Genomic DNA, 54,318 nt, shown 5'->3' on the forward strand with positions numbered 1-54,318 from the left:
CTATTAATATTTTGACGAATGATAAGGTATTCAAGGCAGGGTTAAGACGTAAGATGCGAAAAGCAGCCATGGACAGAAAGTATCTGGCGTCAGTCCTTGCTGGGAGCGGGCTTTCGTAATCTTTCCCTGCCGGAGCGACAGCTTGCGGAAAGGTCGTGCAACTACAAAGCAACAAACAGACTACGGCGGGAATTATTTTTTTCATCATCCATTACCACGAAAACAGCGGCCATTCTTTGGCGACTGTGGTGAGTTGTGGCGCATCGAAAACGGCTTGTGGCGAGACCACCGTTTCCTCAAGCGGAATATTTTTCCCGTAACGTTCTTTGAGCTTCGCCTGAACCAGCGGGTTGCTGAGATCGAACTCTTTCAGTTTTTGCTGTTCACCCACGCGCATCCCCAGCGCATTCTGGTAAACCTTCCACACCACTTCCGAACAGTACTGGCGATCGTCGCTCCATGAGAAGCTGAAATCGTACGGTTTTCCGAGATAACGTTTTGCCGTTTGCGCCAGTTTTTGCTGTTGTTCAACACTCAGTCCGCCTTCAACGCGGCGAACAACGTATTTACCCTTTTCACCATGGGCGATCCACTGCTTGAGCGGGGTGTATTTCACCGGGCCGACCGCTTCAAAAACGTAGGGCTTTTTGTTACGCATCACCAGCATACCGGTGTGGCTGTAATCGGAATGGGTCGCCAGTTGGATCGCTTTACTTTGCGATGAGCGAGAGATTTGAAAGATGATGTCGCCAGTTTGCGGCTGCCAGGCAAAGGCAGGCACAGAAACCAGCAGGTTGAGGATCAGTAGCCTGTATTTCATAGTTAAACGTCCATGTATGAAAAAAGCGGCTGGTTAACTCCGCGCCGCTCTTTTCCGCTTTAGTATTCCCACGTTTCCGGGTTAATCCCCATCTCACGCATGATCTCTTTTGCCGCTTCCGGGATTTCGTCGCTGCGCTCTTTACGCAGGTCGGCATCATCCGGCAGAGGTTGCCCGGTAAAGGCATGCAGAAACGCTTCGCACAGCAGCTCGCTGTTGGTAGCGTGACGCAGGTTGTTCACCTGACGACGCGTGCGTTCATCGGTGAGGATTTTTAACACCTTAAGAGGAATGGAAACCGTAATCTTTTTGACTTGTTCACTCTTCTTGCCGTGCTCAGCGTATGGGCTGATATATTCGCCGCTCCATTCAGCCATGAGATACTTAATCCTCTTCGTCAATAAATTGAGATCAGACCACACAATTTATGTGGGTACTGACCGTAAACCCGCATAGTTTACCGTACAGGCGTTACCGTGACATCGTGTAATGCACCTGTCGGCGTGATAATGCATATAATTTTAACGGCTATTTGGGATTTGCTCAATCTATACGCAAAGAAGTTTAGATGTCCAGATGTATTGACGTCCATTAACACAATGTTTACTCTGGTGCCTGACATTTCACCGACCAAGCCCAGGGAACTTCATCACATGACGCGTAAACAGGCCACCATTGCAGTGCGTAGCGGGTTAAATGACGACGAACAGTATGGTTGCGTTGTCCCTCCCATCCATCTTTCCAGCACCTATAACTTTACCGGATTTAATGAACCGCGCGCGCATGATTACTCGCGTCGCGGCAACCCAACGCGCGATGTGGTTCAGCGTGCGCTGGCTGAACTGGAAGGCGGTGCTGGTGCAGTGCTGACTAATACCGGCATGTCTGCCATCCACCTGGTAACGACCGTCTTTTTGAAACCTGGCGATTTGCTGGTTGCGCCGCACGACTGCTACGGCGGCAGCTATCGCCTGTTCGACAGCCTGGCGAAACGCGGCTGTTATCGCGTGCTGTTTGTTGATCAAGGAGATGAGCAGGCATTGCAGGCTGCACTGGCAGAAAAACCCAAACTAGTACTGGTAGAAAGCCCAAGTAATCCATTGTTACGCGTCGTGGATATTGCGAAAATCTGCCATCTGGCAAGGGAAGTCGGGGCGGTGAGCGTGGTGGATAACACCTTCTTAAGCCCGGCATTACAAAATCCACTGGCATTAGGTGCCGATCTGGTGTTGCATTCATGCACGAAATATCTGAACGGTCACTCAGATGTAGTGGCTGGCGTGGTGATTGCTAAAGACCCGGACGTTGTCACCGAACTGGCCTGGTGGGCAAACAATATTGGCGTGACGGGCGGCGCGTTTGACAGTTATTTGTTGCTGCGCGGTTTGCGAACGCTGGTGCCGCGTATGGAGCTGGCGCAGCGCAACGCGCAGGCGATAGTGAAATATCTGCAAACCCAGCCGTTAGTGAAAAAACTGTATCACCCGTCGCTGCCGGAAAATCAGGGGCATGAAATTGCCGCGCGCCAGCAAAAAGGCTTTGGCGCAATGTTGAGTTTTGAACTGGATGGCGATGAGCAGACGCTGCGTCGTTTCCTGGGCGGGTTGTCGTTGTTTACGCTGGCGGAATCATTAGGGGGAGTGGAAAGTTTAATCTCTCACGCCGCAACCATGACACATGCAGGCATGGCACCAGAAGCGCGTGCTGCCGCCGGGATCTCCGAGACGCTGCTGCGTATCTCCACCGGTATTGAAGATGGCGAAGATTTAATTGCCGACCTGGAAAATGGCTTCCGGGCTGCAAACAAGGGGTAAAAATGAGTGTGATTGCGCAGGCAGGGGCGAAAGGTCGTCAACTGCATAAATTTGGTGGCAGTAGTCTGGCTGATGTGAAGTGTTATTTGCGTGTCGCGGGCATTATGGCGGAGTACTCTCAGCCTGACGATATGATGGTGGTTTCCGCCGCCGGTAGCACCACTAACCAGTTGATTAACTGGTTGAAACTAAGCCAGACCGATCGTCTCTCTGCGCATCAGGTTCAACAAACGCTGCGTCGCTATCAGTGCGATCTGATTAGCGGCCTGCTACCCGCCGAAGAAGCCGATAGCCTCATTAGCGCTTTTGTCAGCGATCTGGAACGCCTGGCGGCGCTGCTCGACAGCGGTATTAACGATGCGGTGTATGCGGAAGTGGTGGGCCACGGTGAAGTGTGGTCGGCGCGCCTGATGTCTGCGGTACTTAATCAACAAGGATTGCCTGCGGCCTGGCTTGATGCCCGCGAGTTTTTACGCGCTGAACGCGCCGCGCAGCCGCAGGTTGATGAAGGGCTTTCTTACCCGTTGCTGCAACAGCTACTGGTACAACATCCGGGCAAACGTCTGGTGGTGACCGGGTTTATCAGCCGTAACAACGCCGGTGAAACGGTGCTGCTGGGGCGTAACGGTTCCGACTATTCCGCGACACAAATCGGTGCGCTGGCGGGAGTTTCCCGCGTAACCATCTGGAGCGACGTCGCCGGGGTATACAGCGCTGACCCGCGTAAAGTGAAAGATGCCTGCCTGCTGCCATTGCTGCGTCTTGATGAAGCCAGTGAACTGGCGCGTCTGGCGGCCCCCGTTCTTCACGCCCGTACTTTACAGCCAGTTTCTGGCAGTGAAATCGACCTGCAGCTGCGCTGTAGCTACACGCCGGATCAAGGTTCCACGCGCATTGAACGCGTGCTGGCTTCCGGTACTGGCGCGCGTATTGTCACCAGCCACGATGATGTCTGTTTGATTGAGTTTCAGGTGCCCGCCAGTCAGGATTTCAAACTGGCGCATAAAGAGATCGACCAAATCCTGAAACGTGCTCAGGTGCGCCCACTGGCGGTTGGCGTGCATAACGATCGCCAGTTGCTGCAATTTTGCTACACCTCGGAAGTGGCCGATAGTGCGCTGAAAATCCTCGACGAAGCAGGATTACCTGGCGAACTGCGCCTGCGTCAGGGGCTGGCGCTGGTGGCGATGGTTGGTGCAGGCGTCACCCGTAACCCGCTGCATTGCCACCGCTTCTGGCAGCAACTGAAAGGCCAGCCGGTCGAATTTACCTGGCAGTCCGATGACGGCATCAGCCTGGTGGCAGTACTGCGTACCGGACCTACCGAAAGCCTGATTCAGGGGCTGCATCAGTCCGTCTTCCGCGCAGAAAAACGCATCGGCCTGGTATTGTTCGGTAAGGGCAATATCGGTTCCCGCTGGCTGGAACTGTTCGCCCGTGAGCAGAGCACGCTCTCGGCGCGCACCGGCTTTGAATTTGTGCTGGCAGGCGTGGTGGACAGCCGTCGCAGCCTGTTGAGCTATGACGGGCTGGACGCCAGCCGTGCGCTAGCCTTCTTTAATGATGAAGCCGTCGAACAGGATGAAGAGTCGCTGTTCCTGTGGATGCGTGCCCATCCGTATGATGATTTAGTGGTGCTGGACGTTACTGCCAGCCAGCAGCTTGCTGATCAGTATCTCGATTTCGCCAGCCACGGTTTCCACGTCATCAGTGCCAACAAACTGGCGGGAGCCAGCGACAGCAATAAATATCGACAGATCCACGACGCGTTCGAAAAAACCGGGCGTCACTGGCTATACAACGCCACCGTCGGCGCAGGTTTGCCGATCAACCATACCGTGCGCGATCTGATCGACAGCGGCGACACTATTTTGTCGATCAGCGGGATCTTCTCCGGCACGCTCTCCTGGCTGTTCCTGCAATTCGACGGTAGCGTGCCGTTTACTGAGCTGGTGGATCAGGCGTGGCAGCAGGGCTTAACTGAACCTGACCCGCGTGATGACCTCTCCGGCAAAGATGTGATGCGCAAGCTGGTGATTCTGGCGCGTGAAGCGGGTTACAACATTGAACCGGACCAGGTGCGTGTTGAATCACTGGTGCCAACCCATTGCGAAGGTGGCAGCATCGACCATTTCTTTGAAAATGGCGATGAACTTAATGAGCAGATGGTACAACGGTTGGAAGCGGCCCGTGAAATGGGGCTGGTGTTGCGCTACGTGGCGCGTTTCGATGCTAACGGCAAAGCGCGAGTAGGCGTGGAAGCGGTGCGAGAAGACCATCCGCTGGCATCACTACTACCGTGCGATAACGTCTTTGCCATCGAAAGCCGCTGGTATCGCGACAACCCGCTGGTGATCCGTGGGCCAGGCGCAGGGCGCGACGTCACCGCCGGGGCGATTCAGTCGGATATTAACCGTCTGGCGCAGTTGTTGTAGTGATTATTGAACAAAAGCTGGCAGTTGCCAGCTTTTGTTGTCACCTCTAAACCACCTCCTGCGGAGGTGGTGATTGATTGTCATTTTGCCTTTGGTCAGTGCCCCGGTAATAAGGGGGCTTTTGTGTTGAGCGATGAATTCACAGTGTGAATGGTGAAGTTATTTATGACAATTACAAAATGGCATTAAGTAAAAATATCTAAAACATCACCTGATTTAAAATTGATAACCAATAGTAGTATAGGTTCCCCATCCTGTGTTTTTTAATTCAAATGGACCATCTCCGAAGTTAACTTTCTCCCCAGCATTCCATTGTCCACCGTTGTGAAAATAACGTAGTGTAAATGCAAATTTCCAGTGTTCATATAGCAGGGAAAGGATATGGCTTGAAGCAATAGCATTACTGGTTCGTTTATTATTGTGTGATTTGTCCGCAAGATCGGATCCAAAATCAAAGTTAGTAAAACTATTGTATACCAATCGCCCTCCGAATAAATGGGTAAGAGGAATGCTATATTTTATTTTGAATCGATATCCGTCCCATTCATTTTCATTAGCGGCACCATAGTTTTGCCACTGATACTTGGCGTATATATTGGCAGAAAGCTTAATTGGTAGACCCGTGTCGATATCTGTACCAAGCCCCATATACCATGTACTTTGCCGGGATGACTGGTTGTCACCCATATCATAGACATAGTTGTTTGCAATGAACCATTCTTTAAAAGGGCCGAACGCAAGATTTAATCCGGTCAATTTGTCAATGGAAAACCGAGGTTCTATTTCCGTAAATAGTGGTGAGCCCTCATCCCAGATCCCAACATCATAGTGACTGCCGACGCCAAAGAATTTTGGTAGATCAACATAACCATAAAAATCAAACCAGTCTTTTCTTCCTGCTACAGTATATTCAGGGTAGAGGTCGTTAGTCAGCCTTGGGCCAAAGCGAGAGTCTGTGCGACCAATGACATTCAAGCTTTGATGTAACCAGCCTTCCTCACTTTTAATTTCCTGAGCGTTTCCAATGCAAGGTATTAATAGAATCGATAAAGCTATCCCGTGCTTTTTTATACACATAAATATATCTCATTATCTATTGTTGATTTAGAGAAAATAATGCCATTCAGTGAATGAATGGCATTATAATTTTTTTATTATTTGCTAACGTCCACCCGCATTTCATTTACCTGTGCAGGCGTAATCTTGTGGCCTTTCTTCAAATAATCGATCACGACATCGGACATGTTTTTTCCGGCGCGGACCTGAACATTTTTCCCTTCTTTGAATGCCAGAAAACCATCGCCCCCCAGTGCAAGGAAAGTCGTTGTTGCAACATGGTAAATATTCGTATCAACGATCTCTTCACCATTAATTTTAAAAGATACTATGCGCTGACCTACTGGTTTCTGCGGGGTATAGCGCATTTCTGCGCCTTTTGACATTTGCAGGATGCCATTGGTAAGCGATGCCCCGTGTTCCAGTAGGTTACGCAGATCCTTACCGCTGAGATCCATTTCAGTAAGTTCATTCTTGAAGGGGAATGTACTGGTAATGTCGCCAAAGGTAATCGTGCCTGCATTTATATCCGCACGTAAGCTGCCGGAGTTTATCAATGCAATCTGTGCAGTCGGAGCAGCGACAAGCATTGCATCGGTAAACAGGTTGCCTAGTTGCGATGACTCACCATAGGCGCGAGTTAATGCAATCGATGATTCACCCACTGGTTGGCGTACAATATCCGCCAGTTTTTTATTCCAGCCATTGATAACTTTTTGTGTCGTTGGATCGGGTATCTATTCATCGGCATAAACTGTTTTCAGCTCAAAGCTCTTCATTTTATGGGTACGAGCTGTAGGGTTGACATCAAGGACTAATTTACCAATATCGATACCGCCACTATCAGTCGAAAGGATTAAGGTGTTGCCGACTTTGATTGGTTCTGGCGTTCCGACGTGGGCATGCCCGGTAATCAGAATATCCAATCCTTTCACCTTGCTAGCGGTTTGAATATCTTTATCAAGAGCGCGTCTAACATCTGTATTGCCAATGCTGGACTGACGCGCCGGAACGCCTTCATGAACCAGCGCCACAGTGAGGTCAACCTTATCACGTAACTCGTCGATATAATGCTGCAAATACTTCACTTCATCACGTGCTTCAATCCCCTGATTCTTAAGGGTCTCGGAAGATTTATCAAAGCGGTTATTATTGTCATTATCGAGTCCCTGGAGAGAGAGCTCCGAGACCGTATCATTAAATGCAAATACGCCGTGTAGCCCAATAATACCAATCTTGATGCCATCTTTTTCCAGGATGGTGTAGGGCTTGTTCCAGAAGGTTTTTTCACTCTCTTTATGATAAACATTGCCCAATAAAACAGGAAAATTCGCTTTGCTTAATTGTCGCAGGGCATTATCCCAGCCATGGTCAAACTCATGATTACCGATTGATACTGCGTCAAAAGGCATGGTATTCATAATGTCAATTATTGCTTCGCCCTTTGTCAGACTGCTGATATAAGGGCCGGTGAAATAGTCTCCAGCATCAAAATAAAAGGTGGCTTTATTTTTCGCTTTCTCTTGTTTTACTAAAGTAGATATATTGGCAAAGCCGCCAATGTCGCGTTTTCCGTCTGCGATATACGGCACTTTATAAGAATCCACATGAGCGTGAAGATCATTTGTATAAATAATCGTGACATCCTGCGCCATGACCGAGACCGAAAAAATAGTCAGCAATGTTGCGGCAAGTAAAGTACGCTGCACTGTTTTCATTCGCATTCCTTGTTAAATAAATAGACTGATAAATGATATTTTATTTGGCGACGTCCATGACTCGTTTAGTTAAGTCTGGGGTGACAGGTTTATGATTTTTGAAATAATCGATGATAGATTCCGCCGAGGTTGTTCCCGGTATCGTCTTCACATTTTTTCCATTCAAAAATGCTTCAAAACCGTCACCACCACTGGCACAAAAGGAGTGCGTGGCAATACGATATGTTTGATTATCTTCCACGGGTTTGCCGTTAATGGTGAAAGAGATTAACCGTTGGTTGAGTGGTTTTTTGCTGTCATAGACAACCGCAACGCTTTTTGAAACCTGTAACACACCGTTAGTTAGATTGGTTGCATGCGTCATCAATGATTTGAGATCGCGGCCCGTCAAATCCATCTCGATGAGGTCATTATTAAAGGGGAATGTGCTAATAACATCTCCCAGTGTGATATCACCTTTAGGAAAATCAGCTCGCATCCCACCGCTATTTTGAAATCCGGCAATGGCATCAGGTGTTTTTTCCATCATTGCATCTAGAATAAGGTTACCGGTAGAAGAAGAACTGCCATACTCACGTGTTAAAACTACGGGAGAATGGCCGACAACTTCCTGTGTTATTTTGTTAAGCTTTATGCTCCATTTATCGATAGTATTTTGAACGATGGTGTCAGGTTTAAATTGATCTGCAAAGATGGTGATTAACTCACCATTATAACTATCAATTTTCTTTGTTTTCGGATTGTAATCAAGCACAAGTTTTCCGATGTCGGTGCCGTATGCATCGGTAGATACAATTAATGTGTTATTAACTTTTATTGGTTGCGGTGTTCCGACATGTGCGTGACCGGTAATTAAGACATCAACACCATTCACTTTTTTAGCTGTCTCAATATCTGCCTGTAGTAGCCGCTCCACATCTTTACTACCAAAGCTTGATTGACGCGCCGGAACACCTTCGTGAATTAGCAAAACGGTAATGTCGACTTTACCTTTTAATTCTGCAAGTGCTTTATTTAAATATTTAATTTCGTCTCTGGCTTCTACGCCTTCACGTGCTTTTGCCGCGACTGTATCATAGAAAGCGAATGCACCATGCAATCCAATCACACCAATCTTTAAACCATCTTTTTCGATAATGGTCCACGGATGATCCCAAACTGGTTTATTTGTATCGGTGTAGTAAATATTTCCCAGCAGAATGGGGAATTTTGCTTTTGATAACTGAGATACCATATTGGGCACGCCGTGATCGAACTCGTGATTACCAACGGACACCGCATCAAAGGGCATGGTGTTCATGATATCAATAATAGCTTCACCTTTGGTCAGGGTACTGATATACGGACCGGTAAAATAGTCGCCTGCATCAAAGAAAAAGACATCTTTGTTTTTTTTCTTCGCTTCATTAACGATGCCTGCAATATTAGCCATACCACCTACAAGTCTGTTCTTATCAACAGCGGGAATTTTTGCCGGATTGACATGTGCGTGAATATCATTCGTATAATAAATAGTAACGTCCTGAGCTAGTATACTGTGAGAAAACATCACGCTGAATATGACTGATAAAGTCGTAAATACAGTTCTCATCATCCCTCCTTGATAGGGGTTGTTACATTGGTTGAATTATTTAAATAAAAGGAACACCGTGTCTTATTTTTATGTAAACATAGGTCAGGAAAGTATTATGTGATCTTAGTAACAAATAATGTTATTAATTAAACATTGACTGTGATTATATTTTTCAGTCATACATTCATATATTTAATTAAATGAGAAATAGTGATCCCATTAATTTATGGTCGTTTGTCGAGTGTATTGACTAACAAGATGGAGTGAGCGATTCATTGTATTTTAACGCCAGTGAGGTCAGCATTTTCGTTACGCGACCTGCGGATAATAACGCGCTTTGGGTAAAGTCGTGTTGGTCTGTCAGCCATGTGATAAAGCAACGACTGGTTGCCAGAGAAACATTTGCGCCCCTTTCTAAGGAGACTCCTGTGAGCAGGCAGACCATCTTGCTGTTATTCCCCTGCCCCCAGCGTTGCCACTGATTTTGCCACCAACCATGGTATGTCGTTCCCTGAAAATGCCAGGGAATATCAGCATTACGGTCGCTGATTTCTTCCTCTACGAACCAAAGTTCGCCTTGTTGTTGGCGGAACTGATCTGCCCAGGCTGTAATAATTGCGCCTCTCAGAAAACATTCGTGTGAAATGATATGCGTTTTGACATGTGGAAAGCGGATTTTCAGTATTCTGAAATGCCCGTGTGCCGTGATAACCGGGCGTAGTATGGCTCCCTTGCCGTTGCGCTTGAGCACAGCACTGCCATACTGAATTTCATCGAACTGGCTCCGGCGCAAGAATTGTGCTTCACGCATATCTACCCTCTGCGCAATATCGCTATGGTGCTCAGTTGGTTCTGTATTGCCTCTGTAACTGTACCGCAGACTGTCTCCTGTCTGATGTTGCGTATAATTCGTGGAGAGATGAAGGATGTTGCCACGAGTGGCGTCAAGACTGACTAAAACATAGAGCTTTTGTACTGCGCTGGCTCCTTGAAAGGGCATGAACAGTTGAACGGTTTCAATGGACTGGGGATACGTAATTTCTCTTGCTGGCTGCTGTTTCGGAGTCCAGACTTTTTTGCATGAACGGCATTGAACGCGTTGTGTTCCCTGCGGGTTGTGGCCATAAAAAATCTTTTCTTTACAATAGCATGATGGACAAAAATGCCCTGTTTCTATGGCACACGCAGTCATGTGAACTGACAACCAGTCACGAAATTGTTGTTCATCAAACAAAGGGGGGTAACTTCCGCATGCCTGGCAGTGCAGTGCCGGAAAACCCAGTTTATAGTCTGGCCAACTGTAATCTTCCGATGAGGCCAATCCCAAATTTCGACAACCGAACGTTTTACAGACATTAATCGCAAACAGATTTGACATATATCACCAACGATTTCATAAGGTCGTTGATTTTGTCCTACAGTTATCGCCTCTGGATGTGAGTATTCTCACATAAAAAAGCCTTTCAGAACGTAATGTAGCAATCCTTTATCTCACTGGAAGGGATTGTTTATGAAAATTAAAATGCTTGCTGCGGGTATCGCATTAACACTGCCGTTTTGGGCTTGCGCCAAAGATGTCACCATCATTTATACCAACGACCTCCATGCACATGTAGAGCCTTATAAAGTGCCGTGGATTGCTGACGGTAAACGAGATATTGGCGGCTGGGCAAATATCACTACGCTTGTTAAACAAGAAAAAGCTAAAAACAAAGCGACCTGGTTTTTTGATGCGGGTGACTATTTTACCGGGCCGTATATTAGCAGCCTGACTAAAGGCAAGGCGATTATCGATATTATGAATACCATGCCGTTCGATGCGGCCACTATAGGTAATCATGAATTTGATCACGGCTGGGACAATACGTTATTACAGTTGAGTCAGGCAAAATTCCCGATTGTGCAGGGTAATGTTTTTTATCAGAACAGCAGTAAATCATTCTGGGATAAGCCCTATACCATCATTGAAAAAGACGGCGTGAAAATTGGCGTGATTGGTTTGCACGGTGTATTTGCCTTTAATGATACGGTATCTGCGGCAACGCGAGTGGGTATTGAGGCGCGTGATGAAATTAAATGGCTACAACGTTATATCGATGAACTCAAAGGCAAGGTTGATTTGACCGTTGCGCTGATTCACGAAGGTGTTCCGGCCCGCCAGTCCAGTATGGGGGGCACAGATGTGCGCCGCGCACTGGATAAAGATATTCAGACGGCAAGTCAGGTGAAAGGGCTGGATATTTTGATCACCGGGCATGCACATGTGGGTACGCCGGAACCGATTAAAGTCGGCAATACGTTAATCCTCTCCACTGACAGCGGCGGGATTGATGTGGGTAAACTGGTTCTCGACTACAAAGAGAAGCCGCACACTTTTACGGTGAAAAACTTCGAGCTTAAAACCCTTTACGCCGACGAGTGGAAGCCCGATCCGCAAACAAAACAGGTGATTGATAGTTGGAATAAAAAGCTGGATGAAGTCGTGCAGCAAACGGTGGCGCAATCGCCAGTTGAATTGAAACGTGCCTATGGTGAATCGGCTTCTCTCGGGAATCTGGCGGCGGACGCTTTGCTGGCAGCGGCGGGTAAAAATACCCAGTTGGCGTTAACCAACTCTGGCGGTATCCGCAATGAGATCCCGGCGGGTGCAATTACGATGGGTGGCGTCATCAGTACCTTCCCGTTCCCCAACGAACTGGTGACGATGGAACTCACGGGTAAACAATTACGCAGTTTGATGGAACACGGCGCAAGTTTAAGTAATGGCGTTTTACAGGTATCGAAAGGCCTGGAAATGAAGTACGACAGCAGCAAGCCGGTTGGTCAGCGGGTTATCTCGCTGACTCTGAATGGCGAACCGATTGAAGATGCGACGGTTTACCACATTGCCACTCAGAGTTTCCTTGCTGATGGTGGAGATGGTTTTACCGCGTTTACCGAGGGTAAAGCGCGCAATACGACGGGCGGTTATTACGTTTATCACGCGGTGGTTGATTACTTTAAAGCGGGTAATACCATCACGGATGAACAGATCAACGGTATGCGCGTGAAAGATATCAAGTAAAAGTACGTATTGAGGCTGCCTTATCCGTATATGCAATAACGTAGGCGGATAAGAGCAGCTGGAATATGATGTATTACCAACCAGAATCGCATATGGAGATGCCTGGAGCCTTCTTCCCTCTTCTTTTAAGTAAAACGACATAGGTGGTCTGCGCTCAGTCTAAAAAGTGGCAGGGTGCGGACGAGGTTTTCCCTGCGAAAATCATCGCATGATGAATTTGCGGGGGAAGCGCATGATAAATAACGATCCACTTTTTGCATTGATTAACCAGGAGCAACAGCGCCAGCAGCAGTCGCTGGAACTGATTGCCTCGGAGAATTTCGTAAGCCCCGCCGTTCTCGCGGCGCAGGGGTCGGTGTTAACCAATAAATACGCCGAAGGTTATTACCAGCATCGCTATTACGGCGGCTGTAAGTTTATTGATGAGGTTGAGATGCTGGCGATAACCCGCGCGCAGCAGCTCTTTGGCGCGCGTTACGTCAATGTGCAGCCTCACTCCGGCAGCCAGGCGAATCAGGCGGTCTATCTGGCGTTGCTGAAGCCCGGCGACAAAATTCTTGGCATGAGCCTGCAATGCGGCGGGCATCTCACGCACGGTTCTCCGGTCAATCAATCCGGCAAATGGTTTAACGCCTTTCACTATGGCGTCGATGCCCATAGTGGCCTGATTGATATGGATGAGGTCGAGATGATCGCGCTACGCGAGCGCCCACGGTTAATTATTGCCGGAGGATCGGCTTATCCACGCCACTATGATTTTGCCCGTTTTCGCCGCATTGCCGATGCCGTTGATGCCATTTTGCTGGTGGATATGGCGCACTTTGCCGGGCTGGTGGCGGGCGGCTGTTTTCCTTCGCCGCTGGCGTATGCTGATGTGGTCACCACCACCACGCATAAAACGTTGCGCGGGCCGCGCGGCGGCATGATCCTCACCAATGACGCCAGGCTTGCGAAAAAAATCGACAGCGCCATCTTTCCCGGTTTGCAGGGCGGGCCGTTGATGCACGTTATCGCGGCGAAAGCGGTGGCGCTTGGCGAGGCATTACAACCAGAATTTAAACGTTACGCCGGGTAGGTTATCGACAATGCGCAGGCGATGTGCCAGCAACTGGCGCAGCGCGGTCTGACGCTGTTAACGGGCGGCACCGACTGCCATCTGGGGATTATCGACCTGCGCCCGCAGGGGTTAACCGGCGCACAGGTGGAGTACTTTCTCGAACTGGCGGGGATCACGGTCAATAAAAACACCCTGCCGGGCGATCCGCAGCCGCCGTCGATTACCTCCGGGGTCCGTATTGGCAGCGCGGCCTGCACCACGCGTGGGATGAAGGCGGATGATTTTGTGCTTATTGCTGACTGGATAAGTGAAATCATTTTCGCCATCAACTCGTCAGATATCGCAGGCATTTGCGCCGATATTGAGCAAAAAGTAATACAACTAACCAACCGCTACCCGTTGTCTTATCAATGATGACTTCTACTGAAATCCAGGCGGCGTGCGGCGTTATGTGCGTCAATCTCGCCGCCATCGTCGATAATTATCGCACGCTGGCGCGCCATGTTGCCCCTGCGCAATGTGGCGCGGTGTTGAAAGCCAATGCCTATGGTCTGGGGGCGGAGGCGATTGCGCCCGCCCTGTATGCGGCGAACTGCCGGATCTTTTTTGTGGCACAGCTTTCGGAGGGCGTGGCGCTGCGTAAAATCCTGCCCACTGATGCGATGGTGGTAGTGCTTAATGGGGTTATGCCGGAGGCGATGGCGTATTGTTACGCGCAGCAGATCACGCCATTGCTCAATTCCATTGACCAGGTGATGGCGTGGCTTACGTTACTGGAAACGCGCCAGCAGCGGCGTGCGGTGATGATCCAGCTCGATTCCGGTATGTCGCGGCTGGGCGTGATGCCGCAACAACTGATGCGTCTGGCGGCGATATTTCGTGAGCGTAACTGGCCTGCGCCGGACTATATCATCAGCCATCTGGCGAACGCCGACAGGCCGGATCATGCGTTAAATGTGGCGCAACACGCGCTATTCCAGCAGGCAAAAACGGTTTTCCCCAGCAGCCGATTTTCGCTGGCGAACTCCTGCGGAATGTTTTTGCAACCAGGTTGGCGGGAAGATCTCTGCCGTCCGGGGATTGCGCTGTTTGGCGTCGCCCAGCCGTGGTTTTCCAGGCCGCTAAAACCGGCTTTTACGCTGACGCTAACTATTCTGCGCGTGCAGGATGTCCCGGCGGGAACGCCAGTTGGCTATGGCAGTACGATTACCGCCACGCGTCCGCTGCGTATCGCTACGATATCCGCGGGTTACGCGGATGGCGTTCCGCGAAATATGCGTCCTCCGGCGGGCGTATGCTGGCGCGGCGTGCGGTTACCGGTATTGGGGCGGGTTTGTATGGACAGCTTTATGGTCGATGCCAGCGCCGTCACGCCGACAGCGGGCGATAAGGTGGAATTTATTGGCGCAGGCCAGACGCTGGAACAGGTTGCCGCTGCCTGCAACACCATCCCGTATGAGATTATGACCCGGCTGGGCGCACGTTTTCAGTGCATAATGCAGCCCGCAGACGCTTGACGCCCTGTTCAATCTCGTAGGGGGTAAAGGCGGCAAATCCCAGCAGCCAGCCCGCGGGCGCGGGGTGCGTCAGCCAGAACTGGCGCATTCCGGCGATGTTTAACCCGGCGCGGCGCGCGGCATTTAGCGTCTGTTGCTCATCAATACCTTCATGCAGCCAGCAGGGCATTTGTAACCCACCGGATGTCACCACTGGCGTGACCCATTCACTTAAGTGTTGATGAATAGCCTCTGCCAGGCTCGCCTGTCGCACTGCGTACATACTGCGCATGTTGCGAATATGGGCGGCAAAATGACCGGACTCGATAAATCGCGCCAGCGTTAGTTGGGATAACGCAGGCGTTGCGCCATCAAGCAAATTACGCGCGGCGGCAAAGTGCGCAGCCAGCGACGTCGGCACCACCAGATAACCGATGCGCAGGCCGGGATAGAGCGTTTTGCTGAAAGTGCCGACATACAGGGTGCGTTGCTCGCAGTCTAACCCTTGCAGACAGGCGACGGGCGCGCTGGTGTAGTGAAATTCGCTGTCGTAGTCGTCTTCGATAATCCATGCATTGTGCGCCTGCGCCCAGGCAATCAGGGCATGACGCCGCGCCAGCGTGAGCAAATGACCGGAAGGAAACTGGTGCGAGGGCGTGACGTAAACCAGCGGCGCGGGCGGCAGTTTATCCACCCGGATCCCGGCGTCATCCACTTCAACGGGAAGAAGATTAAGCTGTGCGGCAGAAAACGCCTGACGCGCGCCGGGATAGCCCGGATTTTCCATCGCCACCGACTGTCCGGCCTCTGCCAGCAGTTGCCCGCACAGCCAGAACGCCTGCCGTGCGCCGCTGACAATCACAATCTGCCCGGCATCTACCTTCGCGCCGCGTTCAAAATTAAGGTAATGCGCAATTTGCTGGCGCAGCTGTGGCTCGCCCTGCGGATCGCTATTTAACATCAGCGTATGCGCCTGCTCACGTTGGATCTGGCGGGAAAAGTTCTGCCAAATGTTTAGCGGGAAGTTTCGCGTTTCCGGCAGGCCAAGCGTAAAGGTCTGCATCTGGCGGGCATCGAAAGAGACTGCGCGATCGGCAATTGGCTGCCAGCGAGCGCTTAAAGCCGGTACTTGTCCGGGCGAGGGTGGTTGCGCATGCTGGCCCTGAATATGCGGTATCCCCTGGCGGCTGGCGAAACTCCCGGCCCCCTGCCTGCGAGCCATAAAACCGTCGCGGTGGAGCTGGGAATAGGCATTTTCGATGGTATCTCTGGAAAGGTGCAGTTGCTGGGCCAGTGCGCGAGCGGACGGCAGTTTTGCGCCATCAGACAACGCGCCAGAAATCACCAACTGACGAAAAGCCTGATACAAACGCAGATGCAGCGGCAGGCTACGCCACTCTTGCGCGGCGATCATGATTTGTATCGACTCGAAATTCCCAGTGTTCATCAATACGTTTTTATTCCTTGCGTTAAGCAATTCATTAGCTTGACTCGAGCATAACTTCTTGTCCTGAAATATAATTTTTACTCATAAACGAATTATTCTGCGATAAGAAGTATAATTGTCTCCAATGTCATCCATATATTCTAATTCGTCCGTATGTTTATTATATCCTTTGTAATAAGTTGCCACAGGCAAGAATCCTAATACAACATTAGCACCTCCGCAGAGATTGCACCCACCATCGCCACCTTTCAGAAGAATATCTTTATCATTAATAATTTCCTGAAGATAGGGATCAAATGCAATCTGCAACCCAAACTGATTAGGCCATTCTATATCCCAGGTTGTTGGTTCTTCTGAAGTAATAAATGGGATTTTCATTTGATAGTCGAAATTATTCCCCCAGCGCCAGAGTGTCCTGGAACCACCGCCACATAAATATTCCCATTCATCTTCGCTCGGAAGATCAAAACTATTGCTTTGGATATTTTGAAGTAACTCATCATAGCTAATTGATTCATATATTTGTGCAAATAAATCCCCATCTATATATTGTAATTTCAATCTTGCGTTTAATTCGTGAACTCCAGGATTAATTTTTTCCATATAATCAGACAGAAATTTTTGCAGCATGCTGTTCTCTGTGATGCGGGGGTCCGTAAGAGATACTTCCTTCCAACTTGGTTCGGCGTGAACGTTTCTTTCAACCAGCATCGGGGAAATTGTAACCTTCCTGACAGGTGTGCAAGAGTCGGTGAGATAATTATTCAAATCTAAACCTTCTGGTTCCAACATCTCTTCAAATTCTTGTTTTGTCGGACCATCCATATTATTGAGACTGGCATCCCACCCTAATATTACTGTATCCCCGGGGACAACAACAAATTCATTGCCATCTTTATATTTAAAAACACCTGTTTCAGTAGATTGTCCAAATGCTGAAAATGTCTCTATTCTGTCAAAAGTAAAATCAGTTAAATGGGCTAGCTTTTGTAACAACAGGATCTTTTTTTCATCTTTATTTAACTTATTATATTGAACTTGAGTATTAAGATACATGCGCTATTCCTCTGGTAAATAAAATTATTTCATAAATTATCACTGTTTGTATAACCGTGACTATTGATATAATCCTAAAATTACACGCTTTAACACTCGTTGCACCGGTTAATAGAAAAAATAATTAAACAAATAAATATCATCTTAAATGAGGTATATTCCACATGTTCAGGTACGAGGAACTTTGGCCTTTATCCTGAATTTTTTTCATCTTCCCTGATTTTTCCTCACCATCATTGGTCATTTTTCGGTTGACGCCCTTCAGCTTTTCCTTCATCTTTACATCTGGACGTCTAAACGGATAGATGTGCACAACACAACATATAACTACAAGCGATTGATGAGGTAAGGTATGAGCTTTTTTCACGCCAGCCAGCGGGATGCCCTGAATCAGAGTCTGGCAGAAGTCCAGGGGCAGATTAACGTTTCGTTCGAGTTTTTCCCGCCGCGTACCAGTGAAATGGAGCAGACCCTGTGGAACTCCATCGATCGCCTTAGCAGTCTGAAACCGAAGTTTGTATCGGTGACCTATGGCGCGAACTCCGGCGAGCGCGACCGTACGCACAGCATTATTAAAGGCATTAAAGATCGCACTGGTCTGGAAGCGGCGCCGCATCTTACTTGCATTGATGCGACGCCCGACGAGCTGCGCACCATTGCACGCGACTACTGGAATAACGGTATTCGTCATATCGTGGCGCTGCGTGGCGACCTGCCGCCGGGAAGCGGTAAGCCGGAAATGTATGCTTCTGACCTGGTGACGCTGTTAAAAGAAGTGGCAGATTTCGATATCTCCGTGGCGGCGTATCCGGAAGTACATCCGGAAGCGAAAAGCGCCCAGGCAGATTTGCTTAACCTGAAACGAAAAGTGGATGCCGGAGCCAACCGCGCCATTACTCAGTTCTTCTTCGATGTTGAAAGCTACCTGCGTTTTCGCGATCGCTGCGTCTCGGCAGGCATTGATGTGGAAATTATTCCGGGCATTTTGCCGGTTTCGAACTTTAAACAGGCGAAGAAATTTGCCGACATGACTAACGTGCGTATTCCGGCGTGGATGGCACAAATGTTCGACGGCCTGGATGACGATGCTGAAACCCGCAAGCTGGTGGGCGCAAATATCGCGATGGATATGGTGAAGATTTTAAGCCGTGAAGGAGTGAAAGATTTCCACTTCTATACGCTTAACCGCGCTGAAATGAGTTATGCGATTTGCCATACGCTGGGTGTTCGTCCTGGTTTATAAATAGTGCGCCTTTTGTGAAAATCACACTGTGATCACAAATTTTAAACAGAGCACAAAATGCTGCCTCGAAATGCGAGTGAGAAAATAAGGTAGTCAGCCTTGTTTTCTCCCTCATTTCTTGAAGCTTACGAAGCTAAAACCTTTTTTATAAAGCATTTGTCCGAAATCGGACATAATCAAAAAGTCTTAATTACGATCAATTTGATCTACATCTCTTTAACCAACAATATGTAAGATCTCAACTATCGCATCCGTGGATTAATTCAATTATAACTTCTCTCTAACGCTGTGTATCGTAACGGTAACACTGTAGAGGGGAGCACATTGATGAGCACGTCAGACGATATCCATAACACGACAGCCACTGGCAAATGCCCGTTCCATCAGGGCGGTCACGACCAGAGCGCGGGTGGGGGCACAACCACGCGCGACTGGTGGCCAAATCAACTCCGTGTTGACCTGTTAAACCAACATTCTAATCGTTCTAACCCGCTGGGTGAGGACTTTGACTACCGCAAAGAATTCAGCAAATTAGATTACTACGGCCTGAAAAAAGATCTGAAAGCCCTGCTGACAGAATCTCAGCCGTGGTGGCCTGCCGACTGGGGCAGCTACGCCGGTCTGTTTATTCGTATGGCCTGGCACGGTGCGGGTACTTACCGTTCCATCGACGGACGCGGCGGCGCGGGTCGTGGTCAGCAACGTTTTGCACCGCTGAATTCATGGCCGGATAACGTCAGCCTCGATAAAGCGCGTCGTCTGTTGTGGCCAATCAAACAGAAATATGGTCAGAAAATCTCCTGGGCAGACCTGTTTATCCTCGCGGGTAACGTGGCGCTGGAAAACTCGGGCTTCCGTACCTTCGGTTTTGGTGCTGGTCGTGAAGACGTCTGGGAACCGGATCTGGACGTTAACTGGGGTGATGAAAAAGCCTGGCTGACTCACCGTCATCCGGAAGCACTGGCGAAAGCACCGCTGGGCGCAACCGAGATGGGCCTGATTTACGTTAACCCGGAAGGCCCGGATCACAGCGGCGAACCGCTTTCTGCGGCAGCAGCTATCCGCGCGACCTTCGGCAACATGGGCATGAACGACGAAGAAACCGTGGCGCTGATTGCGGGTGGTCATACGTTGGGTAAAACCCACGGTGCCGGTCCGACATCAAACGTAGGTCCTGATCCAGAAGCTGCACCGATTGAAGAACAAGGTTTAGGCTGGGCGAGCACTTACGGCAGCGGCGTTGGCGCAGATGCCATCACCTCTGGTCTGGAAGTGGTCTGGACCCAGACACCGACCCAGTGGAGCAACTATTTCTTCGAGAACCTGTTCAAATATGAGTGGGTACAGACCCGCAGCCCGGCTGGCGCAATCCAGTTCGAAGCGGTAGACGCACCGGAAATTATCCCGGATCCGTTTGATCCGTCGAAGAAACGTAAACCGACAATGCTGGTGACTGACCTGACGCTGCGTTTTGATCCGGAGTTCGAGAAGATCTCTCGTCGCTTCCTCAACGATCCGCAGGCGTTCAACGAAGCCTTTGCCCGTGCCTGGTTCAAACTGACGCACAGGGATATGGGACCGAAATCTCGCTACATCGGGCCGGAAGTACCGAAAGAAGATCTGATCTGGCAAGATCCGCTGCCGCAGCCGATCTACAACCCGACTGAGCAGGACATTATCGATCTGAAATTCGCGATTGCGGATTCTGGCCTGTCTGTCAGCGAACTGGTGTCGGTGGCCTGGGCGTCTGCTTCTACCTTCCGTGGTGGCGACAAACGTGGTGGTGCCAACGGTGCGCGTTTGGCATTAATGCCGCAGCGCGACTGGGATGTGAACGCCGCAGCCGTTCGTGCCCTGCCAGTTCTGGAGAAAATTCAGAAAGAGTCTGGCAAAGCTTCGCTGGCGGATATCATTGTGCTGGCTGGTGTGGTTGGCGTCGAGAAAGCCGCAAGCGCCGCAGGTTTGAGCATTCATGTCCCGTTTGCGCCGGGTCGCGTTGATGCGCGTCAGGATCAAACTGACATTGAAATGTTTGAGCTGTTGGAGCCGATTGCTGACGGTTTCCGTAACTACCGCGCTCGTCTGGATGTTTCCACCACTGAGTCACTGCTGATTGATAAAGCACAGCAACTGACTCTGACCGCGCCGGAAATGACCGCGCTGGTGGGCGGGATGCGTGTACTGGGTGCCAACTTCGATGGCAGCAAAAACGGCGTCTTCACTGACCGCGTTGGTGTATTGAGCAATGACTTCTTCGTGAACTTGCTGGATATGCGTTACGAGTGGAAAGCGACCGACGAATCGAAAGAGCTGTTCGAAGGCCGTGACCGTGAAACCGGCGAAGTGAAATACACGGCCAGCCGTGCGGATCTGGTCTTTGGTTCTAACTCAGTCCTGCGTGCGGTGGCGGAAGTTTACGCCAGCAGCGATGCCCACGAGAAATTTGTTAAAGACTTCGTGGCGGCATGGGTGAAAGTGATGAACCTCGACCGTTTTGACCTGCTGTAATCTAACCTTCTTCAGCGACTGTCTGTCTGGCAGTCGCTGAAGTTTCTTTACCAGCGTATAGTGTCCACAGGAAAACTACACACTGGATCTCTCATGTCTGCCGCAGGAAAGAGCAACCCACTGGCAATCAGTGGCCTGGTTGTGCTCACACTTATCTGGAGTTATAGCTGGATTTTCATGAAGCAAGTCACCAGCTACATCGGTGCCTTCGACTTTACCGCTTTACGCTGCATTTTCGGCGCTCTCGTTTTATTCATCGTCCTTTTATTACGTGGTCGCGGAATGCGCCCGACGCCGTTTAAATACACCTTAGCCATTGCCCTGTTACAAACCTGCGGGATGGTTGGCCTGGCGCAGTGGGCGCTGGTGAGCGGCGGAGCAGGGAAGGTGGCAATCCTGAGCTATACCATGCCATTCTGGGTGGTGATTTTCGCCGCGTTGTTTCTCGGTGAACGCCTGCGACGCGGGCAATATTTGGCGATTCTGATTGCCGCTTTCGGCTTATTTTTGGTGTTGCAGCCGTGGCAACTCGATTTCTCTTCGATGAAAAGCGCCATGCTGGCGATCCTCTCCGGTGTTAGTTGGGGGGCGAGCGCGATTGTCGCGAAACGCCTATACGCCCGCCATCCACGCGTGGATTTATTGTCGTTAACATCCTGGCAGATGCTTTATGCGGCGCTGGTGATGAGCGTGGTCGCTTGGCTGGTGCCGCAACGTGAAATTGACTGGCAGCCCACCGTGTTCTGGGCGCTGGCCTACAGTGCGATTCTGGCGACAGCGCTGGCCTGGAGCTTATGGCTGTTTGTATTGAAAAACTTACCCGCCAGTATCGCCAGCCTAAGCACGTTAGCAGTTCCTGTTTGCGGCGTACTCTTTTCCTGGTGGCTGCTCGGTGAAAATCCGGGGACCGTTGAAGGTAGCGGCATTGTGCTGATTGTGCTGGCACTGGCGCTGGTGAGCCGTAAGAAAAAAGAAGCCGTCAGCGTAAAAAGGATCTGAATTTTTTACAGGTGGGGCGAGCGCTCATTTAGCAAAATACCGATAATGCCCCACCATCCGCCAGCTAAACAGCACGTCTTCTTCCTGCGCGCCTGCGCCAATGTTATGTATCACCAGCGGCGTACCGTCGCGGGCGAAGCCATCTGAAACCACCCCAATATGTGCCAGCCCATTATCTAATCGCCAGGAGACAATATCGCCCGCTTGGTAGTCACTGGCGTTTTTGCTGGTGGGGCGTGTTTTATCGTGGCGGGTAAACCAGGTTTCCAGATTAGGCACCCGACGGTGATCGATGTTGCTGTCCGGGCGCTTTAACTGCCATTTTTGCGGGTACGCAGCAAAATTCTTCGCCATATCTTCGTGCACCAGTTTCTGCAAATCGACCTTCTGGCTGCGCAATGCACGGATTACCACATCGGAACATACGCCGCGTTCTTGCGGGACATCACCGCCAGGATAAGTAAGCTGCACATACGCCGGATCGTAAAATAGCGTGCTGCCAATTTGCTGTCTGGCACCGTCTGCGATGGCAAGATTGGTGTTGGCCTGGATTTGTACCACGGTTGGTGGAACAGCGGGAGATTTTAAGGAGTAACTGGTAAATACCGTCAGAAGACTGAACAACGCCAGTGAAGCTTTCATCTGTTTCGTCCGTGAAAAAATATTCACAGATTCGACCTTCCGGGCTAACGATTGTTCTGTGGAGAAAATGTCCAGAAGCGGATAAAAACTCCCGAACAACGTGGGAGTATCAGATTAATGGCACAGAGTGCCGGATGCGGCGTGAACGCCTTGTCAGACATAAAAAACACGTAAATTCAATGCGTTGCAGATATTTCGTAGGCCTGATAAGCGTAGCGCATCAGGCAATTTTGCGTTCAAACTCCCGGACAAGCCGGGAGTTTGGCATAGATTATTCCCACTCTTGCAGGAAACGCTGACCGTACTGGTCGGCTACCAGCAGTGCGGCGTAAACCTGATCTGGCGTCGCGCCGCCAGGCATGTTGTGGATGGTTTCACCTTCTGCACATGCCGCTTCTGCCACAATCCGCATTTTCGCCGGGACATCTTCTTTAATATCCAGTTGAGCGAGGGTTATTGGCAAACCTACCGCATGGCTAAGTGCAGCTACGGTTTCGATTTCTTCCACCGGCGCATTTTCCAGAACCAGCTGCGTCAGCGTACCGAATGCCACTTTTTCACCATGATAATAGTGATGGGCATCAGGTATTGCAGTCAGGCCGTTATGCACCGCGTGCGCCGCAGCCAGCCCACCGCTTTCAAAGCCAACGCCGCTCAAATAGGTGTTCGCTTCAATCACGCGTTCCAGTGCTGGAGTTACTACATGCTGTTCGGCGGCAAGCATCGCTTTTTCGCCTTCTTCCAGCAGCGTGTTGTAGCACAGTTCAGCCAGCGCCAGCGCTGCCTGAGTACACTTACCGCCCGCCATTGTGGTCGCACCGCTACGAGAGCAAGCACGCGCTTCAAACCAGGTCGCCAGCGCATCGCCGATACCCGCCGCTAACAGACGTGCAGGTGCGCCCGCGACGATTTTGGTGTCGACAATGACCATATTCGGGTTATTTGGCAACAGCAAATAGCGGTCAAACTCACCATCATCGGTGTAGATAACAGACAGCGCGCTGCACGGTGCGTCGGTAGAGGCAATAGTCGGTGCGATCGCTACCGGAACACCCATGAAATGTGCCAGCGCTTTGGCAGTATCGAGGGTTTTTCCGCCACCGATACCGAGAATTGCGCCACACTGCGCAGTCTCCGCGATGCCACGCAGACGGTCGATCTCATTTTGCGAACATTCACCGCCAAACGGCGCAATTTCTACTACCAGTCCAGCATCTTTAAAGCTTTTCTCGACAGTGGATTGAGCAAAACCTAAAACAAATTTGTCACCCACCACTAACCAGCGTTCTGCCAGCGGCTTCAGGTACTCGCCCAGACGATTAATGACATCTGCGCCCTGGATGTATTTACCCGGTGATTGAATAATGCGGTCCATAATTGCTCCTTTAGAGATGAGTAGTGCCAAATGCGGCATTCCAGTCGTGCTCAAACTTCTCTATAGCCGACTCTACCGCAGGAGTGTTGAGCATTTGTTGCGCTACATCTAAGGGTAGGGTGATGGACTCACATCCTGCCAGCAAACAATCCAGCGCCTGACGCGGTGTTTTAAAGCTGGCAGCCAGCACCATGCTTTCTGGCGCGTGCATTTCCAACAGCGCTTGCAGCTCCTGAACCGTACGAATGCCGTCACCGCCCTGGGCGTCGACGCGGTTAACATACGGAGCAACATATTTTGCCCCTGCCAGCGCGGCTAATAACCCTTGTGCGGCGCTATATATAGCGGTGCCAAGTGTAGTAATACCCTCTTTTTTCAGCATTTTAATGGCGGCAAGACCTTCGGAAGTTACCGGGATTTTCACCACAATGCCCGGAATGGCGTCGCGCAGGCGCTTCGCTTCTTCCACCATACCCTGTGCGTCACGACTCATGGTCTGAGCAAACAGAATACCCTCATCACCAATCGCTTTTTGCAAACGCGGCAGCACTTCCCAGATGGACTCCTTGCTGGCAGCGATAATGCTCGGGTTAGTTGTTACCCCGGCAATCGGGAATATGCGTGCCAGACGTTCGACTTCTGCGACGTTAGCGGTGTCCAGATACAGTTCCATGATGTTTCCTTTTACAGTTCCAGTTCATGTTGCAGCAGGCTGGCGATAGCGTCGGCAGAGGCGGCGTTAACCAGCGCGTTACGGAATTCTTCGTGCATGATGCGGCGAGCGAGGCGCGAGAAAATGCGCATATGCTGATCGCCGGCAGCGTGTTTGTTAAGGGTTAACATAATGATGAATTGTGCTTCATCATCGCCCCAGCGCACTGGCGCTTGCAGACGCGCCACGCTGATGGTGGACTGCTCAATGTGTTCTGATTTGCTGTGTGGAATGGCAAAACTAAAGCCCAGACCGGTAGAGAAAACGGCCTCGCGCGCCCACAAGTCGGCTTCCAGTTTACGCGGATAGCGGCAGCGGCCCGCCAGCAGCAGGTTATCGGTCATGCCTTTGAGCACTTCTTCTTTGCTGCGCCAGTCGCTTTCCAGCGTGATGCACTCGGCGGTGACCAGTGGTGCATCCTGTTGCGTCATGCGGAATTGTGCCAGCAGGTGTTCCACTTCCAGCGAAGTACGGCAGGCCATTGCCTGGTTGAGTAACTGGCGGCATTCGCGGCTATCAAGTTGCGCCATTCGCGCTTTCGCCGCCGGAATTGACGGTGCACTCATGCTCAACTCATCCAGCCCTAAACCGACCAGCAACGGCAGCACGGAACCTTTCGCCCCCAGTTCACCGCACAGACCAATCCATTTGCCCTGGCGATGCACTGCCTGCACGGCGTAATCAAGCGCTCGTAAGAATGCCGGATTCAGGCTGTTGTAGTGACGAGTTACCTTAGCGTTATCGCGATCCACTGCCAGCAGATATTGCGTCAGGTCATTACTACCAATACTAAAGAAATCAATCTCCTCACAGCATTGATCGATGATGAACATTACTGACGGCACTTCAAGCATGATACCGAGCTGGATCTTCTCATCAAACGGAATGTGTTCGTTACGCAGCTGCTGTTTAGCTTCTGCCAGTTTTTCTTTCACCCATAAGATCTCTTCCATTGAAGAGATCATCGGGATCATGATTTTCAGGCTACCATGAGCGGAGGCGCGCAGGATCGATCGTAGCTGCGTGGTAAATAACGACGCGTACTCTTCATAAATACGCACGGCGCGATAACCGAGGAACGGGTTTGCCTCTGCGGGAATATTCAGATAATCAACGGGTTTGTCACCGCCAATATCCATAGTGCGCACAATAATGCTGCGTCCGTTGGCGGACTCCAGCGCCTGACAAAAAATGTTGTACAGCTCGCTTTCGCCCGGTGCACTGGTGCGATCCATATAGAGCATTTCAGTGCGGAACAAACCAACGCCTTCCGCACCATTGCCGAATGCGGCCTGCGCTTCGACGGAGTGAGCGATGTTAGCGGCAATTTCAATGCGGATACCGTCAGCGGTACGGGCTTGTTGGGTCAGCCAGACACGCTGTTGCTCACGAAGGGCGTTCTGTACGCGGGCTTCTTGCTGATAATAACGGGCTACGGCTTCTCCAGGATCAACCACAATCGCCCCAGCGTTGCCGTCGATATAAATCGTTTGATGCTGCCACGGAGTAAGGGCATCAATATCCACACCAACCAGCGTCGGAATGTTGAACGAACGGGCAAGGATCACCGTGTGTGAGGTAGTGCCGCCACTTTTGAGCAACAATCCTTTGAGGTGATTTTTATCCAGTTCGAGGAACTGGCTAGGGGTCAGTTCATCAGCCATACAAATGGCGGGCTGCGTCAGCTTGCCCGGTGCCGGAAAGCGTTTCTCGCCGTAGATTTGCTGGAGTAACTGGAAGCAGACATCGCGCACATCCAGCGCGCGTTCTTGCAGGTAGCTGCTGCTGGAACGGGAAAACTCTTCGCAAAAGTGATTCGCACTGGTAACAATTGCTTCGGCGCAGCTTAATCCGGCGCAGACGCCTGCCAGTAAATGTTCGCGCAGGGAAGTATCGCCAGCCAGGGATCGGTGCGCTTCCAGAATCGCGCTGGTAGCACCGTCGCTATCCAGCAGACGAAACTCAATGTTTTTCAGTACCAGCGTCAGGCCGTTTTCCAGCGCGGATTGCTCGGCGTCAACGCCTTTGGCAGCGGGAAGATTACCCAGCGCATTGAGATCTAAAGAAGAGATCGGCGTCAGAATGCCGCCTGCGCTACTGCTGCACACGGTGCGGGCGCGGATAATTCGCGGATTCAGGTTGGTCAGTGAAACCGGCAGCGGCTCCAGTTCGTCAGATTTTACTTCTGCCAGCGGTGCGTCGCAGTGGGGGAATTCATCGCGCAGCCATTGGCTTAAACGCTGGTGCGCTTCCTGCTCGTCGGCCCCGGAAATCAGTAACTGGCAGTTATCGCCCACCAGCGTATCGGTGCCAATCAGCGCAAGGGCGCTTTTGGCGTTGCCCTTGCGGTCAGTGCGCAGGTTATGCCACTCAATTTGTGATGAAAAAGTATTACACAGCGTTTCAACGTGGCTTGCCGGACGCGCATGTACGCCGTTAGGTAGCTCACAAATAAATTCCACAATCAGGGCCATTGCCTCTCTCCCGGTACGGTTTTCTGTTTACAGGATAAGAGCGCACGGCAACGGCCTGCCATGTGACAAATCTGCCAAAAGCTGGACAAATGTAATGTAACCGTCAATTTGCGACGCGTCTCACAAGACGCCGTTCTGCGGCATGCTTCCGGGTTATCGCAAGTTATGAGGCGGATCGCATTTTTGTACTGATATTACAAAAGTCCAGTAAATGGCCTTTTTATCCACTGTTTGCTCCGCCTGCGATTGCCTATTGTTTCCTCCATCAAAAATATGGACATGGGCTTTTGCAAGCCCGGGAGCAGCTTATGAATGAGTTGGTGCAGATCCTGAAAAATACCCGTCAGCATTTAATGACGGGCGTTTCACATATGATTCCCTTCGTGGTATCGGGCGGTATTTTGCTGGCGGTTTCCGTCATGTTGTATGGCAAAGGCGCAGTGCCGGATGCCGTAGCCGATCCGAATCTAAAAAAACTGTTTGATATCGGCGTTGCGGGGTTGACGCTGATGGTGCCTTTCCTCGCAGCGTACATCGGTTATTCCATTGCAGAACGTTCTGCGCTGGCTCCGTGCGCTATCGGTGCCTGGGTTGGTAACAGCTTTGGTGCGGGCTTCTTTGGCGCGCTGATCGCCGGGATTATCGGCGGCATCGTGGTGCATTACCTGAAGAAAATTCCGGTGCATAAAGTTCTGCGCTCGGTGATGCCAATCTTCATCATTCCGATCGTCGGCACACTGATTACCGCTGGTGTCATGATGTGGGGACTGGGCGAGCCGGTGGGGGCGTTGACCAACAGCCTGACCCAGTGGCTTCAGGGCATGCAACAAGGCAGCGTAGTGATGCTGGCGGTGATCATGGGATTGATGCTGGCCTTTGATATGGGCGGCCCGGTTAACAAAGTGGCCTATGCCTTCATGCTGATCTGTGTGGCTCAGGGCGTTTATACCGTGGTGGCCATTGCTGCCGTGGGGATTTGTGTTCCACCGTTGGGCATGGGGCTGGCGACGCTGATTGGTCGTAAAAATTTCTCTGCAGAAGAGCGCGAAACCGGCAAAGCGGCGTTGGTGATGGGGTGTGTTGGGGTTACTGAAGGGGCGATTCCTTTCGCCGCTGCCGATCCGCTGCGTGTCATTCCTTCCATCATGGTCGGTTCAGTTTGTGGTGCAGTGACTGCGGCGCTGGTCGGTGCGCAGTGCTATGCAGGCTGGGGTGGTCTGATTGTGCTGCCTGTGGTTGAAGGCAAGCTGGGTTATATCGCCGCAGTGGCTGTCGGGGCAGTAGTGACAGCAGTTTGTGTGAACGTGCTGAAAAGTCTGGCGCGTAAAAATGGGCCTTCGACTGATGAGAAGGAAGACGACCTGGATCTGGATTTTGAAATTAATTAATTGAGGAACGAGCCATGACGAAAATTATTGCAGTAACCGCATGTCCATCTGGTGTTGCCCATACTTATATGGCGGCAGAGGCGCTTGAAAGCGCTGCGAAAGCGAAAGGTTGGGAAGTGAAAGTAGAAACTCAGGGCTCGATTGGTCTGGAAAATGAACTGACTGCGGAAGACGTGGCGAGCGCCGATATGGTGATTCTGACCAAAGATATCGGCATCAAGTTTGAAGAGCGTTTTGCTGGCAAGACCATTGTGCGCGTCAACATCAGCGACGCGGTAAAACGCGCTGACGCCATTATGAGCAAAATTGAAGCTCACCTGGCACAAACCGCTTAAGTCCTTATCCCGCTCGCAAGGGCGGGTTCGCTTCCCCACAGGAGTTCCTCATGACGAATCGTATCTCTCGCCTTAAAACTGCACTGTTTGCTAATACCCGTGAAATCTCGCTGGAGCGGGCGCTGCTTTATACCGCCAGCCATCGGCAAACCGAAGGCGAACCAGTGATATTGCGCCGGGCGAAAGCAACAGCGTATATCCTTGAACATGTTGAAATTTCGATTCGTGATGAAGAACTGATTGCTGGTAACCGTACCGTAAAACCGCGCGCCGGGATTATGTCGCCGGAAATGGACCCTTACTGGCTGCTGAAAGAGCTGGATCAATTTCCGACGCGACCGCAGGACCGCTTCGCCATTAGTGAAGAAGATAAACGTATCTACCGCGAAGAGCTGTTCCCATACTGGGAAAAACGCTCGATGAAAGATTTCATTAACGGGCAGATGACGGATGAAGTAAAAGCCGCGACCAGCACGCAGATTTTCAGTATCAACCAGACAGATAAAGGCCAGGGGCACATCATTATTGATTACCCGCGCCTGCTGAATCACGGGCTGGGTGAGCTGGTGGCGCAGATGCAGCAACATTGCCAGCAACAGCCGGAGAATCACTTTTATCAGGCTGCGCTGTTATTGCTCGAAGCCTCGCAGAAACACATTTTGCGTTACGCCGAACTGGCGGAAACGATGGCGGCAAACTGCACCGATGCCCAGCGTCGCGAAGAACTGCTGACTATCGCGGAGATCTCCCGCCATAACGCCGAACATAAGCCGCAGACGTTCTGGCAAGCGTGCCAGTTGTTCTGGTACATGAACATCATTCTGCAATACGAATCCAACGCCAGCTCGCTGTCTTTAGGGCGCTTCGACCAGTATATGTTGCCATTCTATCAGGCATCATTAACCCAGGGCGAAGATCCGGCGTTCCTGAAAGAACTGCTCGAATCTTTATGGGTGAAATGCAACGACATCGTGCTGTTGCGCTCCACCAGCAGCGCGCGCTATTTCGCAGGTTTCCCGACCGGCTATACCGCCCTGCTCGGTGGGTTAACCGAAAACGGACGTAGCGCGGTGAACGTGCTTTCGTTCCTTTGCCTCGATGCCTATCAAAGCGTGCAATTACCACAACCGAACCTGGGTGTGCGCACTAACGCCTTGATCGACACGCCGTTCCTGATGAAAACCGCAGAAACCATTCGCCTCGGCACGGGTATTCCGCAAATCTTCAACGATGAAGTGGTGGTGCCAGCGTTCCTCAATCGTGGCGTTTCGCTGGAAGATGCGCGCGATTATTCCGTAGTGGGTTGCGTGGAGTTATCTATTCCTGGCAGAACCTATGGTCTGCATGACATCGCGATGTTTAACCTGCTGAAAGTGATGGAAATCTGCCTGCATGAAAATGAAGGTAATGCCACGCTGAGTTATGAAGGTTTGCTGGAACAGATCCGCGCCAAGATCAGCCACTACATCACCCTGATGGTTGAAGGCAGCAATATTTGTGATATCGGTCACCGTGACTGGGCCCCTGTACCGCTGCTCTCGTCGTTTATCAGCGATTGTCTGGAAAAAGGCCGCGATATTACCGATGGCGGCGCGCGTTATAACTTCTCCGGCGTACAGGGGATCGGTATCGCCAACCTGAGCGATTCTCTCCATGCGTTGAAAGGGATGGTTTTTGAGCAACAGCGTTTAAGTTTTGACGAATTGCTGTCGGTATTAAAAGCCAACTTCGCAACGCCAGAAGGCGAAAAAGTCCGCGCTCGCTTAATTAACCGCTTTGAGAAATACGGTAACGATATCGACGAGGTGGATAACATTAGCGCCGAACTCCTGCGTCATTACTGCAAAGAAGTGGAAAAATACCAGAACCCGCGCGGCGGCTACTTCACGCCGGGATCGTATACCGTTTCTGCTCACGTCCCGTTGGGATCGGTGGTTGGTGCGACGCCAGACGGCCGTTTTGCCGGGGAACAACTGGCAGACGGTGGTTTGTCTCCCATGCTGGGCCAGGATGCACAAGGACCAACGGCGGTACTGAAATCAGTCAGCAAGCTCGATAACACGCTGCTTTCTAACGGTACGTTGCTGAACGTGAAATTCACTCCGGCGACCCTGGAAGGTGAAGCGGGATTACGCAAACTAGCCGACTTCTTACGGGCATTTACCCAGCTTAAGTTGCAGCATATTCAGTTTAACGTGGTGAACGCTGACACGTTGCGGGAAGCCCAACAGCGCCCACAGGACTATGCCGGGCTGGTGGTGCGCGTAGCCGGATACAGCGCCTTCTTTGTTGAATTGTCGAAGGAGATCCAGGATGACATCATCCGCCGGACAGCGCATCAGCTGTAACGTTGTGGAAACGCGCCGCAATGATGTGGCGCGCATTTTCAACATTCAGCGTTATTCACTGAATGACGGCGAGGGCATTCGTACGGTGGTCTTTTTTAAAGGCTGCCCGCATCTTTGCCCGTGGTGTGCTAATCCGGAGTCGATCTCCGGCAAAATCCAGACGGTACGCAGAGAGGCGAAATGCCTGCACTGCGCGAAATGTTTGCGTGATGCGGATGAATGCCCTTCCGGTGCGTTTGAACGGATTGGTCGCGATATCAGCCTTGACGCGCTGGAGCGGGAAGTGATGAAAGATGACATTTTCTTTCGCGCGTCCGGCGGCGGCGTCACGCTTTCTGGCGGCGAAGTGTTAATGCAGGCGGAGTTTGCTACCCGTTTTTTACAGCGACTTCGTCTGTGGGGCGTGTCATGCGCTATCGAAACTGCCGGAGACGCGCCGACCAGCAAGTTGTTACCGCTGGCGAAATTGTGCGATGAAGTGTTGTTCGATTTAAAAATTATGGACGTGACTCAGGCGCGGGATGTGGTGAAGATGAACTTGCCACGCGTGCTGGAGAACTTGCGTTTGCTGGTGAGTGAGGGTGTCAACGTGACCCCGCGTTTACCGCTGATCCCTGGTTTCACACTCAGCCGGGAGAATATGCAGCAGGCGCTGGACGTGCTGATCCCGCTGAATATCAGGCAGATCCATCTGTTACCGTTTCATCAGTACGGCGAACCAAAATACCGTCTGCTGGGGAAAACATGGTCGATGAAAGAGGTGCCAGCGCCGTCGTCAGCCGATGTGGCAACGATGCGCGAAATGGCAGAACGGGCCGGATTTCAGGTTACCGTGGGAGGTTAAAATGGCATACCTGGTGGCAGTAACCGCCTGCGTCAGTGGCGTGGCGCATACTTATATGGCGGCGGAACGGCTGGAAAAGTTGTGCCAGTTAGAGAAGTGGGGCGTCAGCATTGAAACTCAGGGCGCGCTGGGGACGGAGAATCGTTTAGCGGACGAGGATATCCGTCGGGCGGATGTTGCGCTGTTGATTACGGATATCGAGCTTGCCGGTGCCGAGCGATTTGAACATTGCCGCTATGTGCAATGCAGCATCTACGCATTCCTGCGTGAGCCGCAGCGGGTAATGAGCGCGGTGCGCAAAGTGCTTTCTGCGCCGCAGCAAACCCATCTTATTCTGGAGTAGTCGGTTTTTCTGTCAGTTGGCTGTGGTACTGCCGGCGATATTCCGACGGCGAGCGTTCGGTGTTTTTACGAAACAGACGGCAGAAGTAGTTGCTGTCGACAAAGCCGCAGGCGTGCGCCACTTCTTTTACCTTCAGGTCATAGCCTTTCAATAACGTCTTAGCGTGCTCCAGTCGCGTGTGATTCAGGTATTCGTTAAAACCAATGGCCCCCGTTTTTTGAAACAGGTGCGAGAGGTAATTTGGCGAAATATAGAATGCCTGTGCGACAGATTCGCGGGTAAGCGCGGAGGCATAGCGTTCGTCGATATAATCACGAATAGCTTCGAACAGTGCCTGGCTGCGTGAGGCGGTCTGGATTTGGCTGCCAAGCAAATCGCGGCAGTGGCTAAGCAGGCTGGCGACGATAAGCCTTGCCGTTTGCTGCTCTTGCGACTGCATTTGCATTTCATTGAGCGTTTGTAGCAGAAAAGAACCAATGCGCGGGCCGCGTCGGGCGACGTGTTGCTTCGCCAGATTTTGATATTGTTTGCCATCCCATTGCACGACGCTGAAGCCGAGTTGCTGTTTGCCAAACAGCACGCTAAAGGTAGTGGCGGGGGCTTGCCATTGTGGAAAATTCCAGCCACCAGCGGGAACGTACAGCACATCGCCGGGAACTAACGTTGCTCCAGCGCCGGTATCAACAAACTCACCTTCCAGCACAATTTCCAGCCGTGGAAAATCGACCTGATACGCAAGATCGGGCACCGGGCCGTTGCTGCTGGCAAAGTAAATCTGGCGCAGCGACAGTGGGCCGTTTATCAGGCGGGAGAGCAGATAGCTGACGTCGTGATACATGTTATTCCCTTAGGTAGGTAGTCGGGAAAACAGTAACTGGCATTATTAAAAAAGGCCACCTGAAAAGTGTGGCCTGATGGGAGTGCGATGTAAACATTGTGCCAGTATCGCATCCGGCAAATAGCGCCAGACGCGATACAAAGGTCATTTACTGATTACCCACCTGATCGCCATACGGCAGAGTGTCGTAATCGATCAGCGCGTTTTTCTTGTACGGGTTACCAATCCAGCGGGTAGTTTCTTTGAACTGCGGATTCACCACTGAACGGGTTGGATCGTAACCGTCGTAAGATAAGCCCGCCAAATCTGACCAAGTGTGGATCAGTTCCGCCAGGCTGTATTTACGATCAACATCCTGCGAGAAATCACGCGGATGAGTCGCTTGCCATTTTTCTGACGTCCACAGCAGGAACGGAATGGTGTACATATGACGCGTCGGGTTGTCCTCATTACGCCCCTGAGTTTTGTGCGGCGGCGTGTCGTAAACCTCTTCACCGTGGTCAGAGAAGTAAACCAGGAAACCGTTCGGGTCTGCTGCTTTAAAGTCTTTAATCAGGCTGGCAACCACATGATCGTTATACAGGTTAGCGTTATCATAATCGTTATATGACTCCAGCTCTTCTGCGCTTAGTCCCGGCGGAACATGATCGGTATTGCCATCAAACTTGCCCTGATTTTCCGGGTAGCGGTATTTGTATTTGATATGCGTACCCAGCAGATGAACGATGATCAGTTTCTTCGGCGCAGGGTCATTCAGTACTTCCTGGAACGGCTTCAGCACGTTGGTGTCGTATTCACGCGCACTCTGCGTACGTTGCTGGTTCATGTAGTACTGCTTGTCGGTCTGGCGCGAAAATACCGTCAGCATGGTATTGCGGGCGGTCATCGTCTGCTGGTTGGTGATCCAGAAGGTTTTATAACCCGCCTGTTTCATCATGTTCATCAGCGACGGCTGCGTCAGATACAGATCCGGGTTCTTTTCATTGGCAAAAGTCAGCGCCTGTTGCAGGATTTCAATGGTGTACGGACGAGACGTCACCACGTTATTAAACACGGTCAGATTCGGATCGGTTTTATGCAGCGCATCCAGCTCCGGCGTGGTTTCACGCGGATAACCGTACAGACTCATGCGTCCACGCTGGGTCGACTCGCCAATCACCAGCACTAAGGTGCGCGGTTCGTTACCCGATTCATCTTTGAAATTAGCCAGCGGCGGCAAGGCATTATTTTCATTCAGTAGCTTTGTTAGCGAGTTTAGTTGCTGACGATACTGATAATAGCCGGTCAGGAATTGCCACGGTGCGGCAGGCTCCATACGCGATGCCAGGTTATCCAACGTTTTCTCAAACGGCTTGTTTTTGATAAACGTATTCATGGCGATCGGATGCAGAATCAAGCCATAAAGCAGGGCAAAAGAGACAACATAACGCCACGGCTTTGGAATATAGACCGGGCGCAGGCGTGTCCACAGCAGAACTGCCACTGCCGTATAGGCCAGCGCGATAAGCACAATTTTCAGGCTGAAATACTGGCTTAAATACTCGCTGGCTTCGTTGGTGTTGGTTTCGAACATCACAAACAGAACGCTCTGCGAGAACTCCTGACCGTAGATGACGTAGTAGCACAGCGCCGCCAGAGAGGCCGCCCATAGCACCACGCCGATTACTGCGGCAATAATTTTAATCCGCTTCGGAAAGAGGAATACCGGGATCAACCACAGCGAACTGAATAACAGCGAGTCGCGAATGCCGTTAGTGCCACTATAACCACTGATGTAAATAATGGCCTGTAGCAAGGTAGAGAAAAACCAAAAGTAGAGCAGTGCCCAACCCAGGGCTTTCCAGCTAAAAAGAGGTTTAGCTTGGACTTCTGTGGAATGCATAGTAAGAACCTGTCTTGAAAAAATATCGCCGAATGTAACGACAATTCCTTAAGGATATCTGAAGGGATATCCAGAATTTGAATAAAATGCAGACAGAAATATATTGAAAACGAGGGTGTTAGAACAGAAGTATTTCAGAAAACCCTCGCGCAAAAGCACGAGGGTTTGCAGGAGGGGGGAAGATTAGCCGGTATTACGCATACCTGCCGCAATCCCGGCAATAGTAACCATTAACGCTTGCTCGACGCGAGGATCCGGTTCCTGGCCTTCTTTTTCTGCCTGGCGGGAGCGGTGCAGCAACTCGGCCTGCAATACGTTCAGTGGGTCGGTGTAAATATTTCGCAGCTGAATAGACTCCGCAATCCACGGCAGATCGGCCATCAGGTGAGAATCGTTGGCAATCGCCAGCACCACTTTGATGTCTTCTTCTTGCAGATTACGTAACTCTTTACCTAACGGCCACAATGCTTTGTCTACCAGACGTTGATCATAGTATTCCGCCAGCCACAGGTCTGCTTTGGCGAAGACCATCTCCAGCATGCCGAGACGCGTCGAGAAGAATGGCCAGTCGCGGCACATGGCTTCCAGTTCGCTCTGCTTGCCATCTTCGACCACTTTTTGCAGCGCCGTACCTGCACCCAGCCAGGCGGGGAGCATCAGGCGGTTTTGTGTCCAGGCAAAAATCCACGGAATGGCGCGCAGTGACTCGACGCCGCCGGTCGGGCGACGTTTCGCCGGACGTGAACCCAACGGCAGTTTGCCCAGCTCTTGTTCCGGCGTAGCGGAGCGGAAGTACGGCACAAAATCTTTGTTTTCACGTACGTAGCCACGGTAGAGATCGCAGGAGATGACTGACAGTTCATCCATAATGCGACGCCAGCTCTCTTTCGGCTCCGGCGGTGGCAGCAGGTTGGCTTCCAGAATTGCCCCGGTGTACAGCGACAGGCTGCTAACGGTGATTTCTGGCAGACCATATTTAAAGCGGATCATCTCGCCCTGTTCGGTCACGCGAAGGCCGCCTTTCAGGCTTCCTGGCGGTTGTGACAGCAGCGCCGCATGGGCAGGTGCGCCGCCGCGACCAATGGAACCGCCGCGGCCGTGGAACAGCGTCAGTTCAATACCCGCTTTTTCGCAGGTTTTGATTAATGCATCCTGTGCCTGATATTGCGCCCAGGAAGCCGCCATCACCCCCGCATCTTTTGCTGAGTCGGAATAGCCAATCATCACCATCTGTTTGCCCTGAATCAGGCCGCGATACCAGTCGATATTGAGCAACTGGGTCATGACATCGTTGGCGTTGTTCAGGTCATCAAGGGTTTCAAACAGCGGTGCAACCGGCATCGCAAATCCAATACCCGCTTCTTTCAGCAGCAGGTGTACAGCCAGTACGTCGGACGGCGTTTTTGCCATCGAGATCACGTAGGCGGCAATGGAACCTTGCGGTGCTTCAGCAATTACCTGACAGGTATCAAGTACTTCGCGCGTTTCGGCGCTCGGTTGCCAGTTACGCGGCAGAAGAGGGCGTTTGGAGTTCAGTTCGCGGATCAGGAACGCCTGTTTGTCGGCCTCTGACCAGCTTTCGTAGTCGCCGATGCCGAGGTAGCGGGTCAGTTCGCCCAGCGCTTCGGTATGACGGGTACTCTCCTGACGGATATCAATACGGACCAGCGGTACACCGAAACATTTCACGCGGCGCAGGGTGTCGAGCAGATCGCCGTTGGCAATAATACCCATGCCACACGCCTGAAGGGACTGGTAGCAAGCGTAGAGCGGCTCCCACAGTTCTTCGTTCTGCGTCAGCAGACCCTCTGGTTTTGGTACTTCTTCACCTTTCAGGCGCGCTTCCAGCCATGCCTGTGTCGCCATCAAGCGGGAACGCAGGTTTTTCATCAGATAGCGATACGGTTCTGCGGCACCTTCTTCGCCGACCAGCGCCAGCAGTTCCGGAGTTGCTTCAACCATCGACAGTTCAGAAACCAGAACTTGAATATCTTTCAGGAACAGATCGGTGGCTTTCCAGCGGCTGAGCAGCAGGACGTGGCGGGTGATATCGGCAGTGACGTTCGGGTTTCCGTCGCGGTCGCCGCCCATCCACGAGGTAAAACGCACCGGAACAAATTCGACGGGTAGTTTGTAGCCGAGGTTCTCTTCCAGTTGTTCGTTCAGTTCGCGCAGGTAATTCGGTACGCCTTGCCACAGGCTGTTTTCTACTACGGCAAAGCCCCATTTGGCCTCATCTACCGGGCTTGGGCGCAGCTTACGGATTTCATCGGTATGCCATGACTGGGCGATCAACTGGCGCAGGCGGCGCATCAGTTGGTTATGTTCGTAGTCGGCGATATCTTTGTTGTCGAGCTGTTTTAAGCAGGCGTTCACTTCCACCATTTTGTGGATCAGCGTACGACGGGTAATTTCGGTTGGGTGAGCCGTGAGGACCAGTTCCAGCGACAGCGATTCCACTGCTTTTTTGATGGTGTCTTCGCTCAGTTCCGGCTGGTTTTTCAGTTTACGCAGGGTGCGGGCGATCACTTCCGGATTGCTGGCTGCTTCGCCTTTCGGCGAAATGCTATGGTATTGCTCGGCGGTGTTAGCCAGATTCAGGAACTGACTAAACGCACGCGCAACGGGCAGCAGCTCGTCGTTCGACAAATTTTGTAAAGTGGTGAGCAACTCCTGGCGGTTAGCATCATTGCCAGCGCGTGAAGATTTGGACAACTTACGGATAGTTTCAACGCGTTCAAGAATGTGTTCTCCCAACGCATCCTTGATGGTTTCCCCCAGCACTTTGCCGAGCATACTGACATTACTACGCAATGCGGAATATTGTTCGTTCATATTACCCCAGACACCCCATCTTATCGTTTGATAGCCCTGTATCCTTCACGTCGCATTGGCGCGAATATGCTCGGGCTTTGCTTTTCGTCGTCTTTTATAAAGCCACGTAAAAGCGATGACGTCAAATGCTGCGAAATCGCTTCAGCAAACGAATAAATAGCAGGAATTTACGCCATTAAATTCACGACGCTTTAAATAAGCGTAACTTATGGAAATGTTAAAAAATCGCCTTGAGTAACACCAAAGGTGTAGGTCGGATAAGATGCGCAAGCATCGCATCCGACATTGTTTGGCCTACGTTTTAATGCCAGCAGAAATGGTGAATCACCTGGGTGATCAGTTCGCGGGTGGGCTTGATAAACCGTGTCTCCAGGTATTCATCAGGCTGATGAGCCTGATTAATTGAGCCAGGTCCCAGCACCAGCGTCGGGCATAACGTCTGAATAAACGGCGCTTCGGTACAGTAATTCACCACTTCGGTCTTTGCTCCGAGCAATTTCTCAACCACTTCAACCAGTTGATGATTCGGTGGGCATTCATAGCCAGGAATCGGTGGATGCAGCTCGTCGACCGTCAGACGACCCGGCCAGCGCTCGCTCACCGGAGACAATGCATCGTTGAGCAAACCATTAAGTTCATTGAGTGTCATGCCTGGCAGCGGACGAATATCCATATGCAACTCACAGCAAGCGCAAATACGGTTAGATGCATCGCCACCGTGAATATGCCCGAGGTTGAGCGTAGGGTATGGCACGGTAAATGCTTCGTAGTGATAACGTTCTTTCAGATTATCGCGCAATTGCAAAATATGCCCGATGGCGTCGTGCATCAATTCGATCGCGTTAACTCCGCGTGCTGGATCGCTGGAGTGCCCCGACTGGCCCTGAATACGGATGGCGTTCGAGATATGGCCTTTATGTGCGCGTACCGGTTGCAGCGACGTCGGTTCGCCAATGATGGCGCAATCCGGGCGCAGGGCGGTAGTTTCGGCAAAATAACGCGCTCCTGCCATACTGGTCTCTTCATCGGCAGTCGCCAGAATGTAGAGCGGTTTTTTCAGTTTCGTGACGTCGACATCGCGTAGTGCATCGAGGATAAACGCAAAAAAGCCTTTCATGTCGGCGGTGCCTAAGCCGTAAAGCTTGCCGTCATGCTCCGTCAGCGTAAACGGATCGCGCGTCCAGCGGCCGTCATCAAATGGCACCGTATCGGTATGCCCCGCCAGCAGCAAACCGCCAGCTCCCTGTCCGCAACTGGCTAGCATATTAAATTTGTTGCGAGTTCCCGGCACGGGCTGCACTTCCACATTGAAGCCCAAATCTTTAAACCAGTCCGCCAGCAGAGTGATTAAATCTGCATTGCTTTGATCGAGTGCCTCTTCCGTGGCGCTTATTGAAGGTGTGGCAATCAGAGCACGGTAAATCTCGATAAATGGCGGTAATTTGTTTTTCATTGTTGACACACCTCTGGTCATGATAGTATCAATATTCATGCAGTATTTGTGAATAAAAATACACTAACGTTGAGCGTAATAAAACCCACCAGCCGTAAGGTGAATGTTTTACGTTTAACCAGGCAACCAGACATAAGAAGGTGAATAGCCCCGATGTTGAATACGCTGATTGTGGGTGCCAGCGGTTACGCTGGCGCAGAGCTAGTGACCTATGTAAATCGCCATCCGCATATGAACATAACCGCTTTGACTGTTTCAGCGCAAAGCAATGATGCGGGAAAGTTAATCTCCGATTTGCATCCGCAGCTAAAAGGCATCGTTGATCTGCCGTTGCAGCCGATGTCGGATATCAGTGAGTTTAGCCCAGGGGTGGACGTGGTGTTTCTTGCTACTGCCCATGAAGTTAGTCACGATTTAGCGCCACAATTTCTTGAAGCGGGCTGTGTGGTGTTCGACCTTTCCGGCGCGTTTCGTGTTAACGACGCCACCTTCTATGAAAAATATTACGGCTTTAGCCATCAATACCCGGAACTGTTGGAACAGGCAGCTTACGGTCTGGCGGAGTGGTGCGGTCATAAATTAAAAGAAGCGAACTTAATTGCGGTGCCTGGCTGTTATCCGACGGCGGCGCAATTGGCGCTGAAACCGTTGATTGATGCCGATCTTCTTGACCTCAATCAGTGGCCGGTTATCAACGCCACCAGTGGTGTGAGCGGAGCAGGACGTAAGGCCGCGATTTCAAATAGTTTTTGTGAAGTTAGCCTGCAACCGTATGGTGTCTTTACTCATCGCCATCAACCAGAGATCGCCACACACCTCGGTGCTGACGTTATTTTTACCCCGCATCTGGGCAATTTCCCGCGCGGCATTCTCGAAACCATTACCTGCCGCCTGAAGCCTGGCGTGAACCAGGCGCAAGTCGCGCAAGCGTTACAGCAGGCGTATGCCCATAAACCGCTGGTACGGTTGTATGACAAAGGCGTTCCGGCGCTGAAAAATGTCGTCGGGCTGCCGTTCTGCGATATCGGTTTTGCCGTTCAGGGGGAACATCTGATTATTGTGGCGACCGAAGACAACTTATTGAAAGGCGCGGCAGCACAAGCGGTACAGTGCGCCAATATTCGTTTCGGCTATGCGGAAACGCAGTCTCTTATTTAGGGGTGCAATGATGAATCCATTAATTATCAAACTGGGCGGCGTACTGCTGGATAGTGAAGAGGCGCTGGAACGTCTGTTTACCGCACTGGTGAATTATCGCGAGTCACATCAGCGTCCGCTGGTGATTGTCCACGGCGGCGGCTGCGTGGTGGATGAGCTGATGAAAGGACTGAATCTGCCGGTGAAAAAGAAAAACGGCCTGCGGGTGACGCCTGCGGATCAGATAGACATTATCACCGGAGCGCTGGCGGGAACGGCAAATAAAACCCTGCTGGCATGGGCGAAGAAACATCAGATTGCAGCCGTAGGTTTGTTTCTCGGTGACGGCGACAGCGTAAAAGTGACCCAGCTCGATGAAGAGTTAGGCCATGTTGGACTGGCGCAGCCAGGTTCGCCTAAGCTTATCAACACGTTGCTGGAAAACGGTTATCTACCAGTGGTCAGCTCCATTGGCGTAACGGACGAAGGGCAACTGATGAACGTCAATGCTGACCAGGCGGCGACGGCGCTGGCGGCAACGCTGGGCGCGGATCTGATTTTGCTCTCTGATGTCAGCGGTATTCTCGACGGCAAAGGGCAACGTATTGCCGAAATGACCGCAGCGAAAGCAGAACAACTGATTGAGCAGGGCATTATTACTGACGGCATGATAGTGAAAGTGAACGCGGCGCTGGACGCTGCGCGCACGCTGGGTCGCCCGGTAGATATTGCCTCCTGGCGTCATGCGGAACAGCTTCCGGCACTGTTTAACGGTATGCCGATGGGTACGCGGATTTTAGCTTAAGTTTTGTTGGCCGGAGACGTAGCTTTCTGGCATTGAATTTCAAAATAAGGAAACAGAGTTATGGCACTTTGGGGCGGGCGTTTTACCCAGGCAGCAGATCAACGGTTTAAACAATTCAACGACTCACTGCGCTTTGATTACCGTCTGGCGGAGCAGGATATTGTTGGCTCTGTGGCCTGGTCCAAAGCGCTGGTAACGGTAGGCGTGTTAACCGCAGAAGAACAGGTGCAACTGGAAGAGGCGCTCAATGTGCTGCTGGAAGATGTTCGCGCCAGGCCACAACAAATTCTTGAAAGCGACGCCGAAGATATCCATAGCTGGGTGGAAGGCAAACTGATCGACAAAGTGGGCCAGTTAGGCAAAAAATTGCATACCGGGCGTAGCCGTAATGATCAGGTAGCGACTGACCTGAAACTGTGGTGCAAGGATACCGTTAGCGAGTTACTGACGGCTAACCGACAGTTACAATCCGCTCTGGTCGAGACCGCGCAGAATAATCAGGACGCGGTAATGCCTGGTTACACTCACCTGCAACGCGCCCAGCCGGTGACGTTTGCGCACTGGTGCCTGGCCTATGTTGAGATGCTGGCGCGTGATGAAAGCCGTTTGCAGGATGCGCTTAAGCGTCTGGATGTCAGCCCGTTAGGCTGTGGCGCACTGGCGGGAACGGCCTATGAAATCGACCGTGAACAGTTAGCAGGCTGGCTGGGCTTTGCCTCGGCGACCCGTAACAGTCTCGACAGCGTTTCTGACCGCGACCACGTGCTGGAACTGCTTTCTGCCGCCGCTATCGGTATGGTGCATTTGTCGCGTTTTGCCGAAGATCTGATTTTCTTTAACACCGGCGAAGCGGGTTTTGTGGAGCTTTCTGATCGTGTTACTTCCGGTTCATCATTAATGCCGCAGAAGAAAAACCCGGATGCGCTGGAGCTGATTCGGGGTAAATGCGGTCGTGTTCAGGGCGCGTTGACTGGCATGATGATGACGCTGAAAGGTTTGCCGCTGGCTTACAACAAAGATATGCAGGAAGACAAAGAAGGTCTGTTCGACGCGCTCGATACCTGGCTGGACAGCCTGCATATGGCGGCGCTGGTGCTGGACGGCATTCAGGTGAAACGTCCGCGTTGCCAGGAAGCGGCTCAGCAGGGTTACGCCAACGCCACTGAACTGGCGGATTACCTGGTGGCGAAAGGCGTACCTTTCCGCGAGGCGCATCATATTGTGGGTGAAGCGGTGGTGGAAGCCATTCGTCAGGGCAAACCGCTGGAAGAACTGCCGCTCAGTGAGTTGCAGAAATTCAGTCAGGTGATTGGCGAAGATGTCTATCCGATTCTGTCGCTGCAATCGTGCCTCGACAAGCGTGCGGCAAAAGGCGGCGTCTCACCGCAGCAGGTGGCGCAGGCGATTGCTTTTGCGCAGGCGCGGTTGGGGTAATTGGTTTATATTGCTCCCCTGAAAATGGGGAGCTTACCACGCCTATAAAGTAGCGACACTACGTAGGCGGACTGCCTCAGGCAGAAATTTGTCAGCATTCTGGTGACCTTAAATTTAACGCCCAACCAGAACTATTATTTGTCATATTCCTTTTTATTCTTGCGTCTTCTTTACCTTCACTCTCCCCATGAAAATCATATTTTCAATACATCAATCAATACATATTTTAATTAATTGAATATAATTCATTTCTATTGCTGCGCTCATTTTTAATGATTAATGGAGTTTGTTATGTGATTATTTAACGTGTTGTTTTAACGATGATGGTTAATTATTCAGGTGGTTTTTGAGGGTGTTTTTTCTCCTCGGCGGAAATTTTTATTTTTAATGTGATCACGGTTGAATAATCGCCCTTTCTCTCTTGTATGGTAGTAGGCGTAAAATTGAGTTTGAAGCGTCTATTTACAACACAGGAGATTGCAATAATGAAAATTATTGCTGCAGATGTTTTTGTTACTTGCCCAGGACGTAATTTCGTTACGCTTAAAATAACCACTGCAAGCGGACTTTGTGGATTGGGAGATGCCACATTAAATGGTCGCGAATTGTCGGTCGCTTCTTATCTGAAAGATCATCTTTGTCCACAATTAATTGGCCGCGATGCCAGCCGTATCGAAGATATCTGGCAATTCTTTTATAAAGGTGCTTACTGGCGACGTGGCCCCGTCACGATGTCGGCCATTTCTGCCATTGATATGGCGTTGTGGGATATCAAAGCCAAAGCGGCAAATATGCCATTGTATCAACTGCTTGGTGGGGCTTCTCGTGAAGGCGTGATGGTTTATTGCCACACCACCGGGCGCACGATTGATGAAGTCCTTGAAGACTATGCAAAGCACCAGCAGATGGGCTTTAAGGCGATTCGTGTGCAGTGCGGTGTACCGGGTATGCAAACCACTTATGGCCTGGCGAAGGGCAAAGGACTGGCGTATGAACCGGCAACCAAAGGCCTGTGGCCGGAAGAGCAGTTGTGGTCTTCAGAAAAGTATCTCGATTTTACACCGAAGTTATTTGAAGCGGTGCGTAATAAGTTCGGTTTTAACGAACATCTGTTGCATGACATGCACCATCGCCTGACTCCTATCGAAGCGGCGCGCTTTGGGAAGAGCATTGAGGATTACCGCCTGTTCTGGATGGAAGATCCGACGCCTGCCGAGAACCAGGAATGTTTTCGTCTGATTCGCCAGCATACTGTGACGCCGATTGCGGTCGGTGAAGTGTTTAACAGTATCTGGGACTGCAAGCAGTTAATCGAAGAGCAGCTGATTGACTATATTCGCACGACGATTACCCATGCAGGCGGCATTACCGGGATGCGACGGATTGCCGATTTTGCATCGCTTTATCAGGTACGTACCGGTTCGCATGGCCCTTCAGATTTATCGCCTGTTTGTCATGCGGCGGCGCTGCATTTTGACCTCTGGGTGCCAAACTTTGGTGTTCAGGAGTACATGGGCTATTCCGAACAAATGCTTGAAGTCTTCCCGCACAGCTGGCGCTTCGATGAAGGTTATATGCACCCAGGCGATGAACCGGGGCTGGGTATTTCTTTCGATGAGAAACTGGCGGCGAAATATCCGTATGACCCGGCGTATCTCCCCGTCGCACGACTGGAAGATGGCACATTGTGGAACTGGTAATAACGGTTCGCTTAATTATTTTCTGAATAGTCAGCAAATCGATTAATTCCGCTCAAGGAGCTAAAAATGGACGTTGATGTGTCAACCAGTGTTGCGGGTAATAAACCGCAACGGATTCGTCGTATTCAGACAGTAACGCTGGTTTTATTATTTATGGCGGGGATCGTTAATTTCCTCGACCGTTCGTCATTGAGCGTGGCAGGCGAAGCGATTCGTGGCGAGTTAGGATTATCGGCGACAGAATTTGGCGTTTTGCTTTCTGCATTTTCTCTGTCTTATGGTTTTTCACAACTCCCTTCCGGTATTTTGCTAGACCGCTTTGGCCCACGAATAGTTTTAGGCGCAGGCTTAATATTCTGGTCATTAATGCAGGCATTAACAGGAATGGTTAATTCTTTTAGCCACTTTATTTTAATGCGTATCGGTTTGGGTATTGGCGAAGCGCCATTTATGCCTGCGGGAGTAAAGTCGATCACCGACTGGTATGCGCAAAAAGAACGCGGCACGGCGCTGGGGATTTTTAACTCATCTACCGTTATCGGTCAGGCTATTGCGCCTCCTGCTCTTGTATTGATGCAGCTGGCATGGGGCTGGCGGGCAATGTTCGTCATCATCGGCGTGGCGGGGATTCTGGTTGGGATCTGTTGGTACGCGTGGTATCGCAACCGGGCGCAGTTTGTCCTGACCGACGAAGAACGGACCTATCTCTCCGCGCCGGTTAAACCGCGTCCACAATTACAATTTAGCGAGTGGCTGGCGCTGTTTAAGCATCGGACAACCTGGGGGATGATTTTAGGTTTCTCTGGCGTCAATTATACCGGTTGGCTCTACATCGCGTGGTTACCCGGTTATTTACAAGCCGAGCAAGGCTTCAGTCTGGCGAAAACCGGTTGGGTGGCGGCGATTCCTTTCCTCGCGGCGGCGGTCGGGATGTGGGTTAACGGTATTGTTGTCGATCGGCTGGCGAAAAAAGGCTACGACCTGGCGAAGACGCGTAAAACGGCTATTGTCTGCGGTTTGATGATGTCGGCATTAGGCACGTTGCTGGTCGTGCAATCCTCCTCGCCAGCCCAGGCTGTAGCGTTTATCTCAATGGCGCTGTTCTGCGTGCATTTCGCGGGAACATCTGCATGGGGACTGGTGCAGGTGATGGTGTCAGAAACAAAAGTGGCTTCCATCGCCGGGATTCAAAACTTTGGCAGTTTTGTTTTTGCTTCCTTTGCTCCGATCGTAACCGGTTGGGTAGTGGATACCACGCACTCGTTTAATCTGGCGCTGGTTATCGCGGCCTGTGTGACGTTCACCGGGGCGCTGTGTTACTTCTTTATTGTCAAAGATCGGATTGAGTAACTGTTACTATCAGGCTCTCTTGCTGTGGGCCTGTAGAATAAAAAAAAGCGGATCCTGGAGATCCGCAAAAGTTCACGTTGGCTTTAGTTATTCGAGTTGAGAAACTCTCGAAACGGGCAGTGACTTCAAGGGTTAAAGAGGTGCCGCTCCGTTTCTGTGAGCAATTATCAGTCAGAATGCTTGATAGGGATAATCGTTCATTGCTATTCTACCTATCGCCATGAACTATCGTGGCGATGGAGGATGGATAATGAATATTCGTGATCTTGAGTACCTGGTGGCATTGGCTGAACACCGTCATTTTCGGCGTGCGGCAGATTCCTGCCACGTTAGCCAGCCGACGCTTAGCGGGCAAATTCGTAAGCTGGAAGATGAGCTGGGCGTGATGTTGCTGGAGCGGACCAGCCGTAAAGTGTTATTCACCCAGGCGGGAATGCTGCTGGTGGATCAGGCGCGTACCGTGCTGCGTGAGGTGAAAGTCCTTAAAGAGATGGCAAGCCAGCAGGGTGAGACGATGTCCGGACCGCTGCATATTGGTTTGATTCCCACGGTTGGGCCTTACCTGTTACCGCATATTATCCCGATGCTGCACCAGACCTTTCCAAAGCTGGAAATGTATCTGCATGAAGCACAGACCCACCAGTTACTGGCGCAACTGGACAGCGGCAAACTCGATTGCGTGATCCTCGCGCTGGTGAAAGAGAGCGAAGCATTCATTGAAGTGCCGTTGTTTGATGAACCAATGCTGCTGGCTATCTATGAAGATCACCCGTGGGCGAACCGCGAATGCGTACCGATGGCCGATCTGGCAGGGGAAAAACTGCTGATGCTGGAAGATGGTCACTGTTTGCGCGATCAGGCAATGGGTTTCTGCTTTGAAGCCGGGGCGGATGAAGATACACACTTCCGCGCGACCAGCCTGGAAACTCTGCGCAACATGGTGGCGGCAGGTAGCGGGATCACTTTACTGCCTGCACTGGCTGTGCCGCCGGAGCGCAAACGCGATGGGGTTGTTTATTTGCCGTGTATTAAGCCGGAACCACGCCGCACTATTGGCCTGGTTTATCGTCCGGGCTCACCGCTGCGCAGCCGCTATGAGCAGCTGGCAGAGGCCATCCGCGCAAGAATGGATGGCCATTTCGATAAAGTGTTAAAACAGGCGGTTTAAACCGTTTAACGCGGCTACCCGATAGGCTTCCGCCATCGTCGGGTAGTTAAAGGTGGTGTTGACGAAGTACTCAATAGTGTTGCCGCCACCTTTCTGTTCCATAATCGCCTGACCGATATGAATAATTTCGGCAGCGCGCTCGCCAAAGCAGTGAATGCCCAGAATCTCTTTTGTTTCCCGATGGAACAAAATTTTCAGCGTGCCCACGTTCATGCCGACGATTTGTGCGCGTGCCAGATGTTTGAACTGGGCGCGGCCCACTTCATATGGCACTTTCATCGCGGTCAGCTGCTGTTCGGTTTTGCCCACAGAGCTGATTTCCGGAATGGTGTAAATACCGGTAGGGATATCTTCAATCAGATGTGCGGTGGCTTCACCTTTCACCAGCGCCTGTGCGGCAATACGCCCCTGGTCATAGGCTGCCGACGCCAGGCTCGGATAACCAATCACGTCGCCCACCGCGTAAACGTGCGGCTGCGCGGTCTGATACATGCTGTTGACCTTCAGCTGTCCGCGACTGTCAGTTTCCAGCCCAATGTTCTGTAACGCCAGCGAATCGGTATTACCGGTGCGACCGTTGGCATAGAGCAGACAGTCAGCTTTCAGTTTTTTACCCGACTTCAGATGCATGATCACACCGTCGTCACAGCCTTCGATCTTCTCGTACTCTTCGTTGTGACGAATCACTACGCCACTGTTCCAGAAGTGATAGGAGAGAGAATCTGACATCTCTTGATCGAGAAACGCCAGCAGACGATCGCGGGTGTTGATCAGATCTACTTTTACATCCATACCGCGGAAGATCGACGCATATTCACAGCCGATCACTCCAGCACCATAGATAAGTACATGGCGCGGTTCGTGGTGCATGCTAAGAATTGAGTCGCTGTCGTAAATGCGTGGATGGGTGAAATCAACATCTGTTGGATGATAAGGGCGAGAACCACAGGCAATAACAAATTTTTCAGCGGTTAGTGTTTCGACGCTGCCGTCCGGGCAATCCAGCGCCAACGTATGCTCGTCAACAAAGCGAGCGTTCCCCTGCAATATTTCACAGTGATTACGTTCGTAAAATCCCTGACGCATGCGCGTTTGTTGATTAATCACGTTATCGGCATGGTTAAGGATATCGGCAAAAGAAGAGCGGAGCAGTCGGGAATGGTCGCTGTAAAGTGGGTTTTGATTGAATTCTATAATGCGGCTGACGGCGTGACGGAGAGCTTTCGACGGGATGGTGCCCCAGTGGGTGCAACCGCCGCCAACATTTTGATAACGCTCGATAACTGCGACGCGCGCACCTTGCTTAACCAGGCCCATTGCAGCGCCTTCGCCGCCGGGGCCGGAACCTATTACTATGGCATCGTAATCGTAGGAATGTGGCATGGTAGGGCTTACCTGTTCTTATACATAAAAGCAACAGAATGGTAACATTTTATCGCGGGTAAGCCAATTGATCCCCGTCATTTATCTGGCTATATCGTGAGCGGCCTTTGCTTTGTCTGTTTCTTACTTTTGCCTTGAACGTTTTATTGGATTTTTATCGCCAGTACTCACCGTTTAAGTGGCAGGTTTCCGTTGTTCGTAAAAGAACCAGCCAAAGAATTGCAGTAAATATGTTTTATTGCGTTACGGTTCATTCACAACACTGGAGCAATCCAGTATGTTCATTCTCTGGTATAGTGCCAGCAGTACTTTTGGCAAGGATTCAGACATCGTGATGGGCGTAAGAGCGCAACAAAAAGAAAAAACCCGCCGTTCGTTGGTGGAAGCCGCATTTAGCCAATTAAGTGCTGAACGCAGCTTCGCCAGCCTGAGTTTGCGTGAAGTGGCGCGTGAAGCGGGCATTGCTCCCACCTCTTTTTACCGGCATTTTCGCGACGTAGACGAACTCGGTCTGACCATGGTTGATGAGAGCGGTTTAATGCTACGCCAACTCATGCGCCAGGCGCGTCAGCGTATCGCCAAAGGCGGGAGTGTGATCCGCACCTCGGTCTCCACATTTATGGAGTTCATCGGTAATAATCCTAACGCCTTCCGGTTATTATTGCGGGAACGCTCCGGCACCTCCGCTGCGTTTCGTGCCGCTGTTGCGCGTGAAATTCAGCACTTCATTGCGGAACTTGCGGACTATCTGGAACTCGAAAACCATATGCCGCGTGCGTTTACTGAAGCGCAAGCCGAAGCCATGGTGACGATTGTCTTCAGTGCGGGTGCCGAGGCGTTGGACGTCGGCGTCGAACAACGTCGGCAATTAGAAGAGCGACTGGTACTGCAACTGCGAATGATTTCGAAAGGGGCTTATTACTGGTATCGCCGTGAACAAGAGAAAACCGCAATTATTCCGGGAAATGTGAAGGACGAGTAATGAAACAAGCAAATCAAGATAGAGGTACGCTGCTGCTGGCGTTAGTTGCTGGCTTATCGATTAATGGTACTTTCGCAGCGCTGTTTAGCTCCATTGTGCCATTTTCTGTATTCCCGATTATTTCCCTGGTGCTGACGGTTTACTGCCTGCATCAACGTTATCTTAATCGCACTATGCCGGTAGGCTTGCCGGGTCTGGCAGCTGCCTGTTTTATTCTCGGCGTTCTGCTGTACAGCACGGTAGTTCGTGCGGAATATCCGGATATCGGCTCTAACTTCTTCCCGGCAGTACTGTCCGTCATTATGGTGTTCTGGATTGGCGCGAAGATGCGTAACCGTAAGCAGGAAGTTGCTGAGTAATCGGTATCATGCCGGATGCTGGCGCATCCGGCATAGATTTTACTTCGCGGTCAGTAGTACGCCGCACTCCATATGGTGCGTGTAGGGGAACTGATCAAACAGAGCCAGACGTTCAACCTTGTGCGTCTGGCTTAATGTTTCCAGATTCTTGCATAACGTTTCCGGATTGCAGGAGATATACAGAATACGTGGATACGCCTGCACCATTTTCTCGGTTTCACTGTCCAGACCGCTGCGCGGTGGGTCGACAAAAATGGTTTCGCACTGATAACTCTTTAAGTCGATCCCTTGCAGGCGATTAAATTCGCGCACACCATTCATCGCCTGAGTAAATTCTTCTGCCGCCATACGAATAATTTGGACGTTATCAATATGGTTAGCGGCAATGTTGTATTGCGCGGCAGCGACCGAAGGCTTGGCGATTTCGGTGGCTAATACCCGATCAAAATTGCGCGCCAGGGCTAATGAGAAGTTACCGTTGCCGCAGTACAGCTCCAGTAAATCGCCTTTTGAGCCTTTGGTGACGTCCAGCGCCCATTCCAGCATCTGAATATTCATCGCCGCGTTCGGCTGGGTAAAACTGTTTTCTACCTGACGGTAGATCATCTCTTTCCCTGCGACCGGCAGACGTTCGTCGATGTAATCTTGATCCAGCGCGATTTTGGTTTTCGTTGCCCGACCAATCAGATGCACATTTAAATTTTGTGCGCGCAACGCATCGCGCAGAGCTTCCGCCTGTTGACGCCATTCGTCATCCAGCTTTTTATGGTACAGCAGGGAAACCACCGCCTGATTACTCAGCGTAGTGAGGTAATCAATCTGGAATAGCTTGTGGCGCAGAACGGGATTATTACGCACACCCGCAATCATCGCCGTCATCAACTGGTTGATAAGTTCACTGGCGGCGGGGAAGCTATCCACGCGGATACGGCTTTTGGTTTGTTGATCGAAAATGATGTGGTACAGGTCATCGCCATCGTGCCAGATGCGGAACTCCGCACGCATCCGGTAATGACTGACCGGCGAGCGAAACACTTCCGGAACCAGGTCAGAAAACGGCGCCATCATACTTTGCAAACGTACCACTTTTTCGGCTAACTGCGCTTCATACTGTTCTGTTGGAAGGTGTTCGGGGGTCATGATGTATCCTGAAAATGAAATGTACGCGGCGATTGTAGGGATTGCTCATCAGATGTCCAGATCTTGATGTATTCCTATTTGTGAGCTACGTCTGGACAGCAACTTGTTACAACCTGTAGCATCCACTCGCCGGTCCTGTGAGTTAATAGGGAATCCAGTGCAAATCTGGAGCTGACGCGCAGCGGTAAGGAAAGGTGCGATGATTGCGTTATGCGGACACTGCCATCCGGTGGGAAGTCATCATCTCTTAGTATTTTATATACCCCTCCAAGCCCGAAGACCTGCCGGCTAACGTCGCATCTGGTTCTCATCATCGCGTAATATTGATGAAGCCTGCGGCATCCTTCTTCTATTGTGGATGCTTTACAATGATTAAAAAAGCTTCGCTGCTGACGGCGTGTTCCGTCACGGCATTTTCCGCTTGGGCACAGGATACCAGCCCGGATACTCTCGTCGTTACTGCTAACCGTTTTGAACAGCCGCGCAGCACTGTGCTTGCACCAACCACCGTTGTGACGCGTCAGGATATCGACCGCTGGCAGTCGACCTCGGTCAATGATGTGCTGCGCCGTCTTCCGGGTGTCGATATCACCCAAAACGGCGGTTCAGGTCAACTCTCTTCTATTTTTATTCGCGGTACAAATGCCAGTCATGTGTTGGTGTTAATTGATGGCGTACGCCTGAATCTGGCGGGGGTGAGTGGTTCTGCCGACCTTAGCCAGTTCCCTATTGCGCTTGTCCAGCGTGTTGAATATATCCGTGGGCCGCGCTCCGCCGTCTATGGTTCCGATGCAATAGGTGGGGTCGTGAATATCATCACGACGCGCGATCAACCCGGAACGGAAATTTCAGCAGGGTGGGGAAGCAATAACTATCAGAACTATGATGTTTCTACACAGCAACAACTGGGAGATAAGACACGGGTAACGCTGTTGGGCGATTATGCCCATACTCATGGTTATGATGTTGTTGCCTATGGTAATACCGGAACGCAAGCTCAGCCAGATAACGATGGTTTTTTAAGTAAAACGCTTTATGGCGCGCTGGAGCATAACTTTACTGATGTCTGGAGCGGTTTTGTGCGCGGCTATGGCTATGATAACCGTACCAATTATGACGCATATTATTCTCCCGGCTCACCGTTGCTCGATACCCGTAAACTCTATAGCCAAAGTTGGGACGCCGGGCTGCGCTATAACGGCGAACTGATTAAATCACAACTCATTACCAGCTATAGCCATAGCAAAGATTACAACTACGATCCCCATTATGGTCGTTATGATTCGTCGGCGACGCTTGATGAGATGAAGCAATACACCGTCCAGTGGGCAAACAATGTCATCGTTGGTCACGGTAGTATTGGTGCGGGTGTCGACTGGCAGAAACAGACTACGACGCCGGGTACAGGTTATGTTGAGGATGGATATGATCAACGTAATACCGGCATCTATCTGACCGGGCTGCAACAAGTCGGCGATTTTACCTTTGAAGGCGCAGCACGCAGCGACGATAACTCACAGTTTGGTCGTCATGGAACCTGGCAAACCAGCGCTGGTTGGGAATTCATCGAAGGCTATCGCTTCATTGCTTCCTACGGGACATCTTATAAGGCACCAAATCTTGGACAACTGTATGGCTTCTACGGAAATCCAAATCTGGAACCTGAGAAAAGCAAACAGTGGGAAGGCGCGTTTGAAGGCTTAACCGCTGGGGTGAACTGGCGTATTTCCGGATATCGTAACGATGTCAGTGACTTGATCGATTACGATGATCACACCCTGAAATACTATAACGAAGGGAAAGCGCGAATTAAGGGCGTCGAGGCGACCGCCAATTTTGATACCGGACCACTGACGCATACTGTGAGTTATGATTATGTCGATGCGCGCAATGCAATTACCGACACGCCGTTGTTACGCCGTGCTAAACAGCAGGTGAAATACCAGCTCGACTGGCAGTTGTATGACTTCGACTGGGGTATTACTTATCAGTATTTAGGCACTCGCTATGATAAGGATTACTCCTCCTGGCCGTATCAAACCGTGAAAATGGGCGGTGTGAGCTTGTGGGATCTTGCGGTTGCGTATCCGGTCACCTCTCACCTGACAGTTCGTGGTAAAATAGCCAACCTGTTCGACAAAGATTATGAGACAGTCTATGGCTACCAAACTGCAGGACGGGAATACACCTTGTCTGGCAGCTACACCTTCTGAACCACGTCCCACCGTGCTGGTGTTTGACTCCGGCGTCGGTGGGTTGTCGGTCTATGACGAGATCCGGCATCTCTTACCGGATCTCCATTACATTTATGCTTTCGATAACGTCGCTTTCCCTTATGGCGAAAAAAGCGAAGAGTTTATTGTTGAGCGAGTGGTGGAAATTGTCACTGCGGTACAAGAGCGTTATCCCCTTGCGTTGGCTGTGGTCGCTTGCAACACTGCCAGTACCGTTTCACTTCCTGCCTTACGCGAAAAGTTCGACTTCCCGGTTGTTGGAGTCGTGCCGGCGATTAAACCTGCTGCACGTCTGACGGCAAATGGCATTGTCGGATTACTGGCAACCCGCGGAACAGTTAAACGTTCTTATACTCATGAGCTGATCGCGCGTTTCGCTAATGAATGCCAGATAGAAATGCTGGGCTCGGCAGAGATGGTTGAGTTGGCTGAAGCGAAGCTGCATGGCGAAGATGTTTCTCTGGATGCGCTAAAACGTATCTTGCGTCCGTGGTTAAGAATGAAAGAGCCGCCAGATACCGTTGTACTGGGGTGTACCCATTTCCCTCTACTACAAGAAGAACTGCTACAGGTGCTGCCAGAGGGAACCCGGCTGGTGGATTCTGGCGCAGCGATTGCTCGCCGAACGGCATGGTTGCTAGAGCATGAAGCCCCGGATGCAAAATCCGCCGATGTGAATATTGCCTTTTGTATGGCAATGACGCCAGAAGCTGAACAATTATTGCCCGTTTTACAGCGCTACGGCTTCGAAACGCTCGAAAAACTGGCAGTTTTAGACTGATTTGGTTGAATGTTGCGCGGTCGGAAAATTATTTTAAATTTCCTCTTGTCAGGCCGGAATAACTCCCTATAATGCGCCACCACTGACACG

At 51.1% G+C, this 54,318-nt stretch carries 38 protein-coding genes, 4 pseudogenes and 1 riboswitch; of the genes and pseudogenes, 24 read left to right on the plus strand and 18 right to left on the minus strand.

Translation table 11 applies throughout. The annotated features are described in order from the left end of the window. Positions 1-119 (plus strand): annotated as a pseudogene (locus BEB42_RS23335) (ISAs1 family transposase); the annotation flags it as partial. Positions 120-211: 92 nt separating this feature from the next. Here BEB42_RS23335 and BEB42_RS23340 read toward each other — a convergent pair. Further along, positions 212-820: a YiiX family permuted papain-like enzyme gene (locus BEB42_RS23340; protein WP_000877394.1), complete on the minus strand. Its 609-nt coding sequence runs from the start codon at positions 818-820 to the stop codon at positions 212-214. Positions 821-879: 59 nt separating this feature from the next. Continuing rightward, positions 880-1,197, minus strand: coding sequence for a met regulon transcriptional regulator MetJ (metJ, locus tag BEB42_RS23345; protein WP_000852812.1), 318 nt, complete (start codon positions 1,195-1,197; stop codon positions 880-882). Positions 1,198-1,473: 276 nt separating this feature from the next. Here metJ and metB point away from each other — a divergent pair, with 276 nt between their 5' ends. Continuing rightward, on the plus strand, positions 1,474-2,634 hold the full coding sequence (gene metB / locus BEB42_RS23350; protein WP_001353720.1) for a cystathionine gamma-synthase: 1,161 nt from the start codon (positions 1,474-1,476) through the stop codon (positions 2,632-2,634). A gap of 2 nt (positions 2,635-2,636) precedes the next feature. After that, on the plus strand, positions 2,637-5,069 hold the full coding sequence (metL, locus tag BEB42_RS23355; protein WP_000110774.1) for a bifunctional aspartate kinase/homoserine dehydrogenase II: 2,433 nt from the start codon (positions 2,637-2,639) through the stop codon (positions 5,067-5,069). A 231-nt stretch (positions 5,070-5,300) separates the two neighbouring features. Here the strand turns inward: metL and BEB42_RS23360 are convergent. The 4 genes and pseudogenes from BEB42_RS23360 to BEB42_RS23375 form a co-directional block, all read right to left on the minus strand. Next, a pseudogene (locus tag BEB42_RS23360) lies at positions 5,301-6,146 on the minus strand (nucleoside-specific channel-forming protein Tsx); the annotation flags it as partial. A 77-nt stretch (positions 6,147-6,223) separates the two neighbouring features. Then, positions 6,224-7,843, minus strand: a pseudogene (locus tag BEB42_RS23365) (bifunctional metallophosphatase/5'-nucleotidase). A 40-nt stretch (positions 7,844-7,883) separates the two neighbouring features. Next, on the minus strand, positions 7,884-9,434 hold the full coding sequence (locus BEB42_RS23370; protein WP_001261170.1) for a bifunctional metallophosphatase/5'-nucleotidase: 1,551 nt from the start codon (positions 9,432-9,434) through the stop codon (positions 7,884-7,886). Between the two features lie 232 nt (positions 9,435-9,666). Further along, the gene (locus BEB42_RS23375) at positions 9,667-10,794 is read right to left on the minus strand and encodes a cytoplasmic protein (protein WP_074501000.1); all 1,128 of its coding nucleotides are present in this window, start codon (positions 10,792-10,794) and stop codon (positions 9,667-9,669) included. A gap of 132 nt (positions 10,795-10,926) precedes the next feature. Here BEB42_RS23375 and BEB42_RS23380 point away from each other — a divergent pair, with 132 nt between their 5' ends. The 3 genes and pseudogenes from BEB42_RS23380 (at position 10,927) to BEB42_RS23390 (ending at position 15,054) form a co-directional block, all read left to right on the plus strand. Continuing rightward, positions 10,927-12,480: a bifunctional metallophosphatase/5'-nucleotidase gene (locus tag BEB42_RS23380; protein WP_000694758.1), complete on the plus strand. Its 1,554-nt coding sequence runs from the start codon at positions 10,927-10,929 to the stop codon at positions 12,478-12,480. A gap of 211 nt (positions 12,481-12,691) precedes the next feature. Beyond that, positions 12,692-13,951, plus strand: a pseudogene (locus BEB42_RS23385) (serine hydroxymethyltransferase). Further along, entirely contained in the window at positions 13,948-15,054 is a 1,107-nt protein-coding gene (locus tag BEB42_RS23390; protein ID WP_024218704.1) for an alanine racemase, read from the plus strand. The pseudogene BEB42_RS23385 and the gene BEB42_RS23390 overlap by 4 nt, the downstream one beginning before the upstream one ends. Here BEB42_RS23390 and pdxR read toward each other — a convergent pair. Both pdxR and BEB42_RS23400 read right to left on the minus strand, forming a co-directional pair. Then, complete coding sequence (gene pdxR, locus BEB42_RS23395) at positions 14,999-16,480, minus strand: MocR-like pyridoxine biosynthesis transcription factor PdxR (RefSeq protein WP_074501001.1); 1,482 nt, start codon at positions 16,478-16,480, stop codon at positions 14,999-15,001. The genes BEB42_RS23390 and pdxR overlap by 56 nt on opposite strands. A gap of 81 nt (positions 16,481-16,561) precedes the next feature. Beyond that, complete coding sequence (locus BEB42_RS23400; protein ID WP_000281214.1) at positions 16,562-17,536, minus strand: hypothetical protein; 975 nt, start codon at positions 17,534-17,536, stop codon at positions 16,562-16,564. Between the two features lie 352 nt (positions 17,537-17,888). Between BEB42_RS23400 and metF the strand changes: the two genes are divergently transcribed. The 3 genes from metF (at position 17,889) to yijE (ending at position 22,286) form a co-directional block, all read left to right on the plus strand. Then, positions 17,889-18,779 (plus strand): methylenetetrahydrofolate reductase, encoded by an 891-nt coding sequence (gene metF, locus BEB42_RS23405; protein WP_000007523.1) that lies wholly within the window; start codon positions 17,889-17,891, stop codon positions 18,777-18,779. A gap of 327 nt (positions 18,780-19,106) precedes the next feature. Then, the gene (katG, locus tag BEB42_RS23410; RefSeq protein WP_001296626.1) at positions 19,107-21,287 is read left to right on the plus strand and encodes a catalase/peroxidase HPI; all 2,181 of its coding nucleotides are present in this window, start codon (positions 19,107-19,109) and stop codon (positions 21,285-21,287) included. A 93-nt stretch (positions 21,288-21,380) separates the two neighbouring features. Further along, positions 21,381-22,286, plus strand: a complete 906-nt coding sequence (gene yijE / locus BEB42_RS23415; protein ID WP_001271251.1) for a cystine transporter YijE — start codon at positions 21,381-21,383, stop codon at positions 22,284-22,286. Positions 22,287-22,310: 24 nt separating this feature from the next. Here yijE and BEB42_RS23420 read toward each other — a convergent pair whose 3' ends face one another. The 4 genes from BEB42_RS23420 to ptsP form a co-directional block, all read right to left on the minus strand. Next, positions 22,311-22,928: a DUF1287 domain-containing protein gene (locus tag BEB42_RS23420; RefSeq protein WP_000647861.1), complete on the minus strand. Its 618-nt coding sequence runs from the start codon at positions 22,926-22,928 to the stop codon at positions 22,311-22,313. Positions 22,929-23,199: 271 nt separating this feature from the next. After that, positions 23,200-24,303, minus strand: a complete 1,104-nt coding sequence (gldA, locus tag BEB42_RS23425; protein ID WP_000373989.1) for a bifunctional L-1,2-propanediol dehydrogenase/glycerol dehydrogenase — start codon at positions 24,301-24,303, stop codon at positions 23,200-23,202. Between the two features lie 10 nt (positions 24,304-24,313). Beyond that, positions 24,314-24,976, minus strand: coding sequence for a fructose-6-phosphate aldolase (gene fsa / locus BEB42_RS23430; RefSeq protein WP_000424843.1), 663 nt, complete (start codon positions 24,974-24,976; stop codon positions 24,314-24,316). A gap of 11 nt (positions 24,977-24,987) precedes the next feature. Then, positions 24,988-27,489, minus strand: coding sequence for a phosphoenolpyruvate--protein phosphotransferase (ptsP, locus tag BEB42_RS23435; RefSeq protein ID WP_001185148.1), 2,502 nt, complete (start codon positions 27,487-27,489; stop codon positions 24,988-24,990). 308 nt (positions 27,490-27,797) lie between these two features. Here ptsP and BEB42_RS23440 point away from each other — a divergent pair, with 308 nt between their 5' ends. The 5 genes from BEB42_RS23440 to BEB42_RS23460 are packed head-to-tail and all read left to right on the plus strand — an operon-like array spanning position 27,798 to position 32,747. Next, positions 27,798-28,877 carry a PTS fructose transporter subunit EIIC gene (locus BEB42_RS23440; protein WP_001004471.1) on the plus strand — a complete coding sequence of 360 codons (1,080 nt, stop codon included), beginning with the start codon at positions 27,798-27,800 and terminating at the stop codon, positions 28,875-28,877. A 14-nt stretch (positions 28,878-28,891) separates the two neighbouring features. After that, positions 28,892-29,212, plus strand: coding sequence for a PTS fructose-like transporter subunit IIB (locus BEB42_RS23445; RefSeq protein WP_000161265.1), 321 nt, complete (start codon positions 28,892-28,894; stop codon positions 29,210-29,212). Between the two features lie 50 nt (positions 29,213-29,262). Continuing rightward, positions 29,263-31,560, plus strand: coding sequence for a formate C-acetyltransferase (locus tag BEB42_RS23450; protein WP_000184823.1), 2,298 nt, complete (start codon positions 29,263-29,265; stop codon positions 31,558-31,560). Continuing rightward, positions 31,526-32,404, plus strand: a complete 879-nt coding sequence (locus BEB42_RS23455; protein ID WP_000204128.1) for a [formate-C-acetyltransferase]-activating enzyme — start codon at positions 31,526-31,528, stop codon at positions 32,402-32,404. The genes BEB42_RS23450 and BEB42_RS23455 overlap by 35 nt, the downstream gene beginning before the upstream one ends. Before the next feature lies 1 nt (position 32,405). Continuing rightward, positions 32,406-32,747, plus strand: coding sequence for a PTS fructose-like transporter subunit IIB (locus BEB42_RS23460; RefSeq protein WP_000323849.1), 342 nt, complete (start codon positions 32,406-32,408; stop codon positions 32,745-32,747). On the opposite strand, the gene BEB42_RS23465 is transcribed toward BEB42_RS23460, so the two are convergent. The 4 genes from BEB42_RS23465 to argE form a co-directional block, all read right to left on the minus strand. Further along, entirely contained in the window at positions 32,734-33,585 is an 852-nt protein-coding gene (locus BEB42_RS23465; RefSeq protein WP_000274639.1) for an AraC family transcriptional regulator, read from the minus strand. The two genes, BEB42_RS23460 and BEB42_RS23465, sit on opposite strands and share 14 nt — an antisense overlap. A gap of 148 nt (positions 33,586-33,733) precedes the next feature. Continuing rightward, positions 33,734-35,467, minus strand: a complete 1,734-nt coding sequence (locus tag BEB42_RS23470; RefSeq protein ID WP_000556307.1) for a phosphoethanolamine transferase CptA — start codon at positions 35,465-35,467, stop codon at positions 33,734-33,736. 183 nt (positions 35,468-35,650) lie between these two features. Then, positions 35,651-38,302 (minus strand): phosphoenolpyruvate carboxylase, encoded by a 2,652-nt coding sequence (ppc, locus tag BEB42_RS23475; RefSeq protein WP_001005598.1) that lies wholly within the window; start codon positions 38,300-38,302, stop codon positions 35,651-35,653. Positions 38,303-38,603: 301 nt separating this feature from the next. Next, entirely contained in the window at positions 38,604-39,755 is a 1,152-nt protein-coding gene (gene argE, locus BEB42_RS23480; protein WP_001353723.1) for an acetylornithine deacetylase, read from the minus strand. A 153-nt stretch (positions 39,756-39,908) separates the two neighbouring features. Here argE and argC point away from each other — a divergent pair, with 153 nt between their 5' ends. From argC to oxyR, 6 genes are all read left to right on the plus strand, one after another. Beyond that, positions 39,909-40,913 carry an N-acetyl-gamma-glutamyl-phosphate reductase gene (gene argC, locus BEB42_RS23485; RefSeq protein WP_000935360.1) on the plus strand — a complete coding sequence of 335 codons (1,005 nt, stop codon included), beginning with the start codon at positions 39,909-39,911 and terminating at the stop codon, positions 40,911-40,913. 7 nt (positions 40,914-40,920) lie between these two features. Continuing rightward, on the plus strand, positions 40,921-41,697 hold the full coding sequence (gene argB, locus BEB42_RS23490) for an acetylglutamate kinase (RefSeq protein WP_010364915.1): 777 nt from the start codon (positions 40,921-40,923) through the stop codon (positions 41,695-41,697). Positions 41,698-41,757: 60 nt separating this feature from the next. Next, positions 41,758-43,131, plus strand: coding sequence for an argininosuccinate lyase (gene argH, locus BEB42_RS23495; RefSeq protein WP_001240112.1), 1,374 nt, complete (start codon positions 41,758-41,760; stop codon positions 43,129-43,131). 485 nt (positions 43,132-43,616) lie between these two features. After that, the gene (gene manD, locus BEB42_RS23500; RefSeq protein ID WP_000690928.1) at positions 43,617-44,831 is read left to right on the plus strand and encodes a D-mannonate dehydratase ManD; all 1,215 of its coding nucleotides are present in this window, start codon (positions 43,617-43,619) and stop codon (positions 44,829-44,831) included. Between the two features lie 66 nt (positions 44,832-44,897). After that, a complete protein-coding gene (locus BEB42_RS23505; RefSeq protein WP_000382176.1) occupies positions 44,898-46,181 on the plus strand; it encodes an MFS transporter in 1,284 nt (427 codons plus the stop codon). Between the two features lie 250 nt (positions 46,182-46,431). After that, positions 46,432-47,349, plus strand: a complete 918-nt coding sequence (gene oxyR, locus BEB42_RS23510) for a DNA-binding transcriptional regulator OxyR (RefSeq protein WP_001025939.1) — start codon at positions 46,432-46,434, stop codon at positions 47,347-47,349. On the opposite strand, the gene sthA is transcribed toward oxyR, so the two are convergent. After that, a complete protein-coding gene (gene sthA / locus BEB42_RS23515; protein WP_001120810.1) occupies positions 47,332-48,732 on the minus strand; it encodes a Si-specific NAD(P)(+) transhydrogenase in 1,401 nt (466 codons plus the stop codon). The two genes, oxyR and sthA, sit on opposite strands and share 18 nt — an antisense overlap. A 331-nt stretch (positions 48,733-49,063) precedes the next feature. Between sthA and fabR the strand changes: the two genes are divergently transcribed. Together fabR and BEB42_RS23530 are read left to right on the plus strand one after the other, a co-directional pair. Next, positions 49,064-49,714 (plus strand): HTH-type transcriptional repressor FabR, encoded by a 651-nt coding sequence (gene fabR / locus BEB42_RS23525; protein WP_001309117.1) that lies wholly within the window; start codon positions 49,064-49,066, stop codon positions 49,712-49,714. Beyond that, a complete protein-coding gene (locus BEB42_RS23530) occupies positions 49,714-50,073 on the plus strand; it encodes a YijD family membrane protein (protein ID WP_000806411.1) in 360 nt (119 codons plus the stop codon). The genes fabR and BEB42_RS23530 overlap by 1 nt, the downstream gene beginning before the upstream one ends. Positions 50,074-50,112: 39 nt before the next feature. On the opposite strand, the gene trmA is transcribed toward BEB42_RS23530, so the two are convergent. Beyond that, positions 50,113-51,213 (minus strand): tRNA (uridine(54)-C5)-methyltransferase TrmA, encoded by a 1,101-nt coding sequence (gene trmA, locus BEB42_RS23535; RefSeq protein WP_000187026.1) that lies wholly within the window; start codon positions 51,211-51,213, stop codon positions 50,113-50,115. Between the two features lie 113 nt (positions 51,214-51,326). Then, a riboswitch (cobalamin riboswitch) is annotated at positions 51,327-51,516 on the plus strand. Positions 51,517-51,581: 65 nt separating this feature from the next. Here trmA and btuB point away from each other — a divergent pair. Both btuB and murI read left to right on the plus strand, forming a co-directional pair. Then, on the plus strand, positions 51,582-53,426 hold the full coding sequence (btuB, locus tag BEB42_RS23540; protein ID WP_001353725.1) for a TonB-dependent vitamin B12 receptor BtuB: 1,845 nt from the start codon (positions 51,582-51,584) through the stop codon (positions 53,424-53,426). After that, positions 53,371-54,228 (plus strand): glutamate racemase, encoded by an 858-nt coding sequence (murI, locus tag BEB42_RS23545; protein ID WP_029340107.1) that lies wholly within the window; start codon positions 53,371-53,373, stop codon positions 54,226-54,228. The genes btuB and murI overlap by 56 nt, the downstream gene beginning before the upstream one ends. Positions 54,229-54,318 lie beyond the last annotated feature (90 nt).

The organism is Escherichia sp. MOD1-EC5990 (genome assembly GCF_002965285.1).
GTDB lineage: Bacteria > Pseudomonadota > Gammaproteobacteria > Enterobacterales > Enterobacteriaceae > Escherichia > Escherichia coli_F.

Coding starts and splice junctions, on each gene's coding strand:
- sthA (WP_001120810.1), bottom strand. CDS start 48,732: ATGCCACATTCCTACGATTACGATGCCATAGTAATAGGTTCCGGCCCC.
- BEB42_RS23420 (WP_000647861.1), bottom strand. CDS start 22,928: ATGAAAGCTTCACTGGCGTTGTTCAGTCTTCTGACGGTATTTACCAGT.
- BEB42_RS23445 (WP_000161265.1), top strand. CDS start 28,892: ATGACGAAAATTATTGCAGTAACCGCATGTCCATCTGGTGTTGCCCAT.
- fsa (WP_000424843.1), bottom strand. CDS start 24,976: ATGGAACTGTATCTGGACACCGCTAACGTCGCAGAAGTCGAACGTCTG.
- BEB42_RS23390 (WP_024218704.1), top strand. CDS start 13,948: ATGATGACTTCTACTGAAATCCAGGCGGCGTGCGGCGTTATGTGCGTC.
- metF (WP_000007523.1), top strand. CDS start 17,889: ATGAGCTTTTTTCACGCCAGCCAGCGGGATGCCCTGAATCAGAGTCTG.
- oxyR (WP_001025939.1), top strand. CDS start 46,432: ATGAATATTCGTGATCTTGAGTACCTGGTGGCATTGGCTGAACACCGT.
- argC (WP_000935360.1), top strand. CDS start 39,909: ATGTTGAATACGCTGATTGTGGGTGCCAGCGGTTACGCTGGCGCAGAG.
- yijE (WP_001271251.1), top strand. CDS start 21,381: ATGTCTGCCGCAGGAAAGAGCAACCCACTGGCAATCAGTGGCCTGGTT.
- BEB42_RS23380 (WP_000694758.1), top strand. CDS start 10,927: ATGAAAATTAAAATGCTTGCTGCGGGTATCGCATTAACACTGCCGTTT.
- BEB42_RS23440 (WP_001004471.1), top strand. CDS start 27,798: ATGAATGAGTTGGTGCAGATCCTGAAAAATACCCGTCAGCATTTAATG.
- argE (WP_001353723.1), bottom strand. CDS start 39,755: ATGAAAAACAAATTACCGCCATTTATCGAGATTTACCGTGCTCTGATT.
- BEB42_RS23460 (WP_000323849.1), top strand. CDS start 32,406: ATGGCATACCTGGTGGCAGTAACCGCCTGCGTCAGTGGCGTGGCGCAT.
- BEB42_RS23530 (WP_000806411.1), top strand. CDS start 49,714: ATGAAACAAGCAAATCAAGATAGAGGTACGCTGCTGCTGGCGTTAGTT.
- BEB42_RS23465 (WP_000274639.1), bottom strand. CDS start 33,585: ATGTATCACGACGTCAGCTATCTGCTCTCCCGCCTGATAAACGGCCCA.
- BEB42_RS23370 (WP_001261170.1), bottom strand. CDS start 9,434: ATGAGAACTGTATTTACGACTTTATCAGTCATATTCAGCGTGATGTTT.
- BEB42_RS23375 (WP_074501000.1), bottom strand. CDS start 10,794: ATGTCAAATCTGTTTGCGATTAATGTCTGTAAAACGTTCGGTTGTCGA.
- argH (WP_001240112.1), top strand. CDS start 41,758: ATGGCACTTTGGGGCGGGCGTTTTACCCAGGCAGCAGATCAACGGTTT.
- metL (WP_000110774.1), top strand. CDS start 2,637: ATGAGTGTGATTGCGCAGGCAGGGGCGAAAGGTCGTCAACTGCATAAA.
- manD (WP_000690928.1), top strand. CDS start 43,617: ATGAAAATTATTGCTGCAGATGTTTTTGTTACTTGCCCAGGACGTAAT.
- BEB42_RS23505 (WP_000382176.1), top strand. CDS start 44,898: ATGGACGTTGATGTGTCAACCAGTGTTGCGGGTAATAAACCGCAACGG.
- pdxR (WP_074501001.1), bottom strand. CDS start 16,480: ATGAACACTGGGAATTTCGAGTCGATACAAATCATGATCGCCGCGCAA.
- BEB42_RS23455 (WP_000204128.1), top strand. CDS start 31,526: ATGACATCATCCGCCGGACAGCGCATCAGCTGTAACGTTGTGGAAACG.
- murI (WP_029340107.1), top strand. CDS start 53,371: ATGGCTACCAAACTGCAGGACGGGAATACACCTTGTCTGGCAGCTACA.
- katG (WP_001296626.1), top strand. CDS start 19,107: ATGAGCACGTCAGACGATATCCATAACACGACAGCCACTGGCAAATGC.
- argB (WP_010364915.1), top strand. CDS start 40,921: ATGATGAATCCATTAATTATCAAACTGGGCGGCGTACTGCTGGATAGT.
- gldA (WP_000373989.1), bottom strand. CDS start 24,303: ATGGACCGCATTATTCAATCACCGGGTAAATACATCCAGGGCGCAGAT.
- metB (WP_001353720.1), top strand. CDS start 1,474: ATGACGCGTAAACAGGCCACCATTGCAGTGCGTAGCGGGTTAAATGAC.
- ptsP (WP_001185148.1), bottom strand. CDS start 27,489: ATGGCCCTGATTGTGGAATTTATTTGTGAGCTACCTAACGGCGTACAT.
- metJ (WP_000852812.1), bottom strand. CDS start 1,197: ATGGCTGAATGGAGCGGCGAATATATCAGCCCATACGCTGAGCACGGC.
- BEB42_RS23450 (WP_000184823.1), top strand. CDS start 29,263: ATGACGAATCGTATCTCTCGCCTTAAAACTGCACTGTTTGCTAATACC.
- BEB42_RS23400 (WP_000281214.1), bottom strand. CDS start 17,536: ATGTATCTTAATACTCAAGTTCAATATAATAAGTTAAATAAAGATGAA.
- btuB (WP_001353725.1), top strand. CDS start 51,582: ATGATTAAAAAAGCTTCGCTGCTGACGGCGTGTTCCGTCACGGCATTT.
- BEB42_RS23470 (WP_000556307.1), bottom strand. CDS start 35,467: ATGCATTCCACAGAAGTCCAAGCTAAACCTCTTTTTAGCTGGAAAGCC.
- BEB42_RS23340 (WP_000877394.1), bottom strand. CDS start 820: ATGAAATACAGGCTACTGATCCTCAACCTGCTGGTTTCTGTGCCTGCC.
- trmA (WP_000187026.1), bottom strand. CDS start 51,213: ATGACCCCCGAACACCTTCCAACAGAACAGTATGAAGCGCAGTTAGCC.
- ppc (WP_001005598.1), bottom strand. CDS start 38,302: ATGAACGAACAATATTCCGCATTGCGTAGTAATGTCAGTATGCTCGGC.